This window comes from Enterobacter sp. ENT03 (assembly GCF_019218745.1).
In the GTDB taxonomy this organism is placed as follows: Bacteria; Pseudomonadota; Gammaproteobacteria; order Enterobacterales; family Enterobacteriaceae; genus Enterobacter_D.
In genome coordinates this window covers 1-57671 of record NZ_JAHUXA010000005.1, presented here as the reverse complement: position 1 = coordinate 57671, position 57671 = coordinate 1, and the positions used below count along the sequence as shown (strand labels likewise).

53 protein-coding genes and 1 other RNA gene (1 of these 54 running past the window's edge) are annotated in these 57671 nt (G+C 56.0%); 27 read left to right on the top strand and 27 right to left on the bottom strand.

Annotated features, from left to right (window positions below):
* From agaE to garD, 4 genes are all read right to left on the bottom strand, one after another.
* Positions 1–538, bottom strand: the 5' portion of a protein-coding gene (gene agaE, locus KW828_RS09455) for a PTS N-acetylgalactosamine transporter subunit IID (protein ID WP_218336139.1). 332 nt of this gene lie to the left of the window's left edge; 538 of the gene's 870 nt are visible here — the first part of the coding sequence; its start codon is at positions 536–538; its stop codon lies off the left edge, out of view.
* A complete protein-coding gene (gene agaW, locus KW828_RS09450; RefSeq protein WP_218336138.1) occupies positions 528–1307 on the bottom strand; it encodes a PTS N-acetylgalactosamine transporter subunit IIC in 780 nt (259 codons plus the stop codon). Before agaW ends, agaE begins: the two co-directional genes overlap by 11 nt.
* A 10-nt stretch (positions 1308–1317) precedes the next feature.
* Entirely contained in the window at positions 1318–1791 is a 474-nt protein-coding gene (gene agaV / locus KW828_RS09445) for a PTS N-acetylgalactosamine transporter subunit IIB (RefSeq protein WP_218336249.1), read from the bottom strand.
* 453 nt (positions 1792–2244) lie between these two features.
* The gene (garD, locus tag KW828_RS09440) at positions 2245–3816 is read right to left on the bottom strand and encodes a galactarate dehydratase (RefSeq protein ID WP_218336137.1); all 1572 of its coding nucleotides are present in this window, start codon (positions 3814–3816) and stop codon (positions 2245–2247) included.
* A 415-nt stretch (positions 3817–4231) separates the two neighbouring features.
* Here garD and KW828_RS09435 point away from each other — a divergent pair, with 415 nt between their 5' ends.
* The 14 genes from KW828_RS09435 to KW828_RS09370 all read left to right on the top strand — a co-directional run bounded on the left by KW828_RS09435 (position 4232) and on the right by KW828_RS09370 (position 21551).
* Positions 4232–5560: an MFS transporter gene (locus tag KW828_RS09435; protein ID WP_218336136.1), complete on the top strand. Its 1329-nt coding sequence runs from the start codon at positions 4232–4234 to the stop codon at positions 5558–5560.
* Positions 5561–5585: 25 nt separating this feature from the next.
* Positions 5586–6356, top strand: coding sequence for a 2-dehydro-3-deoxyglucarate aldolase (gene garL / locus KW828_RS09430; RefSeq protein WP_218336135.1), 771 nt, complete (start codon positions 5586–5588; stop codon positions 6354–6356).
* A 30-nt stretch (positions 6357–6386) separates the two neighbouring features.
* Complete coding sequence (garR, locus tag KW828_RS09425; RefSeq protein WP_218336134.1) at positions 6387–7277, top strand: 2-hydroxy-3-oxopropionate reductase; 891 nt, start codon at positions 6387–6389, stop codon at positions 7275–7277.
* A gap of 96 nt (positions 7278–7373) precedes the next feature.
* Complete coding sequence (garK, locus tag KW828_RS09420; RefSeq protein WP_218336133.1) at positions 7374–8519, top strand: glycerate 2-kinase; 1146 nt, start codon at positions 7374–7376, stop codon at positions 8517–8519.
* Between the two features lie 32 nt (positions 8520–8551).
* An RNA gene (rnpB, locus tag KW828_RS09415) (RNase P RNA component class A) lies at positions 8552–8931 on the top strand.
* Between the two features lie 791 nt (positions 8932–9722).
* On the top strand, positions 9723–10661 hold the full coding sequence (gene tdcA / locus KW828_RS09410; protein WP_218336132.1) for a transcriptional regulator TdcA: 939 nt from the start codon (positions 9723–9725) through the stop codon (positions 10659–10661).
* A gap of 97 nt (positions 10662–10758) precedes the next feature.
* Positions 10759–11748 (top strand): bifunctional threonine ammonia-lyase/L-serine ammonia-lyase TdcB, encoded by a 990-nt coding sequence (gene tdcB, locus KW828_RS09405; RefSeq protein WP_218336131.1) that lies wholly within the window; start codon positions 10759–10761, stop codon positions 11746–11748.
* Positions 11749–11781: 33 nt separating this feature from the next.
* Positions 11782–13113 carry a threonine/serine transporter TdcC gene (gene tdcC / locus KW828_RS09400; RefSeq protein ID WP_218336130.1) on the top strand — a complete coding sequence of 444 codons (1332 nt, stop codon included), beginning with the start codon at positions 11782–11784 and terminating at the stop codon, positions 13111–13113.
* 106 nt (positions 13114–13219) lie between these two features.
* Complete coding sequence (tdcD, locus tag KW828_RS09395; RefSeq protein WP_218336248.1) at positions 13220–14428, top strand: propionate kinase; 1209 nt, start codon at positions 13220–13222, stop codon at positions 14426–14428.
* 33 nt (positions 14429–14461) lie between these two features.
* Positions 14462–16756 carry a formate C-acetyltransferase gene (gene pflB / locus KW828_RS09390; RefSeq protein WP_218336129.1) on the top strand — a complete coding sequence of 765 codons (2295 nt, stop codon included), beginning with the start codon at positions 14462–14464 and terminating at the stop codon, positions 16754–16756.
* Positions 16757–16769: 13 nt separating this feature from the next.
* Positions 16770–17159 (top strand): enamine/imine deaminase, encoded by a 390-nt coding sequence (locus KW828_RS09385; RefSeq protein WP_218336128.1) that lies wholly within the window; start codon positions 16770–16772, stop codon positions 17157–17159.
* Between the two features lie 92 nt (positions 17160–17251).
* Complete coding sequence (gene tdcG / locus KW828_RS09380; RefSeq protein WP_218336127.1) at positions 17252–18616, top strand: L-serine ammonia-lyase; 1365 nt, start codon at positions 17252–17254, stop codon at positions 18614–18616.
* 279 nt (positions 18617–18895) lie between these two features.
* On the top strand, positions 18896–20227 hold the full coding sequence (locus KW828_RS09375) for an amino acid permease (RefSeq protein ID WP_218336126.1): 1332 nt from the start codon (positions 18896–18898) through the stop codon (positions 20225–20227).
* A gap of 16 nt (positions 20228–20243) precedes the next feature.
* Positions 20244–21551, top strand: a complete 1308-nt coding sequence (locus KW828_RS09370; RefSeq protein ID WP_218336125.1) for a serine dehydratase subunit alpha family protein — start codon at positions 20244–20246, stop codon at positions 21549–21551.
* A 44-nt stretch (positions 21552–21595) separates the two neighbouring features.
* On the opposite strand, the gene KW828_RS09365 is transcribed toward KW828_RS09370, so the two are convergent.
* Together KW828_RS09365 and KW828_RS09360 are read right to left on the bottom strand one after the other, a co-directional pair.
* A complete protein-coding gene (locus tag KW828_RS09365) occupies positions 21596–21763 on the bottom strand; it encodes a hypothetical protein (RefSeq protein WP_218336124.1) in 168 nt (55 codons plus the stop codon).
* Between the two features lie 24 nt (positions 21764–21787).
* Positions 21788–22489 (bottom strand): pirin family protein, encoded by a 702-nt coding sequence (locus KW828_RS09360; protein WP_218336123.1) that lies wholly within the window; start codon positions 22487–22489, stop codon positions 21788–21790.
* A 105-nt stretch (positions 22490–22594) separates the two neighbouring features.
* On the opposite strand from KW828_RS09360, the gene KW828_RS09355 reads away from it, so the two are divergent.
* On the top strand, positions 22595–23491 hold the full coding sequence (locus KW828_RS09355) for a LysR family transcriptional regulator (protein ID WP_088221731.1): 897 nt from the start codon (positions 22595–22597) through the stop codon (positions 23489–23491).
* Positions 23492–23522: 31 nt separating this feature from the next.
* Here the strand turns inward: KW828_RS09355 and KW828_RS09350 are convergent, their stop codons facing one another.
* Positions 23523–23888 carry a DUF805 domain-containing protein gene (locus tag KW828_RS09350; RefSeq protein WP_218336122.1) on the bottom strand — a complete coding sequence of 122 codons (366 nt, stop codon included), beginning with the start codon at positions 23886–23888 and terminating at the stop codon, positions 23523–23525.
* A gap of 236 nt (positions 23889–24124) precedes the next feature.
* Entirely contained in the window at positions 24125–25765 is a 1641-nt protein-coding gene (locus KW828_RS09345; protein ID WP_218336121.1) for a hypothetical protein, read from the bottom strand.
* Positions 25766–25855: 90 nt separating this feature from the next.
* Here KW828_RS09345 and KW828_RS09340 point away from each other — a divergent pair, with 90 nt between their 5' ends.
* Genes KW828_RS09340 through KW828_RS09330 form a run of 3 tightly spaced genes read left to right on the top strand, consistent with a single transcriptional unit; the run spans position 25856 to position 29144 of the window.
* Positions 25856–27034 carry an oligogalacturonate lyase family protein gene (locus KW828_RS09340; RefSeq protein ID WP_218336247.1) on the top strand — a complete coding sequence of 393 codons (1179 nt, stop codon included), beginning with the start codon at positions 25856–25858 and terminating at the stop codon, positions 27032–27034.
* Positions 27035–27045: 11 nt separating this feature from the next.
* Positions 27046–28332 carry an ABC transporter substrate-binding protein gene (locus KW828_RS09335; protein WP_218336120.1) on the top strand — a complete coding sequence of 429 codons (1287 nt, stop codon included), beginning with the start codon at positions 27046–27048 and terminating at the stop codon, positions 28330–28332.
* A complete protein-coding gene (locus KW828_RS09330; protein ID WP_218336119.1) occupies positions 28329–29144 on the top strand; it encodes a sugar phosphate isomerase/epimerase in 816 nt (271 codons plus the stop codon). Before KW828_RS09335 ends, KW828_RS09330 begins: the two co-directional genes overlap by 4 nt.
* 23 nt (positions 29145–29167) lie before the next feature.
* On the opposite strand, the gene KW828_RS09325 is transcribed toward KW828_RS09330, so the two are convergent.
* The 10 genes from KW828_RS09325 to KW828_RS09280 form a co-directional block, all read right to left on the bottom strand.
* Positions 29168–30169 (bottom strand): glutathione S-transferase family protein, encoded by a 1002-nt coding sequence (locus tag KW828_RS09325; protein ID WP_218336118.1) that lies wholly within the window; start codon positions 30167–30169, stop codon positions 29168–29170.
* A 142-nt stretch (positions 30170–30311) separates the two neighbouring features.
* Positions 30312–30704, bottom strand: a complete 393-nt coding sequence (locus tag KW828_RS09320) for a DoxX family protein (RefSeq protein ID WP_088221738.1) — start codon at positions 30702–30704, stop codon at positions 30312–30314.
* A 217-nt stretch (positions 30705–30921) separates the two neighbouring features.
* A complete protein-coding gene (locus tag KW828_RS09315) occupies positions 30922–31218 on the bottom strand; it encodes a YqjK-like family protein (protein ID WP_088221864.1) in 297 nt (98 codons plus the stop codon).
* Position 31219: 1 nt separating this feature from the next.
* Complete coding sequence (locus KW828_RS09310) at positions 31220–31612, bottom strand: phage holin family protein (RefSeq protein ID WP_088221739.1); 393 nt, start codon at positions 31610–31612, stop codon at positions 31220–31222.
* Between the two features lie 2 nt (positions 31613–31614).
* Positions 31615–31920 (bottom strand): YqjD family protein, encoded by a 306-nt coding sequence (locus KW828_RS09305; RefSeq protein ID WP_088221740.1) that lies wholly within the window; start codon positions 31918–31920, stop codon positions 31615–31617.
* A gap of 32 nt (positions 31921–31952) precedes the next feature.
* Positions 31953–32321, bottom strand: coding sequence for a DUF1090 domain-containing protein (locus tag KW828_RS09300; RefSeq protein WP_088221741.1), 369 nt, complete (start codon positions 32319–32321; stop codon positions 31953–31955).
* 151 nt (positions 32322–32472) lie between these two features.
* Positions 32473–32856: an EnvZ/OmpR regulon moderator MzrA gene (gene mzrA, locus KW828_RS09295; RefSeq protein ID WP_218336117.1), complete on the bottom strand. Its 384-nt coding sequence runs from the start codon at positions 32854–32856 to the stop codon at positions 32473–32475.
* A 4-nt stretch (positions 32857–32860) separates the two neighbouring features.
* Positions 32861–33523: a DedA family general envelope maintenance protein YqjA gene (yqjA, locus tag KW828_RS09290; RefSeq protein ID WP_218336116.1), complete on the bottom strand. Its 663-nt coding sequence runs from the start codon at positions 33521–33523 to the stop codon at positions 32861–32863.
* A gap of 251 nt (positions 33524–33774) precedes the next feature.
* Entirely contained in the window at positions 33775–34551 is a 777-nt protein-coding gene (gene exuR, locus KW828_RS09285) for a transcriptional regulator ExuR (protein WP_218336115.1), read from the bottom strand.
* A 132-nt stretch (positions 34552–34683) separates the two neighbouring features.
* The gene (locus tag KW828_RS09280; RefSeq protein ID WP_218336114.1) at positions 34684–35988 is read right to left on the bottom strand and encodes an MFS transporter; all 1305 of its coding nucleotides are present in this window, start codon (positions 35986–35988) and stop codon (positions 34684–34686) included.
* A 468-nt stretch (positions 35989–36456) separates the two neighbouring features.
* On the opposite strand from KW828_RS09280, the gene uxaC reads away from it, so the two are divergent.
* Positions 36457–37869, top strand: coding sequence for a glucuronate isomerase (uxaC, locus tag KW828_RS09275; protein ID WP_218336113.1), 1413 nt, complete (start codon positions 36457–36459; stop codon positions 37867–37869).
* 17 nt (positions 37870–37886) lie between these two features.
* Entirely contained in the window at positions 37887–39374 is a 1488-nt protein-coding gene (locus KW828_RS09270; protein ID WP_218336112.1) for a UxaA family hydrolase, read from the top strand.
* Positions 39375–39465: 91 nt separating this feature from the next.
* Here the strand turns inward: KW828_RS09270 and sstT are convergent, their stop codons facing one another.
* From sstT to KW828_RS09245, 5 genes are all read right to left on the bottom strand, one after another.
* On the bottom strand, positions 39466–40710 hold the full coding sequence (gene sstT / locus KW828_RS09265) for a serine/threonine transporter SstT (RefSeq protein WP_218336111.1): 1245 nt from the start codon (positions 40708–40710) through the stop codon (positions 39466–39468).
* Positions 40711–40939: 229 nt separating this feature from the next.
* The gene (locus KW828_RS09260; RefSeq protein WP_218336110.1) at positions 40940–41908 is read right to left on the bottom strand and encodes a TerC family protein; all 969 of its coding nucleotides are present in this window, start codon (positions 41906–41908) and stop codon (positions 40940–40942) included.
* 257 nt (positions 41909–42165) lie between these two features.
* Positions 42166–43167, bottom strand: a complete 1002-nt coding sequence (locus KW828_RS09255) for a Gfo/Idh/MocA family protein (RefSeq protein WP_218336109.1) — start codon at positions 43165–43167, stop codon at positions 42166–42168.
* Between the two features lie 92 nt (positions 43168–43259).
* A complete protein-coding gene (locus KW828_RS09250; protein ID WP_218336246.1) occupies positions 43260–43895 on the bottom strand; it encodes a vancomycin high temperature exclusion protein in 636 nt (211 codons plus the stop codon).
* A 135-nt stretch (positions 43896–44030) separates the two neighbouring features.
* Positions 44031–44534 carry a M48 family metallopeptidase gene (locus tag KW828_RS09245; protein ID WP_218336245.1) on the bottom strand — a complete coding sequence of 168 codons (504 nt, stop codon included), beginning with the start codon at positions 44532–44534 and terminating at the stop codon, positions 44031–44033.
* An 86-nt stretch (positions 44535–44620) separates the two neighbouring features.
* Here KW828_RS09245 and rlmG point away from each other — a divergent pair, with 86 nt between their 5' ends.
* Positions 44621–45757: a 23S rRNA (guanine(1835)-N(2))-methyltransferase RlmG gene (rlmG, locus tag KW828_RS09240; RefSeq protein ID WP_218336108.1), complete on the top strand. Its 1137-nt coding sequence runs from the start codon at positions 44621–44623 to the stop codon at positions 45755–45757.
* Between the two features lie 446 nt (positions 45758–46203).
* Here the strand turns inward: rlmG and KW828_RS09235 are convergent, their stop codons facing one another.
* The 3 genes from KW828_RS09235 to lsrR form a co-directional block, all read right to left on the bottom strand.
* The gene (locus KW828_RS09235; protein ID WP_218336107.1) at positions 46204–48225 is read right to left on the bottom strand and encodes an FAD-dependent oxidoreductase; all 2022 of its coding nucleotides are present in this window, start codon (positions 48223–48225) and stop codon (positions 46204–46206) included.
* 354 nt (positions 48226–48579) lie between these two features.
* Positions 48580–50160: an autoinducer-2 kinase gene (gene lsrK, locus KW828_RS09230; RefSeq protein ID WP_218336106.1), complete on the bottom strand. Its 1581-nt coding sequence runs from the start codon at positions 50158–50160 to the stop codon at positions 48580–48582.
* Positions 50161–50196: 36 nt separating this feature from the next.
* The gene (lsrR, locus tag KW828_RS09225) at positions 50197–51168 is read right to left on the bottom strand and encodes a transcriptional regulator LsrR (protein ID WP_218336105.1); all 972 of its coding nucleotides are present in this window, start codon (positions 51166–51168) and stop codon (positions 50197–50199) included.
* Between the two features lie 198 nt (positions 51169–51366).
* Here lsrR and lsrA point away from each other — a divergent pair, with 198 nt between their 5' ends.
* Genes lsrA through lsrG form a run of 6 tightly spaced genes read left to right on the top strand, consistent with a single transcriptional unit; the run spans position 51367 to position 57106 of the window.
* Positions 51367–52875, top strand: a complete 1509-nt coding sequence (gene lsrA / locus KW828_RS09220) for an autoinducer 2 ABC transporter ATP-binding protein LsrA (RefSeq protein ID WP_256350101.1) — start codon at positions 51367–51369, stop codon at positions 52873–52875.
* Entirely contained in the window at positions 52872–53906 is a 1035-nt protein-coding gene (gene lsrC, locus KW828_RS09215) for an autoinducer 2 ABC transporter permease LsrC (protein WP_218336103.1), read from the top strand. Before lsrA ends, lsrC begins: the two co-directional genes overlap by 4 nt.
* Positions 53907–54899, top strand: coding sequence for an autoinducer 2 ABC transporter permease LsrD (lsrD, locus tag KW828_RS09210; protein ID WP_218336102.1), 993 nt, complete (start codon positions 53907–53909; stop codon positions 54897–54899).
* Position 54900: 1 nt separating this feature from the next.
* Positions 54901–55914, top strand: a complete 1014-nt coding sequence (gene lsrB, locus KW828_RS09205) for an autoinducer 2 ABC transporter substrate-binding protein LsrB (RefSeq protein ID WP_218336101.1) — start codon at positions 54901–54903, stop codon at positions 55912–55914.
* Positions 55915–55925: 11 nt separating this feature from the next.
* Positions 55926–56813 carry a 3-hydroxy-5-phosphonooxypentane-2,4-dione thiolase gene (gene lsrF, locus KW828_RS09200; RefSeq protein WP_218336100.1) on the top strand — a complete coding sequence of 296 codons (888 nt, stop codon included), beginning with the start codon at positions 55926–55928 and terminating at the stop codon, positions 56811–56813.
* Positions 56810–57106, top strand: coding sequence for a (4S)-4-hydroxy-5-phosphonooxypentane-2,3-dione isomerase (gene lsrG / locus KW828_RS09195; protein ID WP_218336099.1), 297 nt, complete (start codon positions 56810–56812; stop codon positions 57104–57106). The genes lsrF and lsrG overlap by 4 nt, the downstream gene beginning before the upstream one ends.
* 114 nt (positions 57107–57220) lie before the next feature.
* Here lsrG and KW828_RS09190 read toward each other — a convergent pair.
* Positions 57221–57671: integrase core domain-containing protein (locus KW828_RS09190; RefSeq protein ID WP_218336098.1), on the bottom strand; the 451-nt coding region annotated here is incomplete at its 5' end.

Genomic DNA, 57671 nt, shown 5'->3' with positions numbered 1-57671 from the left:
CAAGACCGAACCGCAACGCGAGGTGCACCACGTTAAACATCAGCAGAAAGATCACCGCGCCCAGAAGGGAGCCTTGTAACGCCAGGCTTGCGCCGATACCGCCGCAAATCGGCAACAAGGTCAGCCAGAACATCGCATCACCAATGCCGCCCAGCGGTGCGCCGACGGCAATTTTGGTGCTCTGAATACTGTTCACATCCTGCTTTGAGCGCTCCATTGCCAGGATAATGCCAATCACAAAGGTCACCAGAAAAGGATGCGTATTGAAAAATCCCATATGGCCTTTCATGGATCGCGCCAGATCGCGTGGGTTGGTGTGGATTTTTTTCAGCGCAGGAAGCAAACCGTAAAGCCAACCAGAGGCCTGCATGCGTTCATAGTTAAATGAAGCCTGAAGTAGCATCGATCGCCAGGCGACACGGTTTATATCCTGCTTCGTCAGCGCTGCGCCAATCCGCTGATCTTCATAAGTATTGTCGTCAGGATCCTCAAAGGCGGGTGACACCTGCGTTTCCAGAGTGGATTGATCAGATTCCATCTTCAAACTCCTCTTGCTGAGTACGGGGCGCGGCGGGCGGCGTGTCTTTACGCACAAAATCGATCATCGCCATGGCCAGCGCCGCGCCAGCAATGGCCAGCACTGGCAATTTGAGCCATGCCGCCGCCACAAACCCTAAAATGAAATAGGGGATGTAAACGTTCTTCATCATGATTTTGAGCAGCACAGCAAATCCAATCGCTGGCATGATCCCGCCCGCCACGCCGAGGCCGTCAATCAAGCGGGCAGGGAGCACGTCAATCGCGGCTTTCGCGTGCTCTGCGCCAAAGTAAATGGGCAGAAACGCACAGAGAAAATAGAACACCCCCAGGGCGAGGAGTGCCAGATAGTTGACTCGCTCAATGCCGACCGTATCGGCATTCGCCGCCATGTTGTCGCAGCGCGCCATCACGCCGGACATGACCGAAAACAGGAAGGTAATCCCCATTTGCACCGCGACGGCAAAGGGGACGGCGACGCCCACCGCCACTTCCGGTTTAACCCCGGTGGTAATGGCAAACGTGGTACCGACGATGGTGCCGATAATCACATTCGGCGGTTGCGCGCCCGCCAGTGGCGCCAGTCCCATCCACACCAGTTCCAGCGTACCGCCGGTCAAAATTCCGGTGTGCAGGTCGCCTAAAATCAGCCCCACGAGCGGCCCAAGTACCACCGGGCGATGCATGTGTGTCAGACCGTTAAACATATCGAGTCCGGCGATAAAGGCGAGAATGCCCAGTCCTGTGGCTTGTAACAAACTCATTTCCATAACGTTTCCCTCAAATAAGTTTGAAGAGATCCTGTTCGGCTTCTGTGGGCACACCCTGCACAAAGCACGCCACACCGGCGGCTTTCAGGCCGTTGAAGGCTGTAATGTCCCTGGCATCTACCGACACTGTTTTAGCTATTTGCTGCTTACCGGCGCCGTAATGCATATTGCCGACGTTGATACGTTTGATCGGCACTCCGCCTTCAACCAATGTCAGAAAATCCGCAGGTGATTTGCATACCAGCAGGATTTTTTGCCGATCAGCGGCACGATGAATGCTGTCGATCACTTTTTGCAGGGGCCAGAAGCGCACGTCGATCCCTTCAGCTAGCACCATTTCCATCAGGTTTTGCTGTACGGCATCCCGTGACGCCTCGTCATTTGCTACCAGCACCAGATTCGCTCCTGCAAACCCTACCCACTGCACACCCACCTGGCCGTGGATCAATCGCTCGTCAATCCGACTTAAAACAATGTTTGGCATCGCATCATCCTTTTTAACGTTGAGACGTACCGCCGCACGCCGCTTTCCGGCACCAGCAACACGGCATAAACGCCGTTTTACGCAGGGCGTTTCTGGCATCAAATTCGCTCAGAAAGAGGTTTCACTTTCCTGTTTTTATAAAACCACTCCGGTTTGTTGATTTCGATTCGTTTCTGTTTATACTGTTTTAGTACGCTGTAAAAATAAAACGGAAGATAAAAGAAGTGAGATCTCTTTCGCAAAAGAAATAGAATGAAAGCGTAGCGGAGACGTTTCAGCGCGCATTATTGTGTTAGTGGCCTTAAGAGAATTTGCACGCGCAGGTCTGTACAGAAGCAGAGGGGAAGGGCGGTTAGTTAAACGTTAAAAATCATCTCTGAAAGGGCGGGTAGCGTGCAGAAATGCCCGGCGGCGCAAGCGTGCCGGGCCTGGAACGGATGACAGTTTCCCGGATCAGGTCACCGGTGCCGGGTTAAACACCGCCAGTTGGTTATGCAAACCCCATTGATCCGAGAAAGTTTTCTTGCGGCCGCTGGCGACATCCAGAATAAAGTGGAACAGCTTCCAGCCCACGTCCGCGATGGTTTCTTCCCCGGTGGCGATGGTGCCCGCGTTGATGTCCATTAAGTCATACCAGCGATTCGCCAGTTCGGTGCGGGTCGCCATTTTGATCACTGGCACCGCCATCAGACCGTAAGGCGTTCCGCGACCGGTCGTAAACACCTGCACGGTGATGCCGGATGCCACCTGCTGCGTGCCGCAGACAAAGTCGCTGGCCGGGGTGGCGGCGTAAATCAGGCCGCGTTTTGTCGGGCGCTGACCCGGTGACAGCACCTCTGAAATAGCGCTCTGGCCGGATTTGGCGATAGAGCCGAGGGCTTTTTCCACCACGTTCGCCAGGCCGCCTTTTTTGTTGCCCGGCGACGGGTTGGCGCTGCGGTCGGTTTTGCCGAGATCGAGGTAATTATCGTACCAGGCCATCTCTTCGAGCAGGCGTTTGCCGACCTCTTCATTGATGGCGCGCGGGGTCAGCAGATGGATGGCATCGCGCACTTCGGTGACTTCAGAAAACATCACCGTCGCGCCGCAGCGCACCAGCAGATCTGAGGCATAGCCCACTGCCGGGTTCGCCGTCACGCCGGAAAACGCATCGCTGCCGCCGCACTGGGTGCCGACCACCAGATCGGAGGCGGGGCAGGTTTCGCGCTGGCGCAGGTTCAGTTTTGCCAGATGGCGCTCCGCCACGGCAAGAATGTCCTCCACCATCGATTTAAAGCCGACATGTTGCTCATCCTGCAGGCGCACGATGCTGGCACCGTCAGCCGGGATCGCCAGCACATCGCTGGTCCCTTCCAGCAGACGCTCCGGCTGGAGTTTTTCACAGCCGAGACCAACCACCATTACTTCGCCGCCGAAGTTCGGGTTAAGAGAAATATTGTGGATGGTGCGGATCGGGATCACCGCCGCCGGTGCGTTGATCGCCACGCCGCAGCCGTAAAGGTGATTCAGGCCGACCACGCCATCGACGTTCGGGTATTTCGGCAGCAAATCCCGTTCGATAATTTTGACCACGTAATCCACCACGCCCGCCACGCAGTGCACGCTGGTGGTAATGCCGAGCAGGTTTTTCGTGCCGACGCTGCCATCCGCGTTACGGTAGCCTTCGAAGGTGTAACCCGTCAGCGGCGGTAAAGGCTCAGGTACGCGGGTCGCCAGCGGCAGGGTATTCAGCGGCGGGGCCTGCGGCAGTTCAACGGTCGATTCGTCGATCCAGCTGCCGCGCGCGACATCACGCACCGCGTAACCGATCACTTCCCCGTAACGGATGATCTCGCCGTGTGCCGGAATGTCGGTCAGCGCCACTTTATGCCCCTGCGGGATATGCTCAATGAGTTCAAGGCCATCCGGGAAACGGGTACCGGCTTTTAACCCATTGTCGTTGACAATAATCGCGACGTTATCAGTGTCATGAACCTTAATATAAAACGCTGCCGGCGAATATTGCCTGATTTCGATGTCGGCCATTGTCCAGTATTCTCCAGTCAATTATATGTGGCAAAAAATAGTCATTTCAGAAGCGTTTTCTGATTATTAATATTTAAAGCGATCGGTAATGAAATAAAGCATGTCAGGTGTCGGTGCTTAATAATGTGAGCTGAATCACTCATTGCCGCCGTGGCAGGCCGGACGGGGCAGGCAATATAAAAATATGTGCATCAGCGCCCAGCAGTTTGTGCAGATGCTCAATAACTTTGTTTTTTGTAACGAATGAATTGAGCAATGCCACAATGCGCGATCCCAGCCTGCTGCTTATACTGAATCTCGTTTTATTTGTATCTGGTTCGTTATCCGGGGTTAATGGCGTCGGCTAATTAGTCTGATAATTCCTTCTTACCTTAATAAAAATAATGCATAGATTTTTGTACCAGAGGATAAATATATGATGCTGGATACGGTTGTTGAATCTAAAAAAAGTTTGCCTACCCGCTACCTGATATTGCTGATCATTTTTATTGTGACGGCGGTTAACTATGCTGACCGCGCCACCCTGTCTATTGCCGGGACGGCGGTGGCGGAAGAGCTGCACCTTAGCGCCGTGTCGATGGGCTATATTTTCTCCGCCTTTGGCTGGGCTTATCTGTTGATGCAGATCCCCGGCGGCTGGCTGCTCGACCGCTTCGGCTCCAAAAAAGTCTATACCTACAGCCTGTTTTTCTGGTCGCTGTTCACCTTCCTGCAGGGCTTTATTGATCTGTTCCCTCTCGCCTGGGCAGGCGTGTCGATGTTCATTATGCGCTTTATGCTGGGCTTCTCCGAAGCGCCGTCTTTCCCGGCTAATGCCCGCATCGTGGCGGCCTGGTTCCCGGCGAAAGAGCGCGGCACGGCGTCAGCCATTTTTAACTCGGCGCAATATTTCTCGCTGGCGCTGTTCTCGCCGCTGTTGGGCTGGCTGACCTACGCCTGGGGCTGGGAGCATGTGTTTACCGTGATGGGCGTGATTGGCTTTGTGCTCACTGGCCTGTGGGTGAAGTTTATCCATAACCCGACCGATCACCCGCGCATGTCAAAAGAAGAACTCAAGTACATCGCTGACGGCGGCGCCGTGGTCGATATGGACCATAAAAAGCCTGGCGGCACCGCCGGTCCGAAAATGGATTACATCAAGCAGATGTTGACCAACCGCATGATGCTTGGCGTGTTCCTCGGGCAGTACTTCCTTAACACCATCACCTGGTTCTTCCTCACCTGGTTCCCGATTTATCTGGTGCAGGACAAAGGCATGTCGATCCTGAAAGTGGGGCTGGTGGCGTCCATTCCGGCGCTGTGCGGCTTTGCCGGCGGCGTGCTGGGCGGCTTCTTCTCCGATTCCCTGATCCGCCGTGGTTATTCCCTGACGGTTGCGCGTAAGCTGCCTATCGTGCTCGGAATGCTGCTGGCCTCCAGCATTATTCTGTGCAACTACACCGACAACACGGTGCTGGTGATCGCCCTGATGGCGCTGGCGTTCTTCGGTAAAGGCTTTGGCGCGCTGGGTTGGCCGGTGATCTCTGACATCGCTCCGAAAGAAATTGTCGGTTTGTGCGGCGGGGTGTTTAACGTGTTTGGTAACGTCGCCTCTATTGTGACGCCGCTGGTGATTGGCTATATGGTCAGTGAACTGCACTCCTTTAACGCAGCGCTGGTCTTTGTTGGCTGCTCGGCGCTGATGATGATGATTTGCTACCTGTTTGTGGTGGGCGACATCAAACGTATGGAACTGAAGATTTAGTCCCGGTTAATTCAAGGTATATACGATGAATAACACTGTTTTCCCGAACCAATTCAAGGCTGCGCTGGCGGCAAATCAGGTGCAGATCGGCTGCTGGTCAGCACTGGCAAACCCGTTTACCACGGAAGTGCTGGGCCTGGCGGGTTTTGACTGGATCCTGCTGGACGGTGAACACGCGCCCAATGATGTGCTCTCTTTCGTGCCGCAGCTGATGGCGCTGAAAGGCAGTCGCAGCGCGTCGGTGGTTCGCGTGCCGACCAACGATCCGGTCGTGATCAAGCGCCTGCTGGACATCGGTTTTTATAACTTCCTCATCCCGTTCGTTGAAACCGAAGCCGAAGCCGCACTGGCGGTGGCCGCCACCCGCTATCCGCCGGAAGGCATTCGCGGCGTGTCGGTTTCCCATCGCGCCAATATGTTCGGCACCGTGCCGGATTACTTCGCCCAGTCGAACAAAAACATTTCCATTATGGTGCAGATCGAAAGTCAGGCCGGGGTGGATAACCTCGATGCGATCCTCACCACCGACGGCGTGGACGCTGTATTCGTTGGCCCGAGCGACCTGGCGGCAAGCCTGGGGCATCTCGGTAACGCCGCGCACCCGGAAGTGCAGCGCGTCATTGGGCACATTTTTGCCCGCGCCAAAGCGCACGGTAAACCGGCAGGCATTCTGGCGCCGGTAGACGTGGATGCGCGCCGGTATCTGGAACAGGGCGCGACCGTTGTCGCCGTCGGCAGCGATTTAGGCGTATTCCGCGCCGCCACGCAGAAGTTAGCCGATTCCTTTAAAAAATAACCACGACCACGACAAGAGAGAGACGCAATTATGACGATGAAAGTAGGCTTCATTGGCCTGGGTATCATGGGTAAACCAATGAGCAAGAACCTCATTAAAGCAGGTTACTCATTGGTGGTGGTGGATCGTAATCAGGATGCCGTGGCTGAGGTGATTGCTGCTGGCGCGCAAACCGCGGCAACGGCAAAAGAGGTCGCGGCACAGTGTGAGGTCATCATCACCATGCTGCCGAACTCCCCGCACGTAAAAGAAGTGGCGCTGGGGGAAGGCGGCATTATTGAAGGCGCAAAACCGGGTACCGTGCTCATCGACATGAGCTCCATTGCGCCGCTGGCGAGCCGTGAAATCAGCGAAGCCCTGAAAGCCAAAGGCATTGATATGCTCGACGCGCCGGTCAGCGGCGGCGAGCCGAAAGCTATCGACGGCACGCTGTCGGTAATGGTGGGCGGCGATAAAGCTATTTTCGATAAATATTACGATCTGATGAAGACCATGGCCGGCTCCGTGGTGCATACCGGCGATATTGGCGCGGGCAACGTCACCAAACTGGCAAACCAGGTGATTGTGGCGCTGAACATCGCGGCCATGTCGGAAGCGCTGACGCTGGCAACCAAAGCGGGTGTGAACCCGGATCTGGTATTCCAGGCGATCCGCGGCGGTCTGGCGGGCAGCACCGTGCTGGAAGCAAAAGCACCGATGGTGATGGATCGCAACTTCAAACCCGGTTTCCGTATTGATCTGCATATCAAAGATTTGTCGAACGCGCTGGATACCTCGCACGGCGTGGGCGCACAGCTGCCGCTGACTGCGGCGGTAATGGAAATGATGCAGGCCCTGCGTGCCGACGGGCATGGCAACGATGACCACAGCGCCATCGCCTGCTACTACGAAAAACTGGCGAAAGTCGAAGTCTCTCGCTAATGACGTCGTGCCCGGCGGCGCAAGGCCTGCCGGGCCTGATTTGTAAGCCGAATAAATGAAACGCCCTCCGGCGACATGTGGTAACAGGCTACAGATATGAAAATCGTAATCGCCCCTGATTCATATAAAGAAAGCCTGTCTGCTTCTGAAGTGGCACAGGCCATAGAAAAAGGCTTTCGGGAGATTTTCCCGGAGGCAGAATACGTCTGTGTGCCGGTCGCCGACGGCGGCGAAGGCACGGTGGAAGCGATGATCGCCGCCACCCAGGGCACGGCGTATGTTGCCCGCGTCACCGGCCCGTTGGGGGATGACGTTGATGCGCGCTGGGGCATATCCGGCGACGGACAGACCGCCTTTATCGAAATGGCGGCGGCAAGCGGGCTGGCGCTGGTGCCGCCCGCCTCCCGTAATCCGCTGATCACCACCTCGCGCGGCACCGGGGAACTTATTTTGCACGCGCTCGAGCAGGGGGCGCGCAACATTATTATCGGTATCGGCGGCAGCGCCACTAACGATGGCGGCGCGGGTATGGTACAGGCGCTGGGCGCGAAGCTGTGCGACGCCAACGGTACTGACATCGGCAACGGCGGCGGCAGCCTGATGGGCCTTAACTCGGTGGACATCTCCGGGCTGGATCCGCGTCTTGCCGAGTGCACGATCCGCGTGGCCTGTGATGTTACGAATCCGCTGCTCGGCGACAGCGGCGCTTCGCGCATCTTTGGCCCACAAAAAGGCGCAAGCGAGGCGTGCATTGTTGAGCTGGACAGAAACCTCGCCCACTATGCCGACATCATCAAAAAATCCCTGCATGTGGATGTGAAAAACGTGCCTGGCGCAGGCGCAGCGGGGGGGATGGGGGCGGCGCTGATGGCCTTCCTTAACGCCGAATTGCGCAGCGGCATTGAAATTGTGACCGATGCGCTAAATCTCGAAGAGCATATTCATGACTGTACGCTGGTGGTGACCGGCGAAGGCCGTATCGACAGCCAGACCATTCACGGCAAAGTGCCGGCAGGCGTTGCCACGGTAGCAAAAAAATACCATAAGCCGGTGATCGGTATCGCCGGGAGTTTAACCGCCGATGTGGGCGTGGTGCACGAGCATGGCATTGATGCGGTGTTCAGCGTATTAACCAGCATCTGCACGCTGGAAGAGGCGTTTCGCGGCGCGTTTGACAATATTTATCGCGCTTCCCGCAATATTGCCGCCACATTGCGGGTCGGGATGTTGACGGAAGGGTGACATCAGGGGGCAAACCCTCTATACTTCGCGCCGAAGCTGACCAGACAGTCGCCGCTTCGTCGTCGTCCCCTTTCGGGGGGAGACGGGCGGAGGGGAGGAAAGTCCGGGCTCCATAGGGCAGGGTGCCAGGTAACGCCTGGGGGGGAAACCCACGACCAGTGCAACAGAGAGCAAACCGCCGATGGCCCGCGCAAGCGGGATCAGGTAAGGGTGAAAGGGTGCGGTAAGAGCGCACCGCGCGGCTGGTAACAGTCCGTGGCACGGTAAACTCCACCCGGAGCAAGGCCAAATAGGGGTTCACAAGGTACGGCCCGTACTGAACCCGGGTAGGCTGCTTGAGCCAGTGAGCGATTGCTGGCCTAGATGAATGACTGTTCAACGACAGAACCCGGCTTATCGGTCAGCTTCAACTTCTTACAGAACCCCGCTTCGGCGGGGTTTTTGCTATCTGCGCTAAATGAGATGAATGACTGTCCACTCCGCTTTCTATGAAAGAACGCGGCTTATCGGTCAGCTTCAGCTTCTTACAGAACCCCGCTTCGGCGGGGTTTTTGCTATCTGCGCTTATCAGGCCTGCATTCGCTGCGGGAAAACCACCTCGGCACAAGAGAATACCCGTTTTGTGATCATTAACACAAAACGCTGTCAGGGGTATTTTTAACGGGAGAAGTGCAAAGAGATCGATCTTACTGGCAAAATTACTTGCTAAAAATCCTCTAAAACTCATCGTTAAAATAATGTTATTAATTATGGTTATTTGTATGATTTTCTTTGTGCATTTATAAAAATGATGTTTTTTTACAAACAAATAAGCCGAAAAAATGTGATGCACCCTATTATTTAGCTATTGTAATGATTCACTTCTGATTAAATTTGATAAATTGCTCGTTCAATTTAAGGCTTATTTTATCTGATTAATGAACATTAATTTATTGAAATATAGTCTCATGTCTCTTATGGAAATAGATTTTAGCGAACTGATGTTATCGCCATAAAATATTTTTATTACTCCCGTTTTTTTTGACGAAAATCAGGGTAAAGTCAAATGAATTTTATACATGCTATTGATATTTAAGGGTTTTATTAATTTGATATAGCCTTGAGAAATATAAATAAAAGTAATTTGTGAGAAGTCGCACATATCCTCCATCTCTTCATTTGGTACACTCCGCCGCGTCAGTTAATTAATTTATGTAGGCCGAAATGAATACTATTCTTCTCCCTAAAACACAGCACTTAGTGGTCTTTCAGGAAGTCATTAGAAGCGGTTCGATCGGTTCTGCTGCAAAAGAATTAGGATTAACTCAACCAGCAGTGAGCAAGATTATTAATGATATAGAAGCTTATTTTGGCGTTGAGCTGATTGTTCGTAAGAATACTGGCGTCACCTTGACCCATGCCGGGCAGGTTCTGCTCTCGTGGTCTGAATCGATCACCCGTGAAATGAAAAACATGGTGAACGAAATGAATAGCTTAACCGATAACACGGTGGTTGACGTCTCATTTGGTTTCCCCTCGCTGATCGGCTTTACCTTTATGTCCGGTATGATTCAGAAGTTCAAAGACGTGTTCCCAAAAGCGCAGGTTTCAATGTATGAAGCGCAGCTCTCTTCGTTTCTTCCTGCGATTCGCGATGGTCGTCTGGATTTCGCCATCGGGACGCTGAGTGATGAGATGAAACTCCAGGATCTGCATGTGGAGCCGCTTTTCGAGTCGGAGTTTGTGCTGGTGGCTAATAAGTCCCGAACATGCACCGGTACCACCACACTGGAATCGTTGAAGGACGAACAGTGGGTGTTGCCACAAACGAATATGGGCTACTACAGCGAACTCCTCACCACGTTACAAAGAAATGGCATCAGCAGCGAAAACATCGTTAAAACAGATTCTGTCGTCACTATTTATAATCTTGTTCTCAGTGCTGATTTTTTGACTGTCATTCCTTGCGATATGACCACGCCTTTTGGTTCAAACCAGTTTATTACAATCCCTGTAGAGGAAACATTACCCGTCGCGCGCTACGCCGCAATATGGTCTAAGAATTATCGAATTAAAAAGGCAGCTTCAGTTTTGGTTGAATTAGCCAAAGAATATTCATCTTATAATGGATGCAGACGAAAGCAATTTATTGAAATCAACTGAATGAATTTATTTTAATCCAATACTAACACCATCGATCTGATTTTAAATCGTTGGCAACGGCTATCTATTTACTTAACACTCAGGTTAAGAGGTTACCATGCACATTACATACGATCTCCCGATTGCAATTGACGATATCCTCGAAGCAAAAAAAAGACTGGCGGGAAAAATTTATAAAACGGGAATGCCTCGCTCAAACTATTTTAGTGAGCTTTGCAAAGGAGAAATATTCCTCAAGTTTGAAAATATGCAGCGCACCGGCTCATTTAAAATTCGCGGCGCGTTTAATAAGCTGAGTTCATTAACTGAAGCTGAAAGACTTAAAGGCGTGGTGGCCTGCTCTGCTGGTAACCATGCGCAAGGGGTTTCACTCTCCTGCGCCATGCTCGGCATTGATGGCAAAGTGGTGATGCCGAGGGGCGCGCCAAAGTCTAAAGTCGCGGCCACCTGCGACTACTCCGCAGAAGTGGTGCTGCATGGCGACAACTTCAACGACACGATCGCTAAGGTTAGCGAGATTGTGGAAACTGAAGGCCGTATCTTTATTCCGCCGTATGACGATCCGAAAGTTATTGCCGGCCAGGGAACCATTGGTCTGGAAATTTTGGAAGATCTGTACGATGTCGATAACGTTATTGTGCCTATCGGCGGTGGCGGTTTAATTGCCGGTATTGCCGTCGCCATTAAATCTATCAATCCGACCATTAGAATTATTGGCGTGCAGTCTGAAAATGTTCACGGAATGGCGGCATCTTACCATGCTGGAGAAATAACCACGCACCGAACGACCGGCACCCTGGCGGATGGCTGTGATGTTTCCCGCCCGGGTAATTTAACCTACGAAATCGTTCGTGAATTAGTGGATGACATTGTCCTGGTCAGCGAAGATGAAATTCGAAAAAGCATGATAGCGTTAATTCAAAGAAATAAAGTCGTCACCGAAGGCGCAGGCGCGTTGGCATGTGCCGCATTATTAAGCGGAAAATTAGATAGCTATATCCAGAACAGAAAAACAGTCAGCATTATTTCTGGCGGCAATATTGATCTTTCTCGCGTATCACAAATTACTGGTTTAGTTGACGCTTAACCCCAGCTATTAATCTTTCGTTGAGGATAGGATATGAGTACTACTGATAGCATTGTCTCCAGCCAGACAAAACAGTCGTCCTGGCGCAAATCGGACACCACCTGGACATTGGGTTTATTTGGTACGGCCATCGGCGCTGGGGTGCTGTTCTTCCCAATCCGCGCAGGGTTTGGCGGACTGATCCCGATCCTTTTGATGCTGGTTTTAGCGTACCCCATCGCATTCTACTGCCACCGCGCGCTGGCGCGACTGTGTTTATCCGGTTCTAACCCTTCCGGCAACATCACGGAAACGGTGGAAGAGCATTTTGGTAAGATGGGCGGCGTGGTCATCACGTTCTTATATTTCTTCGCGATTTGTCCGCTGCTGTGGATTTATGGCGTCACGATCACCAACACCTTCATGACCTTCTGGGAAAATCAGTTGCAGATGCCTGCGTTGAATCGCGGCTTTGTGGCGCTGTTCCTGCTGCTACTGATGGCCTTCGTCATCTGGTTTGGTAAGGATCTGATGGTTAAAGTGATGAGCTTCCTGGTATGGCCGTTTATCGCCAGCCTGATGCTGATCTCTCTGTCACTGATCCCTTACTGGAACTCGGCGGTTATCGACCAGGTGGATCTCAGTAATATCGCGTTAACCGGAAATGACGGCATTCTGGTCACCGTGTGGCTGGGTATTTCCATCATGGTGTTCTCCTTTAACTTCTCGCCGATTGTCTCTTCTTTCGTGGTCTCCAAACGTGAAGAGTACGAGGCAGAGTTTGGTCGTGATTTTACCGAGCGTAAATGTTCACAGATTATCTCCCGCGCCAGTATGTTGATGGTCGCGGTGGTGATGTTCTTCGCCTTTAGCTGCCTGTTCACGCTCTCTCCACAGAACATGGCAGATGCCAAAGCGCAGAACATTCCGGTGCTCTCTTACCTGGCAAACTACTTCGCATCGCTTTCCGGCACGAAATCAACGTTCGCTACGGTGCTGGAGTACGGTGCCTCTATCATCGCGCTGGTCGCTATCTTCAAATCGTTCTTCGGTCATTATCTGGGTACGCTGGAAGGGTTGAACGGTCTGGTGCTGAAGTTCGGCTATAACGGCGACAAAACCAAAGTTTCCTCCGGCAAACTCAACACCATCAGCATGATCTTCATCATGGGTTCCACCTGGATTGTGGCTTACGCCAACCCGAACATTCTGGACCTGATTGAAGCGATGGGCGCGCCGATTATTGCCTCGCTGCTCTGCCTGTTGCCGATGTACGCCATCCGTAAAGCGCCGTCGCTGGCGAAATACCGTGGCCGACTGGATAACGTGTTTGTCACCGCGATTGGTCTGCTGACCATTCTGAACATCGTGTACAAACTGTTTTAATTCATATACCCGTTATAGTTCACGTTGCAGGTTCGTTGGCCGCGTTCACTCGCCATCTTCCTGAAACTCGAATTATTTAGGGTATCACCTCAGGATGAGTCGTGTGATGAATGAATTCCCGGTAGTGTTGGTTATCAACTGTGGATCGTCGTCAATTAAGTTTTCAGTGCTGGATGCAACCAACTGTGACGTATTAATGGCTGGGATTGCGGACGGAATTAATTCTGAAAATGCGTTCTTATCGGTAAATGGAGGAGAGCCAGCTAAGCTGGCTCACCACAACTACGAAGGCGCACTTAAGGCGATCGCATTTGAACTGGAAAAACGTAATTTAATCGACAGCGTAGCCTTAATTGGCCACCGCATTGCCCACGGCGGAAATATCTTTACCGAATCAGCCATTATTACTGATGACGTGATTGAAAATATTCGCCGGGTATCACCTTTAGCGCCGTTACATAATTACGCCAATCTGAGCGGGATTGAATCCGCACAGCATCTTTTCCCCGGCGTGCAGCAGGTGGCGGTATTTGATACCAGCTTCCACCAGACGCTGGCTCCGGAGGCTTACCTTTACGGGTTGCCGTGGAAGTATTTCGAAGCGCTGGGCGTGCGCCGCTACGGATTCCACGGGACGTCGCACCGTTATGTTTCCCAACGTGCGCTGGCGCTGCTTGAGCTGCCAGAGGAGGACTCTGGACTGGTGGTCGCTCACCTTGGCAACGGCGCGTCTATCTGCGCGGTGCGCAACGGACAAAGCGTCGATACCTCAATGGGGATGACGCCGCTGGAAGGGGTGATGATGGGCACCCGCAGCGGGGACGTGGATTTTGGCGCGATGGCGTGGGTGGCAAGTGAAACCAACCAGACGCTGAGCGATCTGGAGCGCGTGGTCAACAAAGAGTCTGGTCTGCTCGGTATTTCCGGCCTGTCGTCCGATCTGCGCGTACTGGAAAAGGCCTGGCACGAAGGACATGAACGCGCTCAGTTGGCGATTAAAACCTTTGTACACCGGATTGCCCGTCATATTGCCGGACATGCCGCCTCGCTACACCGTCTGGACGGTATTATTTTCACCGGTGGTATTGGCGAAAACTCAATATTAATTCGTCGACTGGTGATTGAACATTTAGCTGTCCTCGGTGTGGTGTTAGACAGTGATATGAATAATCTGCCTAATTCCTGCGGCGAAAGAATTATTTCCGGCAATGAAACTCGCGTTATATGCGCCGTCATTCCGACGAATGAAGAGAAAATGATTGCCCTCGATGCAATTCAGTTAGGCAAAGTTAATGCTCCTGTGGAATTTGCCTAGTACATTTGTTGTTCTGTTGAGAGATTATTTTTCATGAAGGTAAATATCGATACCAGCGATATGCTGTATGCCGAAGCATGGCAGGGCTTTAAAGGTACGGACTGGAAAGAAGAAATCAATGTCCGGGATTTTATTCAGCACAACTATACGCCATATGAAGGGGATGAATCTTTCCTTGCCGAAGCGACGCCTGCGACCACGGCTTTGTGGGAAAAGGTGATGGCGGGTATTCGTATCGAAAACGCGACCCATGCGCCGGTTGATTTCGATACCAATATTGCGACCACGATCACCGCACACGATGCCGGTTATATCGAGCAAGCCCTGGAAAAAATTGTCGGCCTGCAAACCGACAAACCGCTCAAGCGCGCACTGCATCCGTTTGGCGGCGTCAATATGATTAAAAGTTCATTTGATGCCTACGGGCGTGAAATGGATCCGCAGTTTGAGTATCTCTTTACTGAGCTGCGCAAAACCCACAACCAGGGGGTTTTCGACGCCTATTCACCGGACATGTTGCGCTGCCGTAAATCAGGCGTACTGACCGGTCTGCCTGATGGCTATGGTCGTGGTCGCATCATCGGTGATTACCGCCGCGTGGCGCTGTACGGCATAAGCTATCTGGTGCGCGAACGCGAACTGCAGTTTGCCGATCTCCAGTCGAACCTGGAGTGGGGGCAGAAACTTGAAGCCACTATTCGCCTGCGGGAGGAGCTTTCCGAGCACCGTCGCGCACTGCTGCAAATGCAGGAAATGGCGGCGAAATATGGCTGTGATATTTCTCGTCCGGCGCGTAACGCGCAGGAAGCGGTGCAATGGGTCTACTTTGCCTATCTGGCGGCGGTGAAATCGCAGAACGGCGGCGCGATGTCGCTGGGCCGCACCGCAACGTTCCTCGATATTTATATTGAGCGCGACATGCAGGCCGGGGCGCTGACGGAGCAGCAGGCGCAGGAGCTGATCGATCACTTCATCATGAAAATCCGCATGGTACGCTTCCTGCGTACCCCGGAATTCGACACGCTGTTCTCCGGCGACCCGATCTGGGCGACGGAAGTGATTGGCGGGATGGGGCTGGATGGTCGCCCGCTGGTGACCAAAAGCGCTTTCCGCTACCTGCATACGTTGCACACCATGGGACCGGCACCGGAGCCAAACCTGACCATTCTGTGGTCAGACGCGCTGCCGATTGCCTTCAAAAAATACGCAGCTCAGGTCTCTATCATCACCTCGTCATTGCAGTACGAAAACGACGATCTGATGCGGACCGACTTTGATAGCGACGACTACGCGATTGCCTGCTGCGTTAGCCCAATGGTCATCGGGAAGCAGATGCAGTTCTTCGGTGCGCGCGCCAACCTCGCGAAAACCCTGCTGTACGCCATCAACGGCGGCGTTGATGAGAAGCTGAAAATCCAGGTCGGGCCGAAAACCGCACCGCTGATGGATGATGTCCTGAATTACGACACCGTTATGGAGAGCCTGGACCACTTTATAGACTGGCTGGCGGTGCAGTACATCAGCGCGCTGAACATCATTCACTATATGCATGACAAATACAGCTACGAAGCCTCGCTGATGGCGCTGCACGATCGTGACGTTTATCGCACCATGGCGTGCGGTATTGCCGGACTGTCGGTGGCGGCGGATTCACTCTCCGCCATTAAGTACGCGCAGGTGAAACCGGTACGCGACCATAACGGGCTGGCGGTCGATTTTGTCATCGAAGGGGAATACCCGCAGTACGGCAACAATGACGAACGTGTCGACAGCATTGCCTGCGATCTGGTTAAACGCTTTATGAAGAAAATTAGCGTGTTGCCGACTTACCGCAATGCGGTGCCAACGCAGTCCATTCTGACCATCACCTCTAACGTGGTGTACGGACAGAAAACGGGCAACACGCCGGATGGACGCCGGGCGGGAATGCCGTTCGCTCCGGGCGCTAATCCGATGCACGGGCGCGATCGTAAAGGCGCAGTCGCCTCGCTGACTTCCGTCGCAAAACTGCCGTTCACCTACGCCAAAGATGGCATCTCGTACACCTTCTCGATTGTGCCTGCCGCGCTTGGCAAAGAGGATGCGATACGTAAAACCAATCTGGTCGGCCTGCTGGACGGGTATTTCCATCACGAAGCGCATGTGGAAGGCGGGCAGCACCTGAACGTCAACGTTATGAATCGGGAGATGCTGATGGATGCCATCGAGCACCCGGAAAGCTATCCGAACCTGACGATCCGCGTCTCCGGTTATGCCGTGCGCTTTAATGCGCTGACCCGCGAACAGCAGCAGGATGTGATTTCACGCACTTTCACCCAGGCGTTATAACGCCGGAGGAACGATGAGAAAAATTATTGAAACCCAGCGCGCACCGGGCGCTATCGGCCCTTATGTGCAGGGCGTGGATCTGGGCAGCCTGCTCTTCACGTCGGGTCAGATCCCGGTTTGTCCGCAAACGGGAGCGGTCGCAGAAAACGTTGCCGATCAGGCACGTCAGAGTCTGGAAAACGTCAAAGCGATTGTAGAGTCCGCAGGCCTGAAGGTGGGCGACATCGTGAAAACCACGGTGTTCATCACCGATCTGAACGACTTCTCCACCATCAATCAGGTCTATCAGCAATTTTTTGATGCGCATCAGGCTATCTACCCTACGCGCAGCTGCGTGCAGGTCGCCCGTTTGCCAAAAGATGTGAAGCTGGAGATCGAAGCCATCGCGGTACGCGATGCGTAGGTTATGACCGGAGGGCGATCTTCTGGATCGCCCCGATCTCAGAGTGAGTGTGACGCCGGCTCTTCACTGAACGGCAATCCCAGGGTGTGGATATGATTAGCGCATTCGATATTTTCAAGATTGGCATTGGACCTTCCAGCTCCCATACCGTGGGGCCAATGAATGCAGGTAAACGTTTTATCGATCAATTGTTTGGCCGCGGATCTTTACACCGAACCACACATATTGTGGTCGATCTGTATGGTTCACTTTCGCTGACCGGAAAGGGTCATGCGACCGATGTCGCCATCATGATGGGACTGGCGGGCAATAGTCCACAGGACGTGAGCATCGACGGTATTCCCACGTTTATCGAAGCCGTGACGCTCAGCGGGCGTTTGCCCGTGGCGGATGGCGCGCATGTGGTGGATTTTCCCGTCGCAGATAGCATTATTTTTCATCCAGAAACGCTCCCGCGTCATGAAAACGGGATGCGAATCACTGCGTGGCAGGGATCTGAAACGTTACTCAGCAAAACCTACTACTCCGTTGGCGGCGGTTTTATCGTTGAGGAAGAGCACTTCGGACAGGCACATGACGTAGAAGCCCCGGTTCCATACGATTTCCATTCTGCCAGCGAGCTGCTGAAGCTGTGCGAGCGCAACGGACTTTCTATCTCCGGGCTGATGATGCAAAACGAACTGGCGCTACGCAGCAAAAATGAAGTCGATGCCGGTTTTGCACGCATCTGGGATGTGATGCACGCCGGTATCGAGCGCGGCATTAACACCGAAGGCGTATTGCCCGGAGCGCTCAATGTTCCGCGTCGTGCCGTGGCATTACGACGCCTGTTAGTCTCCAGCGATAGCCTCTCCAGCGATCCCATGAACGTCATCGACTGGATCAATATGTTTGCTTTGGCGGTGAGCGAAGAGAACGCCGCAGGCGGGCGAGTGGTGACGGCGCCAACCAACGGTGCATGCGGTATTGTTCCTGCCGTGCTCGCTTACTACGATAAATTCCGCCGCCCGGTTAACGCCAATTCGATTGCCCGCTATTTGTTGGCGGCTGGCGCAATCGGCGCGCTGTATAAGATGAATGCTTCGATTTCGGGTGCCGAAGTGGGCTGTCAGGGAGAGATCGGTGTGGCCTGCTCAATGGCGGCTGCGGGACTGACGGAGTTGCTTGGCGGCAGCCCGACGCAGGTCTGTATTGCGGCGGAAATCGCCATGGAGCATAACCTGGGGTTAACCTGCGATCCGGTGGCCGGCCAGGTACAAATCCCGTGTATCGAACGAAACGCAATCAACGCGGTGAAAGCGGTGAACGCGGCACGCATGGCGCTACGCAGGACATCGGAGCCTCGCGTATCTCTCGATAAAGTGATCGAAACCATGTATGAGACCGGCAAAGATATGAACGACAAATACCGGGAAACGTCTCGCGGTGGGCTGGCGATCAAAGTGGTTTGTCGCTGACACTATTTCTGTTTGTTTCTCCTTCTTCGGGCGCACCATGGTGCGCCCTTTTTTTATTGAGATAGTGTTCAACCAGGGAATTTTTATGCTGTTTTCACTTTTTATGGAGAAAAAATTTACTAACAAACAGTAATTATAAGGGTTTATTTGTGAAGTTTTTCTCTGACCCCGAGCGTATGATTTTCTCATTAAAACGACTCGCCTGCGCCATCACGTCCCGCACATCGCATTGATGCGGAACGAAAAAAAATAAAAACCTCTACCTACAGCGAGAAAATTATGGAAACGGTAACTCAGAACGGCGCAAGCCTGGAAGCATCACCGCAAGCCCGTGACGCGGGCATGACTGAAAGCGAATGGCGTGCCGCCATCAAGTTCGACAGCAGCGATACCGGCTGGGTCATCATGAGTATCGGCATGGCCATTGGCGCAGGCATTGTCTTTTTACCTGTGCAGGTCGGACTCATGGGACTGTGGGTTTTTCTGCTCTCCTCCGTCATTGGCTACCCGGCGATGTACCTTTTTCAGCGCTTATTTATTAATACGCTGGCCGCCTCGCCGGAATGCAAAGATTACCCGAGCGTCATCAGCGGCTATCTGGGCAAAAACTGGGGCATCCTGTTAGGGGCGCTCTATTTCGTGATGCTGGTGATCTGGATGTTTGTCTATTCCACGGCGATCACCAACGACAGCGCCTCGTATCTGCACACCTTTGGCATCACCGAGGGGCTGTTATCCGACAATCCTTTTTACGGGCTGGGATTAATTTGCGTGCTGGTGGCGATCTCCTCACGCGGCGAAAAACTGCTATTCAAAATCTCCAGCCTGATGGTGCTCACGAAATTGTTCGTGGTGGCGGCGCTGGGATTATCCATGATCGGCATGTGGCACTTATACAATATTGGCGCGTTACCGCCTGTGGGGTTATTGATCAAAAACGCGATTATCACGTTGCCCTTTACCCTCACTTCCATTCTGTTTATCCAGACCCTCAGCCCGATGGTGATCTCCTACCGTTCCCGGGAAAAATCAGTAGAAGTGGCTCGCTATAAGGCGCTGCGGGCGATGAACATTGCGTTTGCGGTGCTGTTTGTCACCGTCTTTTTCTATGCCGTTTCATTCACACTGGCGATGGGGCACGACGAAGCCGTCAAAGCTTATGAGCAAAATATCTCGGCACTGGCTATCGCGGCGCAGTTCATCAGCGGCGAGGGTGCAGGCTGGGTAAAGATTGTCAGTGTGATCCTCAATATCTTTGCGGTAATGACCGCCTTCTTTGGCGTCTATCTTGGCTTTCGTGAAGCCACGCAGGGTATCGCCATGAATCTGCTGCGCCGCAAATTTCCGGGCCGCACGTTCAATGAAAACTATGTGCAGGGCAGCATTATGGTGTTCGCCGTGCTGCTGGCCTGGAGCGCCATTGTGCTCAACGCGCCGGTACTGAGCTTCACCTCAGTGTGTAGCCCTATTTTCGGCATGGTGGGCTGCCTCATCCCGGCGTGGCTGGTTTACAAAGTGCCCGCATTGCACCAATACAAAGGCGCATCGCTGTACATCATTATTGTGACCGGCCTGCTGCTTTGCATCTCGCCGTTCCTCGCATTTTCCTGAAAGAAAGGCTGTTGTTATGACTACGACCAAGGTTAACCCGCTATGGGATCGTTTTATCAACATTGTGAAGGCGGAGGTGAAACCGGCGCTCGGTTGCACCGAACCCGTTTCAGTGGCGCTGGCCTGTGCGGTGGCGGCAGCACAGCTCACGGAAAAGGTGGATCGTATTGAGGTCCAGGTGTCACCCAACCTGATGAAAAACGGCATGGGCGTTACCGTGCCGGGCACCGGCATGGTGGGCCTGCCGGTAGCCGCCGCCCTTGGCGCGCTGGCGGGGGATGCCGACGCCGGGCTGGAAGTGCTCAAAAACGCCTCGGCACAGGCGGTGTCAGCGGCAAAAGCCCTGCTGGATGCCGGGCGAGTAAAGGTCAGGTTACAAACTCCCTGCGACGATATTCTCTGGGTACGCGCCCGTGTTTATGCCAATGAGCAATGGGCCTGCGTGACCATCGCCGGCGATCATACCCGTATTGTGCGTATTGAGACGGCGGACGCGGTGTTGTTGGAACGCGATGCGCCGGATGCTGAATGCGCTGATACCGCACCGGATGTGCTCTCCCGGACCTCGCTTAAAGACATCGTGACTTTTGCCGAACAGGTTCCGCTGGCGCAGATCCGCTTTATCCTGCAGGCGGCCCGGCTCAATGACGCGCTTTCGCAGGAGGGGCTGCGCGGTACATGGGGGCTGCACATTGGTGCGACGCTGCAAAAACAGCAAACGCGCGGCCTGCAGGCCGACGATCTTCTCACTGCCATAGTGATCCGTACCAGCGCGGCATCTGATGCGCGTATGGGGGGCGCGAGCTTACCTGCGATGAGCAATTCCGGTTCGGGCAATCAGGGCATTACCGCGACGCTGCCCGTTGTGGTGGTGGCGGAGCATTTTCAGGTGAGCGAGGAGAAACTGGCGCGTGCGCTGATGCTGTCGCATTTAAGCGCAATCTACATCCATCACCAGTTGCCGCGCTTGTCTGCGCTATGCGCCGCCACTACGGCTGCTATGGGGGCCGCGGCGGGCATGGCATGGCTGATTGACGGGCGATATGACACCCTTGCGATGGCGATCAGCAGCATGATTGGCGATGTCAGCGGTATGATTTGCGATGGCGCGTCTAACAGTTGCGCGATGAAAGTTTCGACCAGCGTATCCTCGGCATGGAAAGCGGTACTGATGGCACTCGATGATACGGCGGTGACCGGTAACGAAGGCATTGTGGCGCACGATGTAGAACAGTCGATCGCTAATTTATGCGCGCTGGCCTGTCAGTCGATGCAGCAAACCGATCGGCAAATTATTGACATCATGGCGAGAAAAGCAGGGTAGGGAGAATTGCCCGGCGGGTAGCGCCGTCGGGCGAGATGAAAAGGTTACGCGGCTTCTTCTTCTGAGAGCCGCACTTCGGCGTCGGCCACAATTGCTTCTAGTTCACTCAGCATCTCGTCGGAGCCAAATGACAAACGCAGAGGGGCGGCGTCTGTCTGCTGAAACTGCACCTCAACCGGTGCGGGTCTGGTTTTCTTCTGTTTTTTGCTCATTAGGTATTCCCGTGATGCGGTGACTTACAGCGGTAAATCTATCAGTAATGCACGCAGCGGCGTATCGGCGACGAGCGTAATGTTAGGTTCATCACGAATAAACGCGCCATCACCGCAGGTCAGGGCCTGCTGCTCGGTTTGCTGTGTGACGGCGTGCACACTGCCGTGGATCGACTGCAAATAGGCGCGCGGTCCATGGAGATGAAAACTCAGCTCTTCGCCAGTTTCCAGCGCAATATGATGGATCCACACCTGCTGACGCAGTTGCAAACTGCCCTCGCTGCCATCTGGCGAGGCCAGCAGCTGCTGTGCATGATCCGCCAGCACCATTTTCTGCACCAGCGCATTTTCCCGCTCCGGACAGGCGTCGAGCCATAACTGCATACGGGTCAGCGACTTATCTTTGCTGAGGTTATGTTCGCTGTAGCTGATACCCGGCTGCGTGGCGATAAGCAGCGCTTCGCCCGCTTTCGCCTGAACATGATGACCTTCGCTGTCGCGGTACTCGGCTTCGCCTTCCAGGATCAGATTTAACATATCCACTTTGGGATAGGTCCGCGGCTGGAATGACGCGCCCGGCGCCAGCACTTCCTGATTCAGCACCCGCAACGAGGCATAGCCCAGCAGTTTCGGGTCAAAATAATGGCCAAAGGAGAAGGTGTAGCGAGCCTGCAACCATCCGAAATCTGCCTGGCCGCACTGTTTGACTGTTCTTGTCGTGATCATAATCTTTGCCCTCTCTTTACACGTTAACAATGGTAAAGGTATGGACGCTGCAATGTTAGCCAGATATTCTGCCCGGTATGTTCAAATTTCCTGAATGAAAACGACATGGCTAAAGAAAGAGCGTTAACCCTCGAAGCATTACGGGTGATGGATGCAATCGATCGGCGTGGCAGTTTCGCGGCGGCGGCAGATGAGCTGGGCCGTGTCCCGTCGGCGCTCAGCTATACCATGCAAAAGCTGGAAGAAGAACTGGACGTCGTGCTGTTTGACCGCTCTGGTCACCGCACCAAATTTACTAACGTGGGGCGGATGCTGCTGGAGCGCGGGCGCGTATTACTGGAAGCGGCCGATAAACTGACGACCGATGCGGAAGCGCTGGCGCGCGGCTGGGAAACACACCTGACGCTGGTAACCGAAGCACTGGTGCCCACCCAGTCGCTTTTCCCGCTGGTGGAAAAGCTGGCGACCAAAGCCAATACCCAGCTGTCGGTGATCACCGAAGTGCTTGCCGGCGCGTGGGAGCGACTGGAGCAGGGCCGGGCAGACATTGTTATCGGGCCGGACATGCATTTTCGTTCCTCGTCAGAAATTAACTCCCGCAAGCTGTATAAGGTGATGAATGTCTACGTGGCTGCGCCGGGGCATCCCATCCATGATGAGCCGGAACCGCTGTCCGAAGTGACGCGCGTGAAATACCGCGGCGTGGCGGTGGCGGATACCGCGCGGGAACGTCCGGTGTTAACCGTGCAGTTGCTCGACAAACAGCCGCGTCTGACGGTGAGCAGCCTGGAAGATAAACGCCAGGCGCTGCTGGCCGGACTGGGGGTGGCGACCATGCCGTATCCCATGGTTGAAAAGGATATTGCCGAAGGACGTCTGCGGGTGGTCAGCCCGGAATACACCGCCGAAGTGGACATTATTATGGCCTGGCGACGCGACAGCATGGGCGAGGCCAAAGCCTGGTGTCTGCGGGAGATCCCGAAGCTGTTTATGAACAAATAAATGACTCCTCCGGGCGGAGGAGTCAGCAGGATCAGGCGAGCATTTTTGGATCCGGTCCAAAGCGGTTTTCGCCTGGCGTACCGCTCTGACAGTTGAAGGCGATGATCACCAGCCAGCCGATCACCGGGATCAGCAGCAGTAATAACCACCACGCCGAGCGGTCAGTATCATGCAGACGACGGAACTGCACCGCCCACCACGGCAGGAAAATCAGTACGCCATAGACGGTGGTCAGCACGCCTTCGCCGCCGCCCAGTTGTAACCCCAGAATTTTATCCACGATCCCCAGTACCCCGGTCAGCACGATGTTGACCAGAATAAACATCCAGTACTCCTTGCGGCGCGCGCGCCCGCGAAACCCAATGTAGTTCCTGAGAACTTTTAGATACCAGTCCATGTTAGCGCCTCAATCAGTGGTTAATTCTCTGTTTTATCAACAATCATATTGATAATAGTCATGAATATTTGGTCGGTAAATATCACCAATATGAATTAATCGAGGCGTCAAAATTTGCTTTTACTTTCCGATCGGCATCACAGATCGCGTTTCGTCTGCTGTGATCCAGCTCACCTGAAATTCTCGTGTTCTGTGAAGCTGCTCGCTTTTTAATCGGCGGGAGTCGTTTCGTGAAGTCATGCCTCCCCGCGTCGATTTACTCCCGCTGCCGTTGCCGCCATGCTGACGTCATCCGGTGCTTCCTGCTCAAGACTACGGGCCAGTTCATTGAGCCGCGCCGGACTCAGCAGGTTCTGGAAGATCCACGGATGTTTCTGGCCCTCGCCGGCAAACCACGCGTCCAGTTCGCGGCTGACGGTGCGCAGTGCCTGTAGCGCGTCGCTGAACTGCTGGTGACTGCCGGATTGCGCGCCATATTTACGCATCCAGATACGCAGCACGATGGCCCGCGTCACGGCGGAGTAAGCGCGGGTATACCACAGGGCGCGCGTGGCGGCCTCGGTAAGGCGGCGGGTAAAGGCCGGGCTGAGGCTGTTATCACTTTGCAACTGCCGGGCGAGGGTTTGCATGTGGCCCGCGAGGAACAGCGACTGCTGCCGTTCCAGCTCAATCAGCTGAAACTGCTGCTGACCCAGTTCGGGATCATCGGCGGGCATCAGCGGCTGAAATGCCTGCGCCCAATTTGCACTGCGGGTATCCAGATGCAGCAGATGCAATGTCTGCTGGAAGGTGGCGGGTGGCTGACTGTGGGACTGCAACACGCGGCCAAGCAGCGTCGGGGTTTTACAGCTCCACTCGTAGCTGGCGCTAAGCAGGTTGCTGAACAGCGTCTCCAGGTGCAGCGGTAACGGGCGGTCGGCATGAGTTTGCAGCCAGGCGCGCGCGAGCATGGCGGGGGTGCTGTGCGGTTCGCGCACCAGTCGGGCGAGGCCGTAAAGATTGATTTCATTGACGGAGTCGGTCAACTCCAGTTCGGGGACCCACTCCCAGTTCAGGCGCAGGGTGACGGCTTCAGGCATCGCGCCGTCCTGACCGGCAAACCACTGCAAACGCTGGTGGAACTCCGCCAGTAAATAGCAGGGCAGCAGCGTCCAGCCGTACTCGATGCCCCACATATCGAACTCCAGCCATTTGGTGAAGCCCGCCAGGGTGGTCAGATTGGGGTTGTTGGCAAAGCCGGGACGGTAGTCCAGCTCGGTGGCTTTCACTGAGGCGCGCACGTCGCCGGGCAGCGCCTCCAGCGCGGTTTTTAACATGTGCCGCGGCCAGGTTTTGTCCCGGTAATCGCGCAACACCAGCTGGCGGCCCTCACGACGCACCGACTGGTACAGCAGATTTAAGACGCCTTTCCACGCCTCGTTGCTCATGTCGGGGGTGGACAGGGATAACCGCAGCCCGCGCACTGACGGCAGCGCCCGCAGCAATTCCGGGATGGCGTGGCCGAATAACCAGTCGGTAAAGCTGGCGTCATCGGCGCGCGCATCGGTGAGAAAGAACTCCGGGAATTTGGCTTTTTGCTCGCTGCAATCGGGCGTGGCTTCCCCCTGCAACCAGAGTTGCAGATGGTGCTCATCACAGTAGCGGCTGACCTTTTGCAGATACAGCAGCGCATGGTCGCGGCGATGGAGCAGATGGCGAATGTCGCCAGGGCGGCAGCCGGGCGAGGGCGCGGCAAGATCGGTAATCAGCGACTGCTGATGAATGATAAGACCATTGAAATGGTGCGCGTGAAGGAGAGCGGCGATGTGCTGGAAATAGGGCCAGTCCCATATTTTCGGCGTATTGACTTCCAGCAATAACAAAGGTGCAGCAGACATTATTACCTGTTTCCTGGCGAAGCGGTGCACTCACCATACGGGCAAGCGCCCGGACGATCGACAGTTATTTGCAACCAACGGAGAAGAATGATGGCAAAAGGGGATAGCGTTCAGCTTCACTATTTTGAATATACCGATGAAGATACCGGCGCACGGGTTATTCGTCTGACACCGCCGGATATTATTTGTCACCGTAACTACTTCTATCAAAAGTGCTTCCTGGATGGCGGACGCAAATTAATTTTTGCCGGAGAGTTCAGCGGTACGCGCAATTATTATTTACTCGACGTCGCCAGCGGCGAAGCAAAACAGCTTACCGAAGGGCCAGGGGATAATACCTTTGGCGGCTTTCTTTCGCCGGATGAGAAATACCTCTATTACGTAAAAAGCGAACGCAATCTGATGCGCGTGACGCTGGCGACGCAGGAAGAAAGCGTAGTGTATCGCGTACCGGACGACTGGGTGGGTTACGGCACCTGGGTGGCGAACTCTGACTGCACCAAACTGGTGGGGGTGGAGATCCATCGCGACAGCTGGCGACCCATCAGCGACTGGACGGTGTTCCAGGAATTTTATGCCGAACAGCCCCGCTGCCGGGTGATCCGCATCTCGCTGGAAAACGGTGAGCGTGACACCCTGCTGGAAGAAAATCAGTGGCTGGGGCATCCCATCTATCGCCCCTTTGACGACAACACGGTGGCCTTCTGCCATGAAGGGCCGCTGGATCAGGTGGATGCCCGTATGTGGCTGATGAACGAAGACGGCAGCCACATCCGTAAGGCCAAAGAACCGGCACCGGGAGAAAGCTACACCCATGAATTCTGGGTACCGGACGGCTCGGCGCTGATGTACGTCACCTACGTGAAAGACAGCCCGGTGCGCTGGCTGTGCCGGGTAAACGGTGACAGCGGCGAGGATGAAAAGCTGATTGCCATGCCGCCGTGCTCCCATGTGATGAGCAACGACAGCGGCACGCTGGTGGTGGGCGACGGGTCCGGTAAACCCATTGATATTGCTGACAACGCGGGTTACGGCGATACCACCGACCCGTATCTCTACCTGTTCGATATTGCCCGCAAGCAGACGCACAAAGTGGCACGCCACAGCTCGTCATGGCGCGTGCTGGACGGCGATCGCCAGGTGACCCATCCGCATCCGTCGTTTACGCCGGATGAAAAACAGGTGCTGTTCAGCTCCGATAAAGACGGCCTGCCAGCGCTATATCTGGCGGATATTCCTGACCGCGTATTACGCAGCATTCATTCCTGAGGGCGCGCGCTATGTTAAAGAAACTCTTGCCCGTAACGGCATCGTTATTGCTGGTCTGCGCCTGCGCAGCGCTGGCTCAGCCTGCGGAAATCCGCCTCTCGTGGTGGGGCGGCAACAGCCGTCATCAGGCGACGCTGAAAGCCATTGAACTGTTTGAAAAGCAAAACCCGGATATTCAGGTGAAAGCGGAATATGCCGGTTGGGAGGGCTATCTCTCGCGCCTGACGGTGCAAATGGCGGGCGGCGATGCGCCAGACGTTATTCAGACTAACTGGAACTGGCTGCCGCTATTTTCCAAAGACGGCAACGGATTTTATGACCTGCTGACGATGAAAGAGAATATCGATCTCAGTCAGTACGATCCCCAGTCGCTGCAAAGTGTGATGGTGAATAACAAGCTGAACGGTATTCCGGTGGCGATGACCGCGCGCAGTTTTTATTACAACCAGAAACTGTGGCAGGAAATGGGCGTCGCTTATCCGCAAAGCTGGGAGGAATTAAAAGCCGCCGGCAACGCCTTTAACGCGAAGGACAAAAATAAATATCCGCTGGTGCTCGACTATATGGAGTCGATTACCCTCGTGCAGTCATGGATGGTGCAAAAACATAATATTGCGGCTATCGACGAAAAAAGCGGGAAATTTAATTACACCCCCCAGCAGTGGGTGGAATTTTTCCAGGTTTATAAAGATCTGGTGGACAACCATGTTTTCCCTTCCACCCGCGTGTTGTCGTCGTACGGAAAATCCAATACCTGGGAAATGAAGCCGTGGATCCAGGGGCAGTGGGGCGGGATCTACATGTGGAACACCAATGCGGTGATGTACGAGAACAACCTCGCCGCGCCCTATAACACGCTGGAGCTGGGGCCGTTCTTTATGTTGCCCGGCGCTACCGACGCGGGGCTGTTCCTGAAACCGACCATGATGTTCAGCGTGGCGAAAACCAGTAAGCATCCGCAGCAGGCGGCGAAGCTGATCGACTTCCTGATGAACGATCCGGCAGGCGTGGCGGCAATGGGGCTGGAGCGCGGCACGCCGCTGAGCAAAAAAGCGGTGGCACAGCTCTCCGCCAGTGGTGTGCTCAAGGATGACAATATTACCGTTACCGGCATCAAATCGTCGCTGGCGCTGCCGCATCAGATCCCGACCTCGCCCTACTTCGACAACCCGCAGCTGGTGGCGCTCTGGCATGACACTATCCAGAATATCGATCAGGGTAATATGACCGTTGAACAGGCGGCGGCGCAGTTTGCCAAAAAAGCCGGGCGCATTTTACAGCGGGCCGTTAAAAAATGATCACCTTCAGCGCTACTCTGGCCTGTCAGTACGACACGCCTTTTTCGCCCTTTCCGGCGGCACAGTTCAGTCAGGGACTGGCGTGGCTGTCGCGCAGCGGCTTTGACGCCGCCGAGCTGTGCATCAATGACTACGAGGGCGTGGAAGTGACGGCCCTTCGCGCGGCGTTAGATCGCGCCGGTCTTGGCTGTACGACCATTGCCACCGGCCAGGCACGCAAGCGTGAGGGGCTGACGCTGCTGTCGGCCGAGAAAAGCGTGGTGCGCCGCACCCAGGAACGGTTATTTGCCCATATCGACGCGGCGGCGCAGCTCGGCAGCCACGTCACCCTCGGATCGCTGCGCGCCACGGATCTGCCGCTGGACAAGCCGCAGTACATGAACGCGCTGGCGACGGCGCTGTTTCCTTGCGTCGAGTATGCCCGGCGCAACGGCGTGGTGCTGATCCTTGAGGCACTGAACCGCTATGAAGTGGGCCAGCTGCACAGCGCGCAGGAGATGATGGATTACATGGCATTCAGCGATGCGCCGCAAAACGTCGGCGTGCTGTGGGATCTGTTTCACGCCAGCATTGAGGACGCCGATTTTTCAACGGCCATCGCCATGCTGGGTGCGCGGTTGCGTCATGTGCATCTGGCGGATTCGAACCGGGGATTTCCGGGGTACGGGCATCTGCCGCTGGACGAGGTATACACCACGCTCAGGCTGGCGGGTTATCAGGGGGCGATGTCACTGGAGTGTTTGTGCAGGCCCTCGGCGCAAACCGTGATCGACGAGGCGGGCGAACTGATCGCGCGGTTGCGGCGTCTGTAAACGCCACCGCCGCGCAGCTCAGATTACTCGGTGTCGCGGCTGCCGAAACGGCTATCGCGGCCATGCGGCTCATCAAGATCCTGCCACGGACCGATGGAAATAATGCCGGTCGGGTTAATGGTCTTGTGGCTGCAATAGTAGTGGGTGCGGATGTGCGCAAAGTCTACGGTTTCAGCAATGCCCGGCATCTGCCAGATGTCGCGTAAAAAACCATGCAGATTCAGGTAATCGCTGATGCGGTGCTTGTCGCATTTGAAATGCGTGACGTAAACCGGATCGAAGCGGATCAGCGTGGTCCACAGGCGAATATCGGCTTCGGTCAGTTGATCGCCGGTCAGATAGCGGTGCTGACCAAGCAGTTGCTCAAGGCGCGACAATGACGCGAACAGCGCGGTGACGGCGTCGTCGTAAGCACTCTGACTGGTGGCAAAACCGGCTTTGTAGACGCCGTTATTCACGGTGTCGTAGATCCAGCCGTTCAGCTCATCAATCTGCGCCCGCAGTGCTGCCGGGTAGTAATCTCCCGCTTTGGCGCCCTGGGCATCAAAGGCAGTATTGAACATACGGATGATTTCCGCCGATTCATTGCTGACGATAGTGTGGTTCTTTTTATCCCACAGCACCGGCACGGTGACGCGCCCGCTGTAGTGCGGATCGGCATGCAGATAGAGCTGATAGAGAAAGTCGTGCTGATAGAGCGTATCACCGGTTGCGGCCGGGAAATTGTCATCAAAGGTCCAGCCATTTTCCAGCATCAGCGGATTTACCACGGAGACATCAATAAAAGGTTCAAGACCTTTTAATTTACGCATGATCAGCGTGCGATGCGCCCACGGACAGGCGAGGGAAACGTAGAGGTGATAGCGGCCTTTTTCAGCGGCAAATCCACCTTCACCGGTCGGGCCTGGCGCGCCATCGGCGGTCAGCCAGTTGCGGAAAGCGGAAACCGAACGCTTAAAACTGCCGCCCGTCGATTTGGTGTCGTACCAGGTGTCGTGCCAGACGCCGTCAATCAGTTGTCCCATCACGTTCTCCTTCTGGTTGAGCTAGATGTAGGCCAGGACAACGAAACGCCACCTGGCAAATGGTGATAATGCCAGGCGGCGCGACGTTTACGTGGGCCTACATAATGCGTCAGTCGTTGTAGATGCCTTCAGTATAGAAGCCTTACCACTTTTTATTCAGCACGCGGTCGATGCTGAATGCACCCGGACCGGTGATGCCCAGCAGCAGGTAGCCGCCAGCGATGGTCAGGTTTTTCATGAACATCAGCGAGTTCACACCTTCAGCAAAGTTGCTGTGGAAGATGAACGCGGTCAGCAGCGTAAAGCCAGCGGTGAACAGCGCGGTAGTACGGGTCAGGAAACCGAACAGGATCGCCAGACCGCCGCCGAACTCAAGCAGGATGGTCAGCGGCAGGAAGAAGCCCGGCACGCCCATGGCTTCCATATACTGCTGCGTACCGGCGTAACCGGTGATTTTGCCCCAGCCAGCATAAATAAACAGGATTGGCATCAGAATACGCGCTACCAGGAAACCAACATCTTCTAATTTTTTCATTTTACTCTCCAGAAATCTCATGCTGTGTGCAGGTGTGATTGTTCAGGCAGTTACGGCGCATAACGCACGTTTGCCGTCGATGGAGAGGATAATAAGCGTAGCGATTCGAGATTGTTAGCAAGGAAAACTGTCAATCTTTATCAAATATTCTGAGTAATGATAAGCGGGGGTGAATATACCCGGCGGAAAAACCGCCGGGCAGGGGACAGATCACAGATTAACGGAGATGTTGCTGACGGAGGGTGGTTTGCACCAGACGCCAGGCACTCCAGGCGGCAAAGCCGCGCTTGCCCCAGCGTACCAGCCGGTTAGGATTGCGAATGGTACGAATAGCCAGCAGGCTACTGCCCACCAGCGCCCATGAGCGCAGGCTTAACAGCGTATTCCATCCGCGATCGTAGGAGATCATGCGCTCTTCCCAGTCGCGACGACTGGCGGTGAGATCAAGCCGTTGCTGCTGGATTTGACTCAGCAGAATGGCCTTACGCTTTTGACGATCGCTCTGACTGCTCATCTCAATCATCCTCCAGCAACGAACGGTCGTTGGACAGCTCCTGACGGGTATGACGCAGCAGGGTGGACCGGCGTACTTTACGCATGGTCCATAAACCACCAATTAACGCGCCAACCAGCAGTACCGCCGTCGTGGCAATCATGGCGTTCAGACGGTATTGCGGGTCAATAGCCCAGATAATCAGCACCATCAGACTCATTAAACCGAAAGCGGCCAACAGCATGGTCACCCCTACCATCAGGAGCAACTGGAAGATATTGGCTTTCTCTTCTTCCAGTTCGACCACCGCCAGCCGCACACGCGTTTCCACCATCTCAACGATAATTGTTACGATGCGCTGCCCGATGCCCAGAACGCTTTTTCCGGGCCCGTTTGATTGACGTGAAGTATCCATAATCAACGACGCGACATCAGCACACCCAGCACTACGCCAATCGCAGCACCGATACCAACGCCTGTCCATGGGTTCTCACGAACATAGTCTTCGGCCTTACCGGCCGCTTCACGCGTCTGTTTAGCAATAATGTCACTGGTTTCACCCAGACGATGACGGCTTTCGTGCAGCGCACGTTCAGCTTTGCTACGCAGTTTACTCAGCTCTTCTTTCGATTTAGACCCGGAGGTATTCAGCACTTCTTCCAGGGTGTCCGTCAGGGATTTCAACTCAGCGCGCAGATGTTCCGTATTGGTATCTTTAGACATAGTTCTCTCCAGTGAGTGAGTGTTAACTTCCTTTAATAATCCCGAGCCTCAAGCGCTTTCAGTTCATCCTGAGCCTCTTTCAGCTTGCGTTCTCTTTTGGACACCTTCTCCGCATCGCCTTTTTGCTTCGCTTCCTGAAGATCCTGCTCGCGTTCGGCAATTTCTTCTTTCTGGTCGGCGATCTTCTCCTGATGATCGGCGCGCAATTTGCTGTCCGTGCAATTGGCTCTGAGTTCTCTGAGGGCGGTATTCAGACCGTCAATACGGCTCTGATTGTTGTGCTTCTCGGCGTAACGGATCTCTTTTTGAATATCCTGCTCCTTTTCCTGACAAAGGGAAGCAGCCTGTGAAGCGGCACTCAGTGAAAAAAGGGCTAGCGCCAGTGCGGTGCGGTATTTCATTCTTGAAACCTTCCATTGTTGTTACGGGCCTCAACATGAGGCGCCGAAATCCAGTTGATTTAAAGAGTAAGATGGGTGCCCGTGTAGTAAGCATAGTAACTAACGGGGAGAAAACCAAAAAGCGGGCCAAGTTTCGGAATTATTGAAGTTCTCAACCCAGCCGATGTGGCGTATCGCGTAATCGCGACAGCCAGGCCGCGGGTTTATCCTCGTCATCCTGCTGGGCGATGATATAGCCATGGGGCAGGGTGCGATCGAGTACCACTTTGGCGGCGGCGCTCTGTGCGCTGGAATCAAATTTAATCAGCAGCGTGTCGTTTTGCGGCGTGATGCTGTTAAAACGAATGCCGTTGGCATCCAGATGATGCCAGATAGAAAAGCCGTCAGGCACGCTGACGCTCTGGCTGGCCGGGCGAATAGCCAGCGTGGATTCACGCTGTTGCAGCGTCGCCCAGGCAAAGAAAAAGATCGTGAACAACATGACGGTTGCCACCATCAAAGCAACGCGCTTCATTGCCGTGCGTTGAATAAGCATCCGGTTAATCCTGCTTCCCATATTTTTTCTTCCATAACACAACCAGCGTACCAATGAGCCCACAGACCAGCAACACTACTGGCAGTAACATCAGGCAGGACATCAGCGCATCCTCATACTTAAGGAAAACGGGTGTCTTACCCAGAAGATAACCCAGCGTCGTCAGGATCACGACCCACAGCAGACCGCTCATCCAGTTGAAAAACTGAAAGCGCGTGTTACTCAGACCGGAGATCCCGGCAATAGTTGGTAACAGTGTGCGAACAAATGCAATAAAACGCCCCAACAGCAGGGCAGAAAGACCGTGTTTGTGAAACATGTGGTGCGCGCGCTGGTGATAATGCGCGGGCAGATGTGATAACCAGTTCTGCACAATGCGCGTATTACCGAGCCAGCGGCCCTGAATATAACTCAGCCAACAGCCGAGGCTGGCAGCGGTGGTTAACAGCGCGATCGTCAGCGGATAGCTCATTGCGCCTTTTGCGATCAGCACGCCGACCAGTACTAAGAGGCTGTCACCGGGCAGAAAGGCGGCGGGCAACAGGCCATTTTCCAGGAACAAAATCATAAACAGGACGAAATAAAGCATGCCGATCATGGAAGGATTCGCCAGCGTCTCGAAATCCTGACTCCACAATGCATTAAGTAGCTGAGTAAATAGTTCCATTCGTTATTCCTGGTACATCGGTTAACGTCACGCCAGATCGGGTCCTGTGCACGCGCACGCGCGGCAAATTGCATCTAATTGTAACAAATGCCGGAGTTCTGCGTCTCAGAATTTATGAAATGTAAGAATTGATTTTTACTTGCGCTGGCGGGGGGAAACCAGAGTATTTACAAAGGCTGACACTCTATACCTTTTGTTACTGCGCGGAGCACCGCAAGCGCAGTTGCGCCTGCTGTGGGAAGACAAAAAATTTATTTTACGGCGTTAGCCGCCGTATCGAGATGAACGACCGGATTATCTGCAAAAAGGTAGCGGTCAGCGTTAAATTCAAAATCATCGCTGGTTTCGTTAAACAGCATCTGCTTGGTGTTTTCCAGATGCTGCCACATCGCCAGTTTCGCGGCATGGGGGTCTTTACGGATCAGGGCTTTAAGGATCTGGTCGTGATCGTCGCACCAGTTATCCACGGTGCGCAAATCAATATGATCGTGCAGTTTTTTCCAGTACGGGTTATGAACGCGCTGCGTCCACATCTTTTCGACAATCGCGGCCAGTGCAGTATTCTGCGTCGCGAGCGCCACCTGCACGTGGAACTGTAAATCCCATTCAGAGTCGCGGAAGCATTTTTCCTGGCGGGCGCGATCCTGAATTTCCATCAGCTTCATGATGTCCTGCTTCGTCACCTGGGTGGCGGCGAATTCGGCAATATTGCTTTCGATCAGCTGGCGCGCCTGTAACAGTTCAAACGGCCCGTAGTTGGCGAACTCCAGCGATTCGTCCGGCACCTGCTGGTATTTAGGCTGGTTCGACATCACATGAATGCCGGAGCCTTTACGCACTTCAACGTAACCTTCCACTTCCAGCATGATGATTGCTTCACGCACCACGGTGCGGCTGACGTTTTTTTCATCCGCAATAAAGCGCTCGGCAGGCAATTTATCACCAACGAGATACACGCCGTTTTCAATGCGGCTTTTCAGCTCAGCGGCGAGCTGCTGATACAAACGTCGTGTGTCGGTGATTTCCATATGCACTCCAGGCAGGATAAGGCAGATAAGATTTGTTATACCACTTTTAGACGATTCTCACCACCGCAGAAAAGTAAAAGCCGCCCGGAATAACAGGGGCGGCTTAGGCGTTACAGCATTAACAGAAAGGGGCTAGTGTTGCGTCGCGGGTCCGCCGTAAGCGGCTTTTTCCGCCTCCAGCTCCGCTGCCGATTTACTTTTCAGCACCGTCCAGATGACGATAGCACCCATGATGTCGAAGACCGCCAGCACAGCGAACAGCGGGCTGAAGCCGATGGTATCTGCCAGCGCACCAACCACCAGGGCAAACATGGTGCTCGCGGTCCAGGCTGCCATACCGGTCAGACCATTCGCGGTCGCCACTTCGTTACGACCAAATACGTCAGAAGAGAGGGTGATCAGCGCGCCGGACAGTGACTGGTGAGCAAAGCCACCAATGCACAGCAGGCCGATTGCCACGTACGGGCTGGTGAACAGGCCGATCATGCCAGGGCCAATCATCAGTACCGCACCCATGGTCACCACCAGTTTACGGGAGACGATCAGGTTCACACCAAACCAGCGCTGGAACAGCGGCGGCAGGTAACCACCGACGATACAACCGAGGTCAGCAAACAGCATCGGCATCCACGCGAACATCGCAATCTCTTTCAGGTTAAAGCCGTAGACTTTAAACATGAACAGCGGGATCCAGGCGTTAAAGGTACCCCAGGCAGGTTCAGCCAGAAAACGCGGCAGCGCGATGCCCCAGAACTGACGGGTGCCCAGGATCTGCCATACGGTCATTTTCTTGCCGTTGTTGGTCTGGTGTTGGGCTTCCTGACCGCCAATGATGTATTGACGTTCTTCTTCAGAGAGCTTCTTCTGATCGCGCGGGTGTTTGTAGAAAATTAGCCACGCCATCGCCCAGGCAAAGCTCAGCACGCCGGAGATAATGAACGCCAGCTGCCAGCTGTGCATCACGATTGCCCACACTACCAGCGGCGGTGCAATCATCGCGCCAATAGAGGAACCCACGTTGAAGTAGCCCACCGCAATTGAACGCTCTTTTGCCGGGAACCATTCGGACGCTGCTTTCAGGCCCGCCGGGATCATCGCCGCTTCAGCCGCACCCACAGCACCACGCGCCAGCGCCAGTCCACCCCAGCTTCCTGCCAGCGCCGTTGCGCCGCAGAAAATGGCCCAGGTCACAGCGAAGACCGCGTAGCCAATCTTGGTACCGAGGATGTCCAGCACATAACCTGCAACAGGTTGCATGATGGTGTAAGCCGCCGAGTAGGCCGCAATAATATAGGAGTATTGCTGCGTGGAAATATTCAACTCTTGCATCAGCGTTGGCGCTGCCGCAGCAATAGTGTTACGCGTCAAGTAACCCAGCACGGTGCCGAGCGTCACCAGCGCTATCATGTACCAACGTAACCCTTTAATTTTACGCATGTAAACCTCATCGTTATGTTATTTCCGCCTCAGGCGGTTCATCTCCCGATTGTGGTCGGAGGATGTTATGTAACGGGGGAGCGACATCGGGACAGGATCCCGGTACGGTCCAAACCTTGCCATTTGTATTTGTGCGAAATTCGGTATCCGTACCGTTAATTCAGATGATTAGATCACCTGTAATGCATTCCGTCGGTCTATATATTGCGACGGCAGAAAGATAACTTGTCATACAACTTTAAAAGGTGAGTGACATCACAAAAGTGTTTTTATTTGTGTGGTTTTTATTTTGGGTCTTTAAAGCCAGAGCTGGCGCGGCTTGCGGGGAGGTTTACCTCAATCGAGGTAGTTTATTTGTCAGGATTTATTGATCTAACTCACGAAAATATCTTCGGCCTGTAGAAATTGGTGTGATAACTTTGTCAGCATTAAGGCATACATCTACGCTCTATTTAGAGGAAGACGATAATGACTCCGTTTATGACCGAAGATTTCCTGTTAGATACCGAATTTGCCCGCCGTCTGTATCATGATTACGCAAAAGATGAGCCGATTTTCGACTATCACTGCCATTTACCGCCGCAACAGATCGCAGAAAACTACCGTTTTAAAAACCTGTATGACATCTGGCTGAAAGGCGATCACTACAAATGGCGCGCCATGCGTACCAACGGTGTCCCTGAGCGCCTGTGTACCGGCGATGCGTCCGATCGTGAGAAGTTTGATGCCTGGGCCGCCACTGTTCCGCATACCATCGGCAACCCGTTATACCACTGGACCCATCTGGAGCTGCGTCGCCCCTTCGGCATCACCGGTAAACTGCTGTCGCCGTCTACTGCTGATGAAATCTGGCATCAGGGCAACGAGCTGCTGGCGCAGGAGTCCTTCTCTGCCCGCGGTATCATGCAGCAGATGAATGTGAAAATGGTCGGCACGACGGATGATCCGATCGATTCGCTGGAGCATCACGCCACCGTCGCGAAAGACACCTCTTTCAGCATTAAAGTGCTGCCGAGCTGGCGCCCGGATAAAGCCTTCAATATTGAACAGGCGACCTTTAACGATTACATGGCGAAACTGGGTGAAGTCTCCGACACCGAGATCCGCCGTTTCAGCGATCTGCAAACTGCCCTGACCAAACGTCTGGATCACTTCGCGGCGCACGGCTGTAAAGTTTCCGACCACGCGCTCGACGTGGTGCTGTTTGCTGAAGCCAGCGACGCTGAGCTTGACAGTATTCTTGCGCGTCGTCTGTCCGGCGAAACCCTGAGCGAGCATGAAGTGGCGCAGTTTAAAACCGCGGTGCTGGTGTTCCTCGGCGCGGAATATGCCCGTCGCGAATGGGTACAGCAGTACCACATTGGCGCGCTGCGTAATAACAACCTGCGTCAGTTCAAACTGCTGGGGCCGGATGTGGGCTTTGACTCCATCAATGACCGTCCGATGGCGGAAGAACTGTCTAAGTTGCTCAGCAAACAGAACGAAGAAAACCTGCTGCCGAAAACCATCCTTTACTGTCTGAACCCGCGCGATAACGAAGTGCTGGGCACCATGATCGGTAACTTCCAGGGTGAGGGTATGCCGGGCAAAATGCAGTTCGGCTCCGGCTGGTGGTTTAACGATCAGAAAGACGGTATGGAACGTCAGATGACGCAGCTGGCGCAGCTGGGCCTGTTAAGCCGTTTTGTCGGCATGCTGACCGACAGCCGCAGCTTCCTGTCCTATACCCGTCATGAATATTTCCGTCGCATTCTGTGCCAGATGATTGGCCGTTGGGTCGAAGCAGGCGAAGCCCCTGCCGACATTCAGCTGCTGGGTGAGATGGTGAAAAATATCTGCTTTAACAATGCGCGTGACTACTTCGCGATTGAACTGAACTAAGGCCGTTTGAGGTTGATATGCAATACATCAAGATCCATTCGCTGGACAACGTCGCAGTCGCACTGGCTGACCTGGCGGAAGGCGCAGAAGTTACCGTTGATAACCAGACGGTGCGGCTTCGTCAGGCAGTAGGGCGCGGGCATAAGTTTGCCCTGCGCGCCATCCCTCAGGGCGAAAACGTGGTGAAATACGGTTTGCCTATTGGTCACGCCACGGCAGACATTGCTGAGGGTGAATACATTCACTCGCACAATGCCCGCACCAACCTGAGCGATCTGGACGAGTATAGCTATCAACCTGAAGCTCAGGTGGAAGCCGCGCAGGGGGCCGATCGCGACGTTGAGATCTACCGCCGTGCTAACGGGGAAGTCGGGATCCGCAATGAACTGTGGATCCTGCCAACCGTTGGCTGTGTGAACGGTATCGCCCGTCAGATCCAGACGCGTTTTCTGAAAGAAACCCACGATGCCGAAGGCACCGACGGCGTGTTCCTGTTCAGCCACACCTACGGCTGCTCGCAGCTGGGCGATGACCACATTAACACCCGCACCATGCTGCAAAACATGGTGCGTCACCCGAACGCGGGCGCGGTGCTGGTGATTGGCCTCGGCTGTGAAAACAACCAGGTCGACGCCTTCCGTGAAACTCTGGGTGAGTTTGATCCGGAGCGCGTCCACTTTATGGTCTGTCAGCATCAGGACGATGAAGTGGAAGCCGGTCTTGAACATCTGCATCAGTTATATGAAGCGATGCGCCACGACAAACGCGAGCCGGGTAAACTGAGCGAGCTGAAGTTTGGGCTGGAGTGCGGCGGATCCGATGGACTGTCCGGCATTACCGCTAACCCGATGCTGGGTCGCTTCTCGGATTACGTCATCGGCAACGGCGGCACGACCGTGCTGACCGAAGTGCCGGAGATGTTCGGCGCGGAGCAGATCCTGATGAGCCACTGTGTCGATGAAACCACCTTTGAAAAAACCGTCACCATGGTGAACGACTTCAAACAGTATTTTATCGCCCACAACCAGCCGATTTACGAGAATCCGTCGCCGGGCAACAAAGCCGGTGGTATCACGACGCTGGAAGAGAAATCCCTTGGCTGTACCCAGAAAGCAGGGGCAAGCCAGGTGGTTGACGTGCTGCGCTACGGTGAACGTCTGCAAAAACACGGTCTGAACCTGCTCTCTGCGCCAGGTAACGATGCTGTCGCCACCAGTGCGCTGGCGGGCGCCGGTTGCCATATGGTGCTGTTCTCCACCGGACGCGGCACGCCGTACGGCGGCTTTGTTCCGACGGTGAAAATCGCCACCAACAGCGAGCTGGCCGCGAAGAAAAAGCACTGGATCGATTTTGATGCGGGTCAGCTGATCCACGGCAAAATGATGCCGGAGCTGCTGAACGAGTTCGTGGATGTGATTGCGGATATTGCCAGTGGCAAACAGACCTGTAACGAGCGCAACGATTTCCGCGAGCTGGCGATCTTCAAAAGCGGCGTAACGCTGTAAACCTGTTGCCGGGCGGCGACTGCGTCTTGCCCGGCCTACAGAACTGAACTACCCCAGGCCCGGCAAGCTTGCGCCGCCGGGCAACACATCCTTAACTGCGCAACGCGTTTTTCGCCAGACGGTCATCTTCCGCCTGACACGCTGCCGCCGTAAACAACACGTCGGTGGACGAGTTAAGCGCCGTTTCGCAGGAATCCTGCAACACGCCGATGATAAAGCCCACCGCCACCACCTGCATGGCAATATCGTTCGGAATGCCGAACATATTACAGGCCAGCGGGATCAGCAGCAGTGAACCACCCGCCACACCTGATGCCCCACAGGCACACAAAGATGCCACCACGCTCAGCAGCAGTGCCGTCGGCACATCAACCGGAATGCCCAGCGTATGCACCGCCGCCAGGGTCAGCACGGTAATGGTGATCGCCGCGCCCGCCATATTGACCGTCGCCCCCAGCGGAATAGAAACCGAGTAGGTATCGCGATCCAGATTCAGTTTCTCCGCCAGCGCCATATTCACCGGAATATTCGCCGCTGAGCTGCGGGTAAAGAACGCCGTCATGCCGCTTTCGCGCAGGCACATCAGCACTAGCGGGTAGGGATTGCGACGGATTTTCCAGAACACCAGCAGCGGGTTGATCACCAGCGCGACAAGGAACATACAGCCGATCAATACCAGCAGCAGCTGCGCATAACCGTACAGGGTGGAGAAGCCGGTTTCGGCCAGCGTCGCCGCCACCAGACCAAAAATCCCGATCGGCGCAAAACGGATCACCAGTTTCACCATAAAGGTCACCGCGTCCGACACGTCGTTAACCAAGCTTTTGGTGGAGTCACTGCCGTGGCGCAGCGCAAAGCCCAGGCCAATCGCCCACACCAGAATGCCGATATAGTTGGCTTCCAGCAGCGCATGCACCGGGTTAGAGACCATACTCATCAGCAGGCCGCGCAGCACTTCAGTAATACCGGCTGGCGGCGTGATGTCAGTCGCGCCGGTCACCAGTTGCAGGGTGGACGGGAACAGGAAGCTGAACACCACGGCGGTTAACGCAGCCGAAAAGGTCCCCACCAGATAGAGCATCAGAATCGGGCGGATATTGGTTTTCTGGCCGTGACGATGATTCGCAATCGATGCCATCACCAGCATTAACACCAGCACCGGGGCCACTGCTTTCAGCGCGCCGACGAACAGCGTGCCCAGCAGGCCCGCGGCAAGGGCCGCGGGTTTTGAAATCCAGGCAAGCAGAATGCCCAGCACTAAACCAATGAGAATTTGTTTAACCAGACTGCCGTGCACCAGGCGGTGCAGCAAACCTGCGGAGTGTTGCGTACGCATGAAGAATTCCTTAGATGGTGTGATGATGCGATCCCGGACATCCTCTTCAGGGATGTTCTTGTCGGGATGTAACAAATGTTTGCAAAGAGGAGTATACGCATTCCGCGGCGGCGGGGAAGGATAACAGGCTGGATTGTCGGGCGGTGTCGTATTTTTTAACTGTCTGATAACATATTTGTGACATGGACAACAATTAAACCTTCTCCGTTGCCGGAGAAGGTTCTGTCTGTCAGCTTTGCAGCTTTTTCTTGTCGTTCTGGTGGTTCACCCAGGCGTTAAGCAGCAGGGTTATCGCCAGAATACCGCCCACGATGCCCAGCGAGACGGCAATCGGAATGTGGTAGAAATCGACGATCAGCATCTTGATACCGATAAACACCAGGATCACCGACAGGCCGTACTTCAGCAGCGCAAAGCGTTCTGCCACGCCCGCCAGCAGGAAGTACATGGCGCGCAGGCCGAGGATCGCGAACAGGTTAGAGGTCAGTACGATAAACGGATCGGTGGTCACCGCGAAGATCGCCGGGATGCTGTCCACCGCGAAGATCACATCGCTTAACTCCACGAGGATCAGCACCAGCAGCAGCGGGGTGGCGAACAGCAGACCGTTTTTACGCACGAAGAAGTGCTCGCTTTCGATCTTATCCGTCATGCGCATATGGCTGCGCAACCAGCGTACCAGCGGTTTATCGCCAATACCCGCTTCGTCTTCCTTCGCCAGCGCCATTTTCACCCCGGTGAACAGCAGGAACGCGCCGAAGACATACAGCAGCCACTCGAACTGGGAGATCAGCCAGCTACCGGCGAAGATCATGATGGTACGCAGCACAATCGCGCCCAGTACACCGTAGATCAACACGCGGCGTTGCAGCGCAGGCGGCACGGAGAAGTAGCTGAACAGCATCAGCCAGACGAAGACGTTATCCACCGCCAGCGCTTTTTCAATCAGGTAACCGGTGAGGAAAGCGAGCGCCTGCGGATCGGCGACCGCCCGGCCTTCGGTGCTGGCGAGATACCACCAGAACGCCGCGTTAAACAGCAGAGAGAGCGAAACCCAGACCAGTGACCAGACGGCCGCCTGCTTCATGGACATCGTATGTGCGCCGCGACGCCCCTGAAGCAGAAGGTCGATGGCGAGCATGATCACGACGACAACTGCAAAACCGCCCCAGAGCAGCGGTGTGCCGACAGTATTCATAGAGAATTCCTTACATAAAAAAAACGGCTGACGTCGAAAGACGATAGCCGTTTATTTTAGATGCACGGGTCCTCGCCTTTCGGCAAGGTCTCACTTACATTCTGTACGCGATGCTCCTGTACAGGATGCCCGGCGACCGGATGCTTGCGCATCGTAATGACGACCGACCGGCGATGAAGTTACTCCCCTTTGCTGGTAACAAAATATGACAGAGATCGCATTCCGTCAATGGGTCGTAACATCTGTTTTACATTGTTTTACGCCACTGGATCGGCAGCGGCTTCGCTGTCAGCCGGGAAAACCACGCCGGTCTGGCGGCGGATCTCCGTTAACAATTTCGCGGTGATGCGGCTGATTGCGATCCCCGGATGATTTACTTCATGGTTTTCCACCAGCTCGGCAAAGCGCTCTGCTTCATACAACATGGTGTTGATATGCTGCGGCTGGGTCAGATCCTGCGGCTTACCGCCGCGCGGTACAAAGGACACTTTCTGGCATTCGGAGATTTTTTCGATAATAAGCGCGCCGTCTTCACCCTGGATCTCGCTTGGCAGCACGGAATCACTCACTTTGGAATGTTGCAGGGTGACGCTGAAATCGCCGTAGTTAAGCACCACAACGCCGTGCGCATCTACGCCGCTGTCCAGCAGGCTCGCCGTGGCCTGCACGCTGTGCGGTTCGCCCCACAGCGTCACCGCTGAGGCCAGGCAGTAAAAACCGATGTCCATAATCGAGCCGTTAGAAAACGCCGGATTAAAGGTGTTCGGATTTTCGCCATCCAGATAACGCTGGTAGCGCGAGGAGTACTGGCAGTAGTTAAGAAAGGCTTTGCGCACCTTTCCGGCTTTCGGCAGCGACTGTTGCAGCAGCAGAAAATTAGGTAGCGAGGCGGTTTTAAAGGCTTCGAACAGCACCACGCCATTTTCCCGCGCGCAGGCAATGGCGGCTTCCACTTCCCGCAGATTCGAGGCCAGCGGTTTTTCGCAGATCACATGCTTTTTATGGCGCAGGAACAGTTCGCTTTGCGAAAAGTGCAGGGAATTCGGGCTGGCAATATACACCGCGTCAATGTCATGGCTTTGCGCCAGCGCCTCAAGGGAGGTAAACAGATGTTCGACCGGGTAATCGCTGGCGAAATGCTGCGCCTGTTCAAGGCTGCGGGAATAGACGGCGGTAAGGGTATATTTGCCGGTCTCATGGGCGGCATCGACGAACTGGCGGGTGATCCAGTTCGTCCCAATGACTGCGAAACGTATCATAAACGGCGTTGTGCTCCGTAAAAGGGGACCATCCGCCAATGTAGCACGTCAGTGTGACAAAACCAGTGCGTGGTGGCTCACACTCTGAACCATTACTTACCCGCCGGGCAACCATGCGCGCTGTCAGGGCCAATACTCACCTGTGGGCCAGAATATTTTGGCTGGCGATGCAGAATCGAGGCGTCAATAATGGCGCTCACCCTGGCCAGATTTTCTCGCGAACGCGGATAAAGCGTGAATTCCTTATTGAAAGCAACGGCATTAAAACCGATAGCGTCAATGCCATATTGCTTTGCTATCCAGATCGCACGTCGGGTATGAAATTCCTGTGAAATGATCGTGATATAGTCCGCACCGAAAACCTTCTGTGCGCGTACCACGGAATCGAGCGTGGAAAATCCCGCATAGTCGCAAAAAATAGCGGCAGCCGGTACGCCTTTGGCAATCAGAGCCTGCTGCATCGCGGAAGGTTCATCGTAGTCTTTACGGCCGTTATCCCCGCTGACCAGCAACCATTTCACCTTTTCTGCATGATAAAGCGAGGCGGCTGCATTAATACGCGCCTTAAAGTATTCGTTGCCAGGTTTCGCGCCCAGCACCAGTCCCACATCACGCGGTGGAATCTTATTAACGTCGTGCCAGGTGAGCTTAACCGTCGCATCATAAATAATATCCTTTGAAATCATTATGATTGCATGCGTGATAAACAGCAAAAGAATCATAAGCATGTATGTTGGACGAGTGTAAAATCGGGCAGGGATTAATTTAAGAAGTGTTCGCAGCACGGGTCGTTATCCTTAACGAAAGTTGTGGCTGCTGATTCTATGCCTGTCACGATGACAGTCCAGTCCGCGAAAGGATTTTCAGATTTTGACAGGCGTAAGCGCCTGATGCGTCAGCCACAGGCGGGTGTCGAACTCCAGCTGGTGATAGTGCGGCTCCATATGGCAGCACAGCTGATAAAACGCTTTGCTGTGATCTTTCTCTTTCAGGTGCGCCAGCTCATGCACCACGATCATCCGTAAAAACGCTTCTGGCGCGTTGCGAAACACCGTCGCTACGCGGATTTCCGCTTTCGCCTTCAGCTTGCCGCCCTGCACGCGGGAAATGGCGGTGTGCAGGCCAAGCGCGTTATTCAGCACATGAATTTTATTGTCGTAGGCCACTTTGTTGATCGGCGGCGCATTGCGCAGAAACTGACTTTTCAGATCCTGAGTATAGTGATAAAGGGCTTTATCGGTCGTGACGCTGTGCGTATCGAGATAACGCTTTTGCAGCACCTCGCCAAGCCGGTTCTGCTCGATGAGCGTCGTAACCTGGGCCAGCAGATTTTCAGGATAGCCCTGGAGATAGAGAAGTTTGCTCATCATTGCCCCACGATAGCAGTCAAAAAAGGGTATACTCACGCCCCCATTCAGGGGATCACACCGAATTTTACCATCCAGGAGGGCCGATGAGCCATTCAGACAACGGTTTCCGTTCACTTAATTTAAAACGTTTCCCGGAGACGGACGACGTCAACCCACTGCAGGCGTGGGAAGCGGCAGACGAATACCTGCTGCAACAACTGGACGAAACTGAAATCAGTGGCCCGGTCCTGATTTTCAACGATACCTTTGGTGCGCTGGCCTGCGCGCTGGTGGAGCACAAGCCTTACAGCATTGGCGACTCTTACCTGAGCGAACTGGCGACCCGCGAAAACCTGCGCCATAACGATCTTAACGAAGGCGACGTCACCTTCCTCGACAGCACCGCGACGTACCCGGCCGCACCGGGCGTAGTGCTGATCAAGATCCCGAAAACGATGGCCCTGCTGGAGCAGCAGCTTCGCGCTTTGCGCGGGGTGGTGACGCCGCAAACGCGCATTATCGCCGGTACCAAAGCGCGTGATATTCACACCTCGACGCTGGCGCTGTTTGAAAAAGTGCTCGGACCGACCACGACGACGCTGGCGTGGAAAAAAGCGCGTCTGATTAACTGCACTTTCAGCGCGCCGACGCTGGCCGATGCGCCGCAAACGCTGAGCTGGAAACTGGACGGTACCGACTGGACCATCCACAACCACGCCAACGTCTTTTCCCGTACCGGGCTGGACATCGGCGCGCGCTTCTTTATGCAGCATCTGCCGGATAACCTGGAAGGGGAGATTGTCGATCTCGGCTGCGGTAATGGCGTGATTGGCCTGACGCTGCTGGATAAGAATCCGCAGGCCAGCGTGGTATTTGTGGATGAGTCGCCGATGGCGGTCGCCTCCAGCCGTCTCAACGTAGAAACCAACCTGCCCGAGGCGCTGGATCGCTGCGAGTTTATGATCAACAACGCGCTGTCAGGCGTCGAGCCGTTCCGTTTTGATGCGGTGCTGTGCAACCCGCCGTTCCATCAGCAGCACGCGCTGACCGATAACATCGCCTGGGAGATGTTCCACCACGCCCGCCGCTGCCTGAAGATCAACGGCGAGCTGCGCATCGTGGCGAACCGTCACCTGGATTATTTCCACAAGCTGAAGAAGATTTTCGGCAACTGCGAAACCATCGCCACCAACCAAAAGTTTGTGATCCTGAAAGCGGTTAAAACCGGACGCATTCGGTAAATTTCCCGCCCGGTGGCGCTGCGCTTACCGGGCCTACGCGATTGATATAGCCCAAGTAGGCCGGTGCAAGCGCAGCGCCGCCCGGCATTGCCCTCGCGCAATCTCCCCAGTATGTAGGCCGGTGCAAGCGCAGCGCCGCCCGGCATTGCCCTCGCGCAATCTCCCCAGTATGTAGGCCGGTGCAAGCGTAGCGCCGCCCGGCATTGCCCTCGCGCAATCTCCCCAGTATGTAGGCCGGTGCAAGCGCAGCGCCGCCCGGCATTGCCCTCGCGCAATATCTCCAGTATGTAGGCCGGTGCAAGCGTAGCGCCGCCCGGCATTGTCTTCGCGCTATATCTCCACTATGTAGGCCGGTGCAAGCGTAGCGCCGCCCGGCATTGCCCTCGCGCAATCTCTCCAGTATGTAGGCCGGTGCAAGCGCAGCGCCGCCCGGCATTGCCCTGAAGCTATATCTCCAGCGCCAGCCGCGTACCCTGCGCAATCGCGCGGCGGGCGTCCAGCTCCAGCGCCACATCGCAGCCGCCGATGAGATGCACGATTTTTCCCGCTTCCCGCAGCGGCTCCGCCAGTTCACGCCGTGGCTCCTGACCCGCGCAAATCACCACATGATCCACCGCGAAGAGTTGCGGCTCGCCGTTGATCAGCACATGCAACCCGGCGTCGTCGATTTTTTCATAGCTCACCGCCGGGATCATCTTCACCCCACGCGACAGCAGGGTGGTGCGGTGGATCCAGCCGGTGGTTTTGCCAAGGCCTTCCCCCGGTTTGCTGGCTTTGCGTTGCAGCATCACGATCTGCCGCGGGCTTTTCGGTAACTGCGCGCCTTCCGGGCGCAGGCCGCCGGGCTGATCCAGGCTGGTATCAATCCCCCATTCCGCGCAAAACTCTGCGATATTCTGGCTGCTGGACTCACCCAGCTGGCTCAAATACATCGCGGTGTCAAAACCGATGCCGCCGCTGCCGATGATCGCCACCCGCTCACCCACCGGTTTTTTATCGCGCAATACCTCCAGATAATTCAGCACCTTCGGATGGGTGATCCCCTCGATCGGCGGGGTACGCGGTTCGATCCCACAGGCGAGGATCACCTCGTCAAAGTCGCCCAGCATGTCAGGCGTCACTCGTTGATTCAGCCGCAGATCGACGCCTGTCACCGCGATCATGGTGCGGTAATAGCGCAGCGTCTCGTAAAATTCCTCTTTGCCGGGGATCTGTTTGGCAACGTTAAACTGCCCGCCCGGTTCCGCCTGAGCGTCGAACAGCGTCACGCTGTGACCGCGCGCCGCTGCGTTGACCGCAAACGATAGCCCCGCGGGGCCTGCGCCTATCACCGCCAGCTTTTTGATCTTCACCGCCGGGATCACCGGCATTTTGGTTTCGTGACAGGCGCGGGGATTGACCAGGCAGGAGGTGACTTTTCCGGCGAAGATCTGATCCAGACAGGCCTGATTACAGCCGATACAGGTATTGATTTCGTCCGCGCGTCCGGCCTGCGCTTTGGAGAGGATCTCCGCATCGGCAAGGAAAGGCCGCGCCATCGACACCATATCCGCATCGCCACGCGCCAGAATCTCCTCCGCCACCTGCGGATCGTTAATCCGGTTAGTGGTGATCAGCGGCAGCGACACTTTGCCTTTCAGCTTGCGGGTCGCCCAGGTAAAGGCCCCGCGCGGCACCGCCGTGGCGATGGTCGGAATACGCGCTTCGTGCCAGCCAATGCCGGTATTAATGATGCTCGCCCCCGCCGCTTCAATGGCCTGCGCCAGCTGTACGGTCTCCTCGAAAGTGCCGCCGCCCTCTACCAGATCGAGCATCGACAGGCGATAAATAATAATGAAGTCGCTGCCGACCCGCTCCCGCACCGCACGCACCACCTCGACGGCAAAGCGCATCCGCCGCGGATAATCACCGCCCCATTCATCGTCGCGCTGGTTGGTGCGGGCGGCGAGGAATTCGTTGATCAGATAACCTTCCGATCCCATGATTTCTACACCGTCGTACCCGGCTTGACGCGCCAGATCCGCGCAGCGGGCAAAGTCGTCGATAAGCGTGAGGATCTCCTCGTGCGTCAGCGCATGAGGTTTAAATCGGTTGATCGGGGCCTGGATAGCGGAAGGCGCAACGGGGTGCGGCTGATAGCTGTAACGCCCGGTGTGGAGAATTTGCAGAGCGATTTTGCCGCCTTCGCGATGCACCGCGTCGGTGATGATCTGATGATGAGGCACCTGGCTGGCATCACACAGCACTGCGCCGCCCTCCATGGTGATGCCGGAAAATGCCGGGGCCACGCCGCCGGTGACGATCAGCGCTACGCCGTGCCGGGCGCGTTCGCCATAAAAAGCGGCCAGTCGTTCGGCACCGTCAGGGCGCTCCTCCAGGCCGGTGTGCATGGAGCCCATCAGCACGCGGTTTTTCAGCGTGGTGAAACCCAGATCGAGCGGGGCGAAAAGCGACGGATAGCGGCTCATAGTCTCTTCCAGTGTTAAATTATTGTTATGTGGTCGGATGAGTTACTAATTTAGCCAGCGCCGGGGGAAAGGTAAAAGCGGGATCGAATGATTGTGATGGAACTCAAAGAACTTCCCCGGTGGCGCTGCGCTTACCGGGGCTACAAAACCGCAGGCCGGATAAGCGCAGCGCCAACAGGGCCACGAAACCGCAGAAACCGCAGGCCGGATAAGCGCATCGCCAGCAGGGCCACGAAACCGCAGGCCGGATAAGCGCATCGCCAGCAGGGCCACGAAACCGCAGGCCGGATAAGCGCATCGCCAGCAGGGCCACGAAACCGTAGGCCGGATAAGCGTAGCGCCATCCGGCATGATTTACGGTGCCGACGCCCGCACCAGGCCCGGTGCCTGCCACATCGAGGTGGTTAACCCGCTGTCCACCAGCCCCAGCTGATCCGCATACACCGCCTGCCATTTCTGCATCATGCCGTCATACAGCTCCCGGTGTGCCGGGTTGGGCGTGAATTCGCGGCTCCAGCTCACCAGCCGTTCGCCGGTGGTGGCCATATCGTCGAACAGCCCGGCTCCCGTACCTGCGGCGATTGCGCAGCCGAGGGCAGTGGCTTCTTTTACGTCCGGCACGCGCACCGGCAGCCCGGTTACGTCGCTTAAGATCTGGCTCCACAGCGCGCCTTTCGCGCCGCCGCCCGCAAACACCAGCCCATCAAAGGTGACACCGGAGAAGTGCGAGATCTGCGCCAGATTGCAGGCGGAGACAATCGCCGCGTTCTCCTCCAGCGCGCGAAACAGCGTGGCTTTATTGCATTTTTCCGGATCGATGGAGAGGTTAATAAACGACGGCGCAGCGTGATACCACTGTTTGAAATGCATGGCGTCCGAGAAAATCGGCATCACGCCGTGGGACCCTGCGGGTACGCGGCCCGCCATCTCTTCCATCAGCGCGTAGGCGTCCATCCCCATCCGTTCGGCGATCAGCTTCTCCTCGGCGCAAAACGCGTCCCGGAACCAGCGCATGGTCAGCCCGGTGAAAAAGCTGATCGACTCCGCCTGCGCCATGCCGGGAATGACGTGCGGATTCACGCGGATATTCATATCGGGATCGGTGCGCACCTGCGGCAAATTCACCACCTGCTGCCAGAAAGTGCCACCGAGCACCGCCGTCTGCCCGGCGCGCACCACCCCCAGCCCCAGACAGCCCAGTTGCACATCGCCGCCGCCCATCACCACCGGCGTACCCTCGCGCAGGCCGCACTGCATGGCGGCAGTATGCGTCACCGCGCCCAGCACCGTACCGGTCTCTTTTACCGGTGAGAGTATATCGGCGCGCAACCCGGCCATGTCCAGCAACGCCGGACGCCAGTCGCGGGAGAAGAGATCCAGCATGCCGGTGGTGCCGGCGTTAGAGGGATCCACCGCCAGCTCGCCGGAGAGTTTCGCCGCCAGCCAGTCGCTGATCATGGTGATCGTCGCCGCCTGACGATAAATATCGGGCCGGTGATGCGCCAGCCACAACAGACGCGGCATCGCGCTCAGCGCCAGCGTCTGCCCGGAAACCTCGTACACTTCCGATTCAAAGCGATCGTCGTGGATCTCTTTTAACTCCGCCACTTCGCGACTGGCGCGGGCATCGACGTTGGCGCAGGCCCAGATCGCCTCGCCGTTGCGATCATAAAGCACAATGCCTTCGCGCATCGAACAGCAGGCGACGGACTGAATATCGGCGGCGGTCAGCTGCGCCCGCGTCAGCGCCTGATGAATGCACTGACAGGCCAGCTGCCAGTTGGTGGTGAGATCGAACTCCATCGAGCCGGGCACATTTTCCACGCTCAGGTGTTTCCATTCGGCCTGGCCTGCGGCGATCTGCCGCCCCTGCAAATCAAAAATTACCGCGCGAATGCTGCCGGTCCCGGCATCTAAGGCTAAAAGATAACTCATGAGCTTGCCTCGCTGTTGGCGCGCGGCAGGCCGGAGTTACTCCGCCAGTGCCAGGATCGCGCGTGCTGTCGTCTCTTCCGTCACCAGGCCATTAATACGGCGACCTTTGAGTGCGGCATAAATCGCCTCTGCTTTTTCGGTGCCACCGGCAGCGCCAACGATGGTCGGCAGTTGCGCCAGTTCATCGAGGGTGACGCCGAGCAGTTCCCGGTGGATGTCGAGGTTGTCCACCCGCTCGCCGTCCGCCTGCAAGAAATACCCCAGAATGTCGCCCACCGCGCCTTTGCGGGCATACATCAGCTGTTCGCCTTCGCTGATATAGCCGGAGCGCATAATGGTGGCGTCACGTTTCTGGTTAACCGATCCAATACCCACCACGGCGACGTCCGCGGCGGTGGCGGCGAGGATCACATCCCGCACGCTGGATTCGCGTTTTAAGATCTCCGCCACCTCCGCCGACGACACCCGCAGGGGAGCCGGGATCATGCTGATACTACAGGCAGCATCCAGCTGGCCGATGCCGGTCATATAGGGGCCGACGCCGCCGGACAGCGTGACCAGGCGGATCTGCTGCGAACTGATAAAGCCGCTCAGATGCTGGATACAGCTCATGGTGGTTTCCCCGAAGCCCACCGCCAGTAGCTGCCCCGGCGACAGCACGCCCATCAGCGACTGCGCCGCGCCTATTCCCAGCCGCACGCTCATTGCCGGTGTGTTCAGCGCGGGCAGCACGCGGGTGATCTTCAGCCCAAAGCGCTGTTGCAGTTCGGTTTCCAGCGCCAGACACCCCTCATAACGGGAGTTGATCTGCACGCGGATCACCCCGGACTGTCGCCCTTTTTCCAGCAGGCGGGAGATCTTCAGTCGCGGCAGCCCCAGCCGCTCGCCAATATCATTTTGCGTTAAACCATCGTGGTAGTAGCACCACGCCACCCGCGCCACCAGTTCCTCTTCCGATAAGGTTAGCCCGGCAAAGCGACTCTCATCCGTACTGCGTTTTTCGCTCATGTGATGAACTCTTATAAAATTTTAGATCAAATGTTCTTATGCGCTGCTGAATAAAATGTGAGCGCCCCGGCAAAACCGATCTTTTGTCACTGCGCAAACTGTAGCAACGATCCGAATGCAAAAAAGTGTGATCCCGGCACGGGTATTAATATAGCTCACCGTCTACGCTTTTTGAACATTGTGAATTTATAAAATCATATGTTCATTACCGGAGCCAGAATGACCCCTCTCATTGAAGCCCGTGACATTCGCAAACAGTTCTCCGGCGTGCCGGTTCTGAAAGGCATTGATTTTACGCTGCTTGCCGGTCAGGTGCATGCGCTGATGGGCGGCAACGGGGCGGGAAAATCCACGCTGATGAAGATCATCGCCGGGGTGGAAACCGCGGACAGCGGTACGCTGCACATTAACGGCAGCGCGTTCAGCCGCCTGACGCCCGGCCAGGCGCACCAGTTGGGCATCTATCTGGTGCCGCAGGAGCCGATGCTGTTTCCCAATCTGACGGTGCGGGAAAACATTCTCTTCCGCCTGCCGCGCAGCGGGAATACCGAGGCCGTGCTGAGTGAAAAACTTCAGCAGCTCAACTGCCAGCTCAATTTGCAGGCCGCCGCCAGCACGCTGGAAGTGGCCGATCAGCAGATGGTGGAGATCCTGCGCGGGCTGATGCGTAATGCGCAGATTCTGATCCTTGATGAACCTACCGCTTCGCTGACGCCAGGGGAAACGGAGCGGTTGTTCCAGCAGATCCGCGCTTTGCAGGGGCTGGGCGTCGGCATCGTGTTTATCTCCCACAAGCTGCCGGAGATCCGCGCCCTGGCCGACAGCGTGTCAGTAATGCGTGACGGCGCGGTGGTGCTCAGCGGTGCGCTGGGTGACTTTAACGATCAGGCGCTGATCGGTGCCATGACCCCGGCCAGCCGCGCCCACCATTTAAGCGATACGCAAAAACTGTGGCTGGCATTGCCGGGTAATCGCCGCACCCAGCCGCAGGATTTTCCGGTGCTGCGCGTGGAGGATCTGACCGGCGAAGGGTTTATCGATCTGAGTCTTGACGTATACGCCGGGGAGATCGTCGGCCTGGCGGGGCTGGTGGGTTCCGGGCGCACTGAATTTGCCGAAACGCTATACGGCCTGCGCCCGGTACGCGGCGGGCGCGTGTGGCTGGAAAATCAGGAGATCACCCGCCGCGATACGGCCTCCCGGCTGGCGCGCGGGCTGGTTTACCTGCCGGAGGATCGCCAGGTCTCCGGGCTGTTCCTCGATGCACCGGTGCGCTGGAACACCGTGACGCTCAACGAACCTTCCCTCTGGCAGCAAAAAAGCCGCGAAGCGGCGGTGGTGGAGCGTTATCACCGGGCGCTGGGCATCAAACTTAACAGCGCCGATCAGACGGCGCGCACGCTCTCCGGCGGCAATCAGCAAAAAGTGCTGCTCGCCCGCTGTCTGGAGGCCAATCCGCTGCTGCTGATCGTCGATGAGCCGACCCGTGGCGTTGACGTTTCGGCGCGGGCAGATATTTATCAACTGCTGAAAAGCGTGGCGGCGCAAAACGTCGCGGTGCTGATGATCTCAAGCGATCTCGATGAATTCCCCGGTCTGGCCGATCGGGTGGTGGTGATGCATCAGGGGATGCGCAGCGGCGAACTGACGCAGCAGGCGATCAACGTTGATCGCATGATGGCGCTGGCCTTCGGAGGACAGGCATGAAGACCTTACTGAAAAACCGCGAGCTGAGCGCTTTTCTGGCGATCCTCGCGCTCTTTGCCGTGCTGGTGGCCCTCGATCCGGCCTATCTGAGCCTGCAAACGCTGGGGATGATTTTCGCCAGCAGCCAGATCCTGATCCTGCTGGCGCTGGGGGCGACGCTGGTGATGCTGACGCGCAACATTGATGTCTCGGTCGGTTCAACGGTGGGCTTAAGCGCCATTGCCGTCGGCGTGGCGCTCAACAATGGCTACGGCCTGCCGCTCGCCATGCTGTTTGCGCTGAGCATCGGCGCGCTGGCGGGGGCGTTCAACGGCCTGCTGGTCGTCGGGCTGCGCATTCCGGCCATCGTCGCCACCCTCGGCACTCTTGGGTTATACCGTGGCACGATGCTGCTGTGGACTGGCGGCAAGTGGATCGAAGGGCTGCCCGCCAGTCTGAAATCCCTGTCGGTGCCGGTGGCAGCGGGCGTGTCGCCCCTCGGCCTGCTGGTATTAGCCGTACTGGGCGCGGGGGCGTGGTGGCTGGCGCGCACGGCCTCCGGGCGAGATTTTTATGCGGTGGGGGATAACCTCGCCGCCGCCCGACAACTGGGCGTGGCGGTTAACCGCACCCGCATGCTGGCCTTTACCTTAAACGGCGTGCTGGCGGCCTGTGCCGGGATCGTCTTTGCCGCGCAGATCGGCTTTGTGCCCAATCAGACCGGCAGCGGGCTGGAGATGAAAGCCATCGCTGCCTGCGTGCTCGGCGGCATCTCGCTACTCGGCGGCACCGGCACGCTGATCGGCGCGTTTCTGGGCGCGTTCTTCCTCACGCAAATCGACACCGTGCTGGTGCTGTTCAAGCTCCCGGCGTGGTGGAACGACTTTATCGCCGGGCTGGTGCTGCTGGGCGTGCTGGTGCTGGACGGGCGTCTGCGCCAGGCGCTGGCCCGTCATCAGCGGCAGCTCAAATACAGCCGTTTTCAGCCGGGCCACAAAGGGGGTAAGCATGTCGCCCGCTTTCCGCACCGCAAAAATAAAGAGGTGGCGTAAATGAAGCTCAACTGGGAGTGGTCGCTGCTTGGCCTGCTGGTGCTGGAGATTGCCCTGTTCGGCGCGATTAACCCGCGCATGCTGGACATCAACATGCTGCTGTTCAGCACCAGCGACTTTATCTGCATCGGCATCGTGGCGCTGCCGCTGACGCTGGTGATCATTAGCGGCGGTATCGACATTTCGCACGGCTCCACCATTGGCCTGTGCGCCATTGCGCTGGGGGTGATGATGCAGGCGGGCTGGCCAATGAGCCTCGCCATCGTGCTGACGCTGGCACTGGGTCTGCTGTGTGGCCTGCTGAACGCTGCGCTGATCCACTACACCGGTATCAGCCCGCTGGTGATCACCCTCGGCACGCTCTATCTCTACGGCGGCGGGGCGCTGCTGCTCTCGGGCATGGCGGGGGCGACAGGATACGAGGGCATCGGCGGCTTCCCGGACAGCTTCACCGCTTTCGCCAGCCTGACGCTGTTCGGGCTGCCGGTGCCGCTGGTGCTGTTCGGCGCGCTGACCCTGATTTTCTGGCTGATCGCTCATCGTGGGCGTTTCGGGCGGCACCTGTTTTTGATTGGTCAGAACCCGCGTGCGGCACGCTATGCGGCACTGCCGGTGAACGGCATGCCTTACGCGTTGTACGGGCTGGTGGGGGTGGCGTCAGCGATTGCCGCGCTGGTGCTGGTTTCCTACTTCGGATCGGCACGTTCGGATCTGGGGCGCGATTTGCTGATGCCGGCGCTGACGGCGGCGGTGCTCGGCGGCGCGAATATCTACGGCGGATCGGGTTCCATTCTGGGTACGGCACTGGCGGCGCTGCTGGTGGGGTATCTGCAACAGGGGTTACAGATGGTCGGCATCCCCAACCAGGTGTCGAGCGCGTTGTCAGGTGCGCTGTTGGTTGTGGTGGTGATGGGCCGTTCGCTGAGCCTGCACCGCGAATGGGTGCGCACGGCCTGGCGTCGGCTTCTCTCGCGAAAAACAATCGGAGCATAAGATGAAAGCAAAACAGATAGTGCAGCTGAGCGCGCTGGCGCTGGCCACCTGTGTGGCCACGGCGCAGGCCGCCGATCGCATCGCCTTTATCCCTAAACTGGTGGGCGTCGGCTTCTTCACCAGCGGCGGCAACGGCGCGAAAGAGGCGGGGAAAGATCTCGGCGTTGACGTCACCTACGACGGCCCTACCGAGCCAAGCGTTTCCGGCCAGGTGCAGCTGATCAACAACTTCGTCAACCAGGGCTACAACGCCATTATCGTGTCGGCGGTGTCGCCGGATGGTCTCTGTCCGGCGCTCAAGCGGGCGATGCAGCGCGGCGTGAAAGTGCTTACCTGGGATTCCGACACCAAACCGGAATGCCGCAGCATCTATATCAACCAGGGCACGCCGGAACAGCTGGGCGGCCTGCTGGTGGAGATGACCGAAAAACAGGTGACGAAGCCTGATGCGAACGTGGCGTTTTTCTACTCCAGCCCGACGGTGACCGATCAGAACCAGTGGGTGAATGCGGCGAAAGCGAAGATCGCCAAAGATCATCCGCAGTGGAAAATCGTCACCACCCAGTTTGGCTATAACGACGCCACCAAATCCCTGCAAACCGCCGAGGGGATCTTAAAAGCGTATCCGGATCTGGATGCGATCATCGCCCCGGACGCCAACGCTTTACCCGCCGCGGCGCAGGCGGCGGAAAACCTCAAGCGTACTAACGTGGCGATCACCGGCTTTAGCACGCCGAACGTTATGCGCCCTTATGTGGAGCGCGGCACGGTGAAAGCCTTCGGCCTGTGGGACGTGGTGCAGCAGGGGAAAATCTCCGTCAACGTCGCCAGTCAGTTGCTGAAAAAAGGCGATCTGAACGTTGGCGACAGCGTGGACGTGAAGGGGCTTGGCCCGCTTAAAGTGGAGCCGAACAGCGTGCAGGGCTACCAGTATGAAGCGAAGGGCAACGGCATTGTGCTGCTGCCGGAGCGCGTGGTGTTCACCAAAGATAACATCGGCAACTACGATTTCTGACGGGGGAGAAAATGGCAGATTTAGACGACATCAGAGAAGGCAAAAACTTTGGCCTGGAGACGCCGCAACAGAACACGCTGTTCGCCCTCAAGGGCTGCGGCGCGCTGGACTGGGGGATGCAGTCGCGGCTGGCGCGTATTTTCAACCCTGCCAGCAACCGCACGGTGATGCTGGCATTCGATCACGGCTATTTTCAGGGGCCGACCACCGGGCTTGAGCGTATCGATCTGTCGATTGCGCCGCTGTTCGGTGAAACCGATGTGCTGATGTGTACCCGCGGCGTGCTGCGAAGCGTGGTGCCGCCCGCCACCAACAAACCGGTGGTGCTGCGCGCCTCCGGCGGCAATTCCATTCTGTCTGAACTCTCGAACGAGTGCGTGGCGGTGGCGATGGAAGACGCGCTGCGCCTCAACGCCTGCGCGGTGGCGGCGCAGGTGTATATCGGCAGCGAACACGAGCACCAGTCGATTAACAACATCATCAAACTGGTGGATGCCGGTAACCGCTACGGCATTCCGACGCTGGCGGTGACCGGCGTCGGCAAAGAGATGGCGCGCGACGCCCGCTATTTTTCCCTCGCCAGCCGTATCGCCGCCGAGATGGGGGCGCAGTTCGTGAAGACCTATTTTGTCGAGGAGGGATTCGAGAAAGTGACCGCCAGTTGCCCGGTGCCGATCGTCATTGCGGGCGGTAAAAAACTGCCGGAGCGCGAGGCGCTGGAGATGTGTTTCCGTGCCATCGATCAAGGCGCGTCCGGTGTCGATATGGGGCGCAATATTTTCCAGTCCAGCGCGCCGCTGGCGATGCTGAAAGCGGTGAAAAAAGTGGTGCATGACAATATGAGCGCCCACGAGGCGTACCAGTTCTGGCAGGAAGAAAAACAGGGAGAGGCGCAATGAACGTGACGCTGGTGGAGATCAATATCAAACCGGAGCGGGTCGATGAGTTTCTGGAGGTGTTTCGCGCCAATCACGAAGGGGCGATTAAAGAGCCGGGCAACTTACGCTTCGACGTGTTACAGGACCCGGAGGTGAACACACGTTTTTATATCTATGAGGCGTATAAGGATGAGGCGGCGGTGCTGGCCCACAAGCACACGCCGCACTATCTGGCCTGCGTGGAAAAGCTGGACGACATGATGTCGGCGCCGCGCAAAAAACGCAGTTTTATCGGGCTGCTCCCCTCACCCTAACCCTCTCCCCAGGGAGAGGGAGTGCTCCGCGCGCTCATGCTTTTCCCCCTCTCCCTTCGGGTGTACAGTCCGGGGACATGGTAGACAGGTGTTCGGGGACATGGTGAACACTTTTTAACATCCTTTACCCATGGTGATCGACTTTTTCTTCAGGTCGATCACCCCCACTTTCGTGCTGTACCACCACACCTCGTAGCTGCCGTCTTCCTGCGTCTCCTTCAGCCCGACCCGTTCTCCCCTGAACGCCTTGCCTGCCTGCAGACTCAGCCCTTTCACGCTCAGCTTTCCGCTGCTGTCCACCTTCCTGACCATTACGCCCTCGTCGTATTCCGGCGGGACCGGAGCACCACTGTACTGCCGGGCAGACGGCTGATACCGCGAGGCCGGCACTGCCATGTCCAGCGCCTCATGCGGTCGTTCAAGGTTATAGACTGTCCGCCAGTGGTCGAAGGCACGCTGCAGCTCACCGCTGTCCGCGAACCACCTGCCCTGCAGGACTTCCGCTTTCAGACTGCGGTGAAAACGCTCCAGCTTGCCCTGTGTCTGCGGATGATACGGCCGGGAA

What these genes read in the sequence shown, in the direction of transcription:
- lsrR (WP_218336105.1), bottom strand. Translation starts at nt 51,168, where the DNA reads ATGAGCGAAAAACGCAGTACGGATGAGAGTCGCTTTGCCGGGCTAACC.
- garD (WP_218336137.1), bottom strand. Translation starts at nt 3,816, where the DNA reads ATGGCCGACATCGAAATCAGGCAATATTCGCCGGCAGCGTTTTATATT.
- KW828_RS09365 (WP_218336124.1), bottom strand. Translation starts at nt 21,763, where the DNA reads ATGAGCAAAAAACAGAAGAAAACCAGACCCGCACCGGTTGAGGTGCAG.
- KW828_RS09300 (WP_088221741.1), bottom strand. Translation starts at nt 32,321, where the DNA reads ATGAAATACCGCACCGCACTGGCGCTAGCCCTTTTTTCACTGAGTGCC.
- KW828_RS09325 (WP_218336118.1), bottom strand. Translation starts at nt 30,169, where the DNA reads ATGGGACAACTGATTGACGGCGTCTGGCACGACACCTGGTACGACACC.
- KW828_RS09305 (WP_088221740.1), bottom strand. Translation starts at nt 31,920, where the DNA reads ATGTCTAAAGATACCAATACGGAACATCTGCGCGCTGAGTTGAAATCC.
- mzrA (WP_218336117.1), bottom strand. Translation starts at nt 32,856, where the DNA reads ATGCTTATTCAACGCACGGCAATGAAGCGCGTTGCTTTGATGGTGGCA.
- tdcD (WP_218336248.1), top strand. Translation starts at nt 13,220, where the DNA reads ATGAATGAATTCCCGGTAGTGTTGGTTATCAACTGTGGATCGTCGTCA.
- KW828_RS09370 (WP_218336125.1), top strand. Translation starts at nt 20,244, where the DNA reads ATGACTACGACCAAGGTTAACCCGCTATGGGATCGTTTTATCAACATT.
- tdcC (WP_218336130.1), top strand. Translation starts at nt 11,782, where the DNA reads ATGAGTACTACTGATAGCATTGTCTCCAGCCAGACAAAACAGTCGTCC.
- exuR (WP_218336115.1), bottom strand. Translation starts at nt 34,551, where the DNA reads ATGGAAATCACCGACACACGACGTTTGTATCAGCAGCTCGCCGCTGAG.
- KW828_RS09355 (WP_088221731.1), top strand. Translation starts at nt 22,595, where the DNA reads ATGGCTAAAGAAAGAGCGTTAACCCTCGAAGCATTACGGGTGATGGAT.
- uxaC (WP_218336113.1), top strand. Translation starts at nt 36,457, where the DNA reads ATGACTCCGTTTATGACCGAAGATTTCCTGTTAGATACCGAATTTGCC.
- lsrK (WP_218336106.1), bottom strand. Translation starts at nt 50,160, where the DNA reads ATGAGTTATCTTTTAGCCTTAGATGCCGGGACCGGCAGCATTCGCGCG.
- KW828_RS09250 (WP_218336246.1), bottom strand. Translation starts at nt 43,895, where the DNA reads ATGCTTATGATTCTTTTGCTGTTTATCACGCATGCAATCATAATGATT.
- KW828_RS09320 (WP_088221738.1), bottom strand. Translation starts at nt 30,704, where the DNA reads ATGAAAAAATTAGAAGATGTTGGTTTCCTGGTAGCGCGTATTCTGATG.
- lsrF (WP_218336100.1), top strand. Translation starts at nt 55,926, where the DNA reads ATGGCAGATTTAGACGACATCAGAGAAGGCAAAAACTTTGGCCTGGAG.
- KW828_RS09345 (WP_218336121.1), bottom strand. Translation starts at nt 25,765, where the DNA reads ATGTCTGCTGCACCTTTGTTATTGCTGGAAGTCAATACGCCGAAAATA.
- KW828_RS09310 (WP_088221739.1), bottom strand. Translation starts at nt 31,612, where the DNA reads ATGGATACTTCACGTCAATCAAACGGGCCCGGAAAAAGCGTTCTGGGC.
- yqjA (WP_218336116.1), bottom strand. Translation starts at nt 33,523, where the DNA reads ATGGAACTATTTACTCAGCTACTTAATGCATTGTGGAGTCAGGATTTC.
- lsrA (WP_256350101.1), top strand. Translation starts at nt 51,367, where the DNA reads ATGTTCATTACCGGAGCCAGAATGACCCCTCTCATTGAAGCCCGTGAC.
- KW828_RS09360 (WP_218336123.1), bottom strand. Translation starts at nt 22,489, where the DNA reads ATGATCACGACAAGAACAGTCAAACAGTGCGGCCAGGCAGATTTCGGA.
- KW828_RS09335 (WP_218336120.1), top strand. Translation starts at nt 27,046, where the DNA reads ATGTTAAAGAAACTCTTGCCCGTAACGGCATCGTTATTGCTGGTCTGC.
- tdcB (WP_218336131.1), top strand. Translation starts at nt 10,759, where the DNA reads ATGCACATTACATACGATCTCCCGATTGCAATTGACGATATCCTCGAA.
- agaV (WP_218336249.1), bottom strand. Translation starts at nt 1,791, where the DNA reads ATGCCAAACATTGTTTTAAGTCGGATTGACGAGCGATTGATCCACGGC.
- KW828_RS09255 (WP_218336109.1), bottom strand. Translation starts at nt 43,167, where the DNA reads ATGATACGTTTCGCAGTCATTGGGACGAACTGGATCACCCGCCAGTTC.
- rlmG (WP_218336108.1), top strand. Translation starts at nt 44,621, where the DNA reads ATGAGCCATTCAGACAACGGTTTCCGTTCACTTAATTTAAAACGTTTC.
- sstT (WP_218336111.1), bottom strand. Translation starts at nt 40,710, where the DNA reads ATGCGTACGCAACACTCCGCAGGTTTGCTGCACCGCCTGGTGCACGGC.
- KW828_RS09315 (WP_088221864.1), bottom strand. Translation starts at nt 31,218, where the DNA reads ATGAGCAGTCAGAGCGATCGTCAAAAGCGTAAGGCCATTCTGCTGAGT.
- KW828_RS09245 (WP_218336245.1), bottom strand. Translation starts at nt 44,534, where the DNA reads ATGAGCAAACTTCTCTATCTCCAGGGCTATCCTGAAAATCTGCTGGCC.
- lsrD (WP_218336102.1), top strand. Translation starts at nt 53,907, where the DNA reads ATGAAGCTCAACTGGGAGTGGTCGCTGCTTGGCCTGCTGGTGCTGGAG.
- KW828_RS09260 (WP_218336110.1), bottom strand. Translation starts at nt 41,908, where the DNA reads ATGAATACTGTCGGCACACCGCTGCTCTGGGGCGGTTTTGCAGTTGTC.
- tdcA (WP_218336132.1), top strand. Translation starts at nt 9,723, where the DNA reads ATGAATACTATTCTTCTCCCTAAAACACAGCACTTAGTGGTCTTTCAG.
- KW828_RS09330 (WP_218336119.1), top strand. Translation starts at nt 28,329, where the DNA reads ATGATCACCTTCAGCGCTACTCTGGCCTGTCAGTACGACACGCCTTTT.
- garL (WP_218336135.1), top strand. Translation starts at nt 5,586, where the DNA reads ATGAATAACACTGTTTTCCCGAACCAATTCAAGGCTGCGCTGGCGGCA.
- lsrG (WP_218336099.1), top strand. Translation starts at nt 56,810, where the DNA reads ATGAACGTGACGCTGGTGGAGATCAATATCAAACCGGAGCGGGTCGAT.
- lsrB (WP_218336101.1), top strand. Translation starts at nt 54,901, where the DNA reads ATGAAAGCAAAACAGATAGTGCAGCTGAGCGCGCTGGCGCTGGCCACC.
- KW828_RS09280 (WP_218336114.1), bottom strand. Translation starts at nt 35,988, where the DNA reads ATGCGTAAAATTAAAGGGTTACGTTGGTACATGATAGCGCTGGTGACG.
- KW828_RS09340 (WP_218336247.1), top strand. Translation starts at nt 25,856, where the DNA reads ATGGCAAAAGGGGATAGCGTTCAGCTTCACTATTTTGAATATACCGAT.
- KW828_RS09375 (WP_218336126.1), top strand. Translation starts at nt 18,896, where the DNA reads ATGGAAACGGTAACTCAGAACGGCGCAAGCCTGGAAGCATCACCGCAA.
- garR (WP_218336134.1), top strand. Translation starts at nt 6,387, where the DNA reads ATGACGATGAAAGTAGGCTTCATTGGCCTGGGTATCATGGGTAAACCA.
- agaW (WP_218336138.1), bottom strand. Translation starts at nt 1,307, where the DNA reads ATGGAAATGAGTTTGTTACAAGCCACAGGACTGGGCATTCTCGCCTTT.
- KW828_RS09350 (WP_218336122.1), bottom strand. Translation starts at nt 23,888, where the DNA reads ATGGACTGGTATCTAAAAGTTCTCAGGAACTACATTGGGTTTCGCGGG.
- garK (WP_218336133.1), top strand. Translation starts at nt 7,374, where the DNA reads ATGAAAATCGTAATCGCCCCTGATTCATATAAAGAAAGCCTGTCTGCT.
- lsrC (WP_218336103.1), top strand. Translation starts at nt 52,872, where the DNA reads ATGAAGACCTTACTGAAAAACCGCGAGCTGAGCGCTTTTCTGGCGATC.
- pflB (WP_218336129.1), top strand. Translation starts at nt 14,462, where the DNA reads ATGAAGGTAAATATCGATACCAGCGATATGCTGTATGCCGAAGCATGG.
- KW828_RS09270 (WP_218336112.1), top strand. Translation starts at nt 37,887, where the DNA reads ATGCAATACATCAAGATCCATTCGCTGGACAACGTCGCAGTCGCACTG.
- KW828_RS09385 (WP_218336128.1), top strand. Translation starts at nt 16,770, where the DNA reads ATGAGAAAAATTATTGAAACCCAGCGCGCACCGGGCGCTATCGGCCCT.
- tdcG (WP_218336127.1), top strand. Translation starts at nt 17,252, where the DNA reads ATGATTAGCGCATTCGATATTTTCAAGATTGGCATTGGACCTTCCAGC.
- KW828_RS09235 (WP_218336107.1), bottom strand. Translation starts at nt 48,225, where the DNA reads ATGAGCCGCTATCCGTCGCTTTTCGCCCCGCTCGATCTGGGTTTCACC.
- KW828_RS09435 (WP_218336136.1), top strand. Translation starts at nt 4,232, where the DNA reads ATGATGCTGGATACGGTTGTTGAATCTAAAAAAAGTTTGCCTACCCGC.